Genomic DNA, 57,671 nt, shown 5'->3' on the forward strand with positions numbered 1-57,671 from the left:
CCGCTTCGGCCTGCCCGGCGAGCGCCATCGGAACGGCGACGAGGGCCATCGCCAGGGCGGCGCGCAACCCGAAGGAAAGGGTTCCGTCGACGCTGTGCAGCGCCAGCGCGCCACGCGGGGAGAGTGCCCGCCGCACCCGATCGGCCACACGCGGCAGGTGTCTCACTCAACTGTCCAAACGGGCCCGGGAACCTTTTCCTCACCGTCCGGGAAAACGCCGAGCAAGTCAAACAAAGAGCCCATTCGAATTGCCCCGCCACACCGGAATCATCAACCAGTTGTGCGGCCCGACAACAGAGTTTGTGACCGCCTCCAGAATCATCGGCACGCCCCCGGCCGTTGCGCCCGTTCTGCAAAGATCAGCTTGCGGGGGGCCAAGGGCGGGGGTTGGCTTGGACAAACCCATCGCGCACCTGGAGTCACCATGTCGATGTCGCCGTTCGGGTTCGGTCCCTCGGACCCTTTCAGTGAAATGTTCAACCGGTTCTTCGGTACGTCCCCCGCGAGTTCTCCGCCTGCGGTGCAGCGCGTGCCCATTGGGCGGCTGCTCACCGAGTCGTCCCAGGAACTGCTCAACCTGGCAGCGCAGAAGGCGCACGAGGACGGCACCTCCGATCTGGACACCGAACATCTGCTGTGGGCGACGACCAAGGTGCAGCCGTCGCGCCGGGCGCTGGAACAGGCCGGTGTCGATCCCGACCGGCTCGCGGAGGAGATCGCCAAGGTCCTGCCGCAGGAGGCCGGCCAGCCGTCCGCGGAGCCGGGCCTCACCCCGGCGGCCAAGCGCTCGCTGGCCGCCGCCCACGCCCAGTCGCAGGCGTCGGGCGTCTCCTACATCGGCCCCGAGCACATCCTCGGCGCCCTCCTCTCCGACCCGGCGACGGGGGCCGCGCGCCTGCTGAGCGCGGCCGGCCTCGACCTGAACCGGCTGACGAACGCCACGGAGCAGGCGGCCGGGGCCGAGGGCGGCGGCAGCGGGACCTCCGGGCCGTCCACCACTCTCGACGAGTTCGGGCGCGACCTCACCGAAGAGGCCAGGGCCGGAAAGCTGGACCCGGTGGTCGGCCGCGCCGAGGAGATCGAGCAGACCGTCGAGATCCTCTCCCGCCGCTCCAAGAACAACCCGGTGCTGATCGGTGAGCCCGGCGTCGGCAAGACCGCCATCGTCGAGGGCCTCGCGCAGCGCATCGTCGCGGGCGAGGTGCCCGACACCCTCAAGGACAAGCGGGTCGTCTCCCTCGACCTGTCCGCCATGGTGGCGGGGGCGCAGTACCGCGGCCAGTTCGAGGAACGTCTGAAGAAGGTCATCGAGGACGTCCAGAACGCGGGCGGCAACATCATCCTGTTCATCGACGAGTTGCACACCGTCGTCGGCGCGGGCGCCACCGGCGAGGGCTCCATGGACGCGGGCAACATGCTCAAACCGGCCCTTGCCCGGGGGGAGTTGCACGTCGTCGGGGCCACCACCATCGACGAGTACCGCAAGCACATCGAGAAGGACGCCGCGCTTGAGCGCCGCTTCCAGCCCGTACTCATCCCGGAGCCGACGGTCGAGGAGACCGTGCAGATCCTGGAGGGGCTGCGCGACGCGTACGAGGCGCACCATCAAGTCCGCTTCGCCGACGGCGCGTTGGCCGCCGCGGCCGAGCTGTCCGACCGCTACATCAGCGACCGGTTCCTGCCCGACAAGGCCATCGACCTCATGGACCAGGCGGGCGCCCGGGTGCGGCTGCGTTCCGCGAGCCGTTCCACCGAGGTCGTCGAGCGCGAGGACCGGATCGCCAAGCTGACCCGTGAGAAGGACCAGGCCGTCGCCTCCGAGGACTTCGAGAAGGCCTCCGAGCTGAAGAAGCAGATCGCCGAGGCCGAGGGCGAGGTCGCCGGGATCGAGGAGCGCCGCGAGGGCGTGGTCTCCGTGACGGCCGACGACATCGCCGACATCGTCTCGCGCCGCACCGGCATCCCGGTCGCCCAGCTGACGGCGGGCGAGAAGGAGCGGCTGCTGAAGCTGGAGGAGGAGATGCACGCCCGCATCGTCGGGCAGGACGAGGCCGTCACCGCCGTCTCGCAGGCCGTGCGCCGCAACCGCGCGGGCATGGGCGACCCGAACCGGCCCGTGGGTTCCTTCCTCTTCCTCGGCCCGACCGGCGTCGGCAAGACCGAACTCGCCAAGACACTGGCGGAGTTGCTGTTCGGCGACGAGAGCCGCATGGTCCGCTTCGACATGAGCGAGTTCCAGGAGAAGCACACCGTCGCGCGTCTGGTCGGTGCCCCTCCCGGCTACGTCGGCTACGACGAAGCGGGCCAGCTCACCGAGAAGGTGCGCCGCCAGCCCTACAGCGTGGTCCTGTTCGACGAGGTCGAGAAGGCGCACCCGGACATCTTCAACACGCTGCTGCAGATCCTCGACGACGGCCGGCTCACCGACTCCCAGGGCCGCACCGTGGACTTCCGGCACTGCGTGGTCATCATGACGTCGAACATCGGCGCCCACCGCATCCTCGCCCACCAGGGCGACGCCGCCGAACTCAAGGACGAGCTGCTGGAGGAGTTGCGGGGCCGGTTCCTGCCGGAGTTCCTCAACCGCATCGACGACATCATCGTCTTCCACAGCCTCACCGAGAACGACCTCGGCGAGATCGTCGACCACCTGCTGGACCAGAGCGAGCGCCGGGTGCACGCGCAGGGGCTCAACCTGGAGGTCACCGAGGCGGCCAAGAAACTGCTGATCGCGCACGGCCACCAGCCGGAGTTCGGCGCGCGCCCGCTGCGCCGCACCATCCAGACCGAGCTCGACAACCGCATCGCGTCCCTGCTGCTGGGCGGCGAGGCCGAACCGGGCGACACGATCGTCGCCGACGTGCAGAACGACACCCTGCACTGCACGATCCGTACGAGCACGAACTCCGCCGACAAGGAATGAGCCCAGTGAACGCCTCCCAGGACGGTCAGGACACACCGGAGTCGCGGGTCGGCCCGGAGCCCGAGGGCCGGCCGGACTTCAGCCAGTACCACCACCCGGCGGCGGGCTGGGGTGCCGCCAAGAGCGTCACCCGGTTCATGGTGCGCGAGCGCGAACTGCTCGACGGCCCCCGGGCGATCCTCAAGATGAATCACGAGAAGGGCGGCTTCGACTGTCCCGGCTGCGCCTGGCCCGACGACCTCAAGGGCCTGCATCTGGACATCTGCGAGAACGGGATCAAGCACGTCACCTGGGAGATGACGCGCAAGCGGGTCGGCAGGGAGTTCTTCGCCCGGCACTCGGTGAGCGAGCTGTCGCAGTGGAGCGACTTCGCGCTCGAGGACCAGGGCCGGCTGACCGAGCCCATGAGTTACGACCCGGAGAGCGACCACTACGTCCCCATCAGCTGGAAGGAGGCCTTCGAGCTGGTGGGCCGCACCCTGCGGGAGCTGGACAGTCCGAACCAGGCCTCGTTCTACACCTCCGGGCGGCTCGGCAACGAGGCCACGTTCCTCTACCAGCTGTGGGCGCGCGAGTTCGGCACGAACAACCTGCCCGACTGCTCCAACATGTGTCACGAGGCGAGCGGTCGCGCCCTGCAGGCGTCCCTCGGCACCGGCAAGGGCACCTGCGACCTGGCGGACTGGGAGAGCACGGACGCCCTGTTCATCATGGGCGTCAACGCCGCCTCCAACGCGCCGCGGATGCTCACCGCGCTCGCCGAGGCCTACGACCGCGGCGCACAGGTCGTACACATCAACCCGCTCGTCGAGGCGGCGGCGACCCGCACGATCATCCCGCACGACTTCAAGGACATGGCGCTCAACAAGGCGACGCGCACCAGCACCCTGAACCTCCAGGTGCGCATCGGCGGCGACATGGCGTTCCTACGCGGCATCGCCAAGGCGGTCCTGGAACAGTCGACGTCCGATCCCAAGGCTCTCGACCGGGAGTTCATCGACCGCCACACCGAGGGCTTCGACGCGTACCGGGAGCTGTGCGAGGCGACGCCCTGGGACGAGATCGAGCGTCAGTCGGCACTGAGCCGCGACGACATCCTCAAGGCCGCCCGCGTCTACCGCGACGCGGACCGCAGCATCATCAGCTGGTGCCTGGGCGTGACCCAGCACGAGCACGGCGTCGACACGGTCCGCGAGATCGTCAACGTCCTTCTGCTGCGCGGCAATCTGGGCCGCGAGGGCGCGGGCCCGTCCCCCGTGCGCGGCCACAGCAACGTGCAGGGCAACCGGACCTGCGGCATCGACCACCGGCCCAGCGACACGTTCCTCGACCGGCTCGCGGAGGCCTGCGAGATCGACCCGCCGCGCGCGCACGGACTCGACACGGTCGGCACCATCGAGGCGATGCGGCGCGGCGACGTAAGGGTGTTCGTCGGCATGGGAGGCAACTTCGCGCTCGCGGCCCCCGACACCCCTTACACGTACGAGGCGTTGCGCACCTGCGAGCTGACGGTGCAGGTGAGCACCAAGCTCAACCGGAGTCATCTCGTGCACGGCCGCCGGGCGTTGATCCTGCCGTGCCTGGGTCGCACCGAGAAGGACCAGCAGCGCGGCGGCCTGCAGTCCACCTCCGTCGAGGACTCGATGAGCATGGTGCACCTGTCCGTCGGTATGAAGCGCCCGGCGTCCAAGCAGCTGCTGTCCGAGCCGGCGATCATCGCCGGGATGGCGCGCGCCACGCTGCCCGACAGCGCCACCCCCTGGGAGTGGTACGTCGAGGACTACGACCGTGTGCGCGACTCGATGGCGCAGGTCATCGACGGGTTCGAGGACTGCAACCGCCGGGTGCGCCTGCCGCTGGGCTTCCGTATCAAGCAGCCCGCACGGGAGCTGGTCTTCCTCACGGGCTCGGGCCGCGCCGAGTTCTCCGCGGCCCCGCTGCCCGACGTGATCCCGGAGCCGGGCACCCTGGCGCTGGGCACGATGCGCTCCCACGACCAGTGGAACACCACCATCTACTCGGACAACGACCGCTACCGGGGCATCAAGAACCTGCGCACACTGGTCTTCCTGAACCAGGACGACATGCGCGAGCGCGGCATCGCCGAGTTCGACCCGGTCGACATCACGAGCACGGCCCGGGACGGCAGCAAGCGCGGCCTGAAGGGCTATCTGGCCGTCCCGTACGACATCCCGCGCGGCTGCGCGGCCGGGTACATGCCGGAGATGAACGTGCTGTGCGCGATCGGCGACCACAGCACGCAGAGCGACCAGCCGATCATGAAACACGTCAAGGTGACGGTGACACCCTCCACATGACGGACCGACGGCAGCTTTGGGCCGTCATGTCGGCTTCGGTCGCGCGCACACCGCTCACGTTCCGAACGAGGGTCCCTACCGGGCGATTCCGCCGCCTCCCATGTAGAGGCGCAGCTTCCCGCCGGGATCGAATGTGTCGCCGTACAGCCGGGTGGCTCCGCCGGTCGACAGCCCCTGGCCCGTGCCGGGCACGACCCACGCAAAGCTGCGGGCCCCTTCGGCTTCCGGTGCGGCCACCGTCAGGTCGGCACGGTGGTCGCCGTCCATGTCGACGAGGCGTACCGCCATGCCGAACGCGGCTCGCGCGCTCCTGCTGCCGCCGATGTCGCCCGCGTCGACGGCCTGAGCCCCCGCACCACTCAGGCCGTTGGGCCCACCGCGCAGGAGCAGCACCTGTTCCGGGCCCGTCTTCTCGTACGCCTTGCTCCGGGGTGAGCCGGCCACCACGTCCGCGTAACCGTCGCCGTTGACGTCGCCGGTGTCCAGGGAGGCGAAGGCGGCGTCCTTGTCCTGGGGTTCCTCGCCGGGTACGCCCGGGGTGTCCCGGTCGATGGTCGTGGACCGTTTCCCCTTCCCCGGCCCGGACTTGGAGCCGTACACGACGGTCACCGCGCTGTGGCTCACCCTGCCGCGCCGGGGGCTGAGCACGAGGTCGCCGAGGCCGTCGCCGTTGACGTCGCCGACCGCCGCGGCCGCCGCGTCGGGAAGGTCGATGCCGGCTGCCTGTACGAGGCCGCCGCGGCCGGCGTGGAAGTAGCTGACCGGCCAGCGTTCCTCGAACTTGGCGGTACCGAGGGGCGCTTCGTGGTGCAGGGCCATCAGCTCATCGGCTCCGTCGCCGTCCAGGTCCCCGGCGACCAGGCCGCGGTAGTTCGCGGCGCTGATGTCCTTTCCCGGCTGGCGCGGCGCGGCCACCGGGCCGGTGTCAGCAGGGGCGCCGTCGCGGGTGAAAGGACCCTTGAGCAGGCCCTTGTCGGAACCGAGACCGAAGACCAGATCGGCATGCCGGTCCCCGTCGAAGTCACCGGCGACGAGCTGCTCCTCCAGGATCGGGTCGATCACCCAGGGGACATGGGTGCCGTCCGTGCCCGGCACCCGGGCGGCGCTCTGCAGCCCGTCCGGCGACCCCCACATGATGATCACGCTCGGTTCGTCGTCGAAGACGGCGGTGGCGAGGTCGGTGTATCCGTCCCCGTCGAAGTCGCGCGCCGCCACCCAGGACCCGAAGAACGCCTCGTAGTTGGCCTTCCCCGGTATCCCGGCGTCGTTCTGCGTGAGGTACTGGCACCGGGCGAGACCGGTGCCGTCACCCGATCCGTACGCCACCGCGATGCTCCCGCCGGAGTCGGCGTTCTCCACATCGCCCAGTGCTCCCATGGCCAGGTCGGGGTGGCCGTCACCGTCGAAGTCGGCTGCGGGCGCGGTGCCGGCCGGTGCCCGTGCGCCCTTCGCCGACGCCCCGGAGGGCGCTGTGCCGTGAGCCGAGGTGTGGCAGGTGCCGGGTGCGGCGATGGCCTCGGCCCCGGACCGGACCAGCACCACCGCGACCGCGACGGCGACCGCGACGACGGCCGCACCGCTCGCGATCACCCACCGGCGCCTGCCACCACGCTTCCGCGCGGCCCCCTGCTCATCATCTTCGACGTCCATGTGATCAAGCACGTCCCGACGGTACCCAGCGGTTCCAGAACGGGACCTCGATCCGGTTCAGCCAGGAGCTGTGGGTCGAGGTGTCGGCAATCTCGACGCTGTTCGTCCCGGCCCAGATGTCGACCTGGTCTACGTTCACATAGGGGCCGTAGAACTCGTCCGCTAGGTCGCCTCCGGTGGGGCGGCGGCGAGTCCCGCCACCATGCGGGCGAACGCGCCGGCCGCCCGCTCGTCGAGTTCTGCCAGGGGGATCCCGGTGTCACGGGCGTACGCCTCGCGGAAGATGATGTATCCCATCTGCGCCGCCGCTGTCATCACATGGGCGGCCACCGCGTCCTCGCCCTCGGGAAACGCCCCCTCGGCGGTGTCCCGCTCCATGCTCTGACGGGTCTGCGCGAACCGTGGCAGCGGGCTGAAGTCGCCGTCGCCGTCGAGCGCCAACAGCGCTTCGAGGCCGACCAGTTCGGGCTCTCGGAGGCGGTGGCGGAACATGGCCTGGCGGCGCTCGGCGAAGGGAAGGTCCCAGTGGCCGTCCCGGTCCTCGGTCTGGCTTCGTACGAGGTCCGCCGCGGCGGCGCGGAGCAGGGCCTGGCGAGTGCCGAAGTACTGGTAGATCTGGCCGTGATTGACCCCGGCCTCGGTGGCGACCTCCCGGAGATTGACCCCGGCGAGCACCCCGTCACGCGCGAGGAGCCGACGCGCCGCGTCCAGGAGGTCCGCCTCGGTCTCCTCGCGGGTGCGCCGCCGCCTGCGCGTCTTGTTCGTCTCGCTCATGCTCTGCTCCCCGCCGTGACCGGATGACTCTCTCATGGCAGCCCCTTGTCGCGCTGCGATGGCCAGCCTATGGTCTCACTAACAACGAAACGTTAATAACGGATCGTGAACTGCGTGCGAAGGGGCACCCATGTCAACACTCCCGCTGGCGGGCATACGCGTCCTCGACCTGTCCACCGTGCTCGCCGCGCCGGTCACCGCCACGTTCCTGGGCGACTTCGGCGCCGAGGTCGTCAAGGTCGAGGAACCCGGACGCGGCGACTTCACGCGCGGTACGACACCCGGAGGGCGCTCCCCCTACTGGGCGCAGGAAGCGCGCAACAAGAAGTCGGTGACACTGGACCTGCGCACCGAGCGGGGCCAGGGCCTCGTCCGGGAGCTGATCCCGCACTTCGACATCGTCATCACCAACTACCGCCCGCCCACGCTGCGTTCATGGGGACTTGACCCCGATTCGCTGAGCACGCTCGCCCCCGAATGCGTCCTGGTCTACGTGACGGGCTACGGACTGACCGGCCCCTACAGTGACCGCGGCTCCTTCGACCGGATCGCCAGCGCCTACGCCGGCCTGACGTACGTCACCGGAGACGCCGACCGGTCCCCGGTGCGCAGCGGCTACTCCACCATCGATTACATGGCCGCCTATCTCGGCGCCTTCTCCGTGGTCACCGCGCTGTATCACCGCACCGTGTCGGGCGGCGGCGGCCAGGTCATCGACCTGGCGCTGTACGAGGCCGGATTCCGCGCCTCGGAGGACGCGCTCACCTCGTACTCGACCACCGGCCGGGTCCGCGAGCGCCAGGGCAACCGCAATCCGCAGATCGTCCCCGCCAGCGACTTCACCGCGTCCGACGGGCGCAGGGTCTCGATCCACGCGGGCACCGACGCGCTCTTCCGGCGTCTGGCCTGCGTGATGGAGGCGCCACAACTGGCCGACGCCCCCGAGTACGCCACCAGGGCAGCGAGGGCGGAGCACGCCGACGCCCTCTACGCCGCGATCGGCGACTGGGCGGCCACGCGTACCGCCGACGACCTGACCAAACTACTCGTCGACGCGGACATTCCGGCCTCCCCGCTGATGAGCATCGCCGACATCGCCGCCGATCCGCACTACCGCGAGCGCGGCACCCTGCTCACCGTCGAGGACCCGGAGTTCGGCGAACTGCCCATGGTCGCGCCGCTTCCCCGGCTCTCGAAGACACCCGGCAGCGTCCGTACCACCGGCCCCGTCCTCGGAGCGCACAACAGCGAGATCTACCAGGGTGTGCTCGGCCTGAGCGCCGACGAACTCACCTCCCTCGGCGCCGACGGCGTCATCTGATGACCGGCACGTCCCAGGCAGCCGCGCTCGGGGCCCGGCTCGACCGGCTCCCCCTCAGCCCGTTCCACCGCAGGCTCGTCCTCGCCCTGGCCGGGATGATCCTTTTCGAATGGGTGGAGACCTACGCCTTCGCGTTCGTCGCGCCCGCCCTGCGCGCCCAGTGGGGCCTGTCGCTGTCGGCCGTCGCCGTGGTGGCGGGCGTCAGCTCGCTCGGGGCATTCGCCGGCGGCATCTTCGGCGGCTACCTCGCCGACCGCGTCGGGCGCCGCCGCACCCTGTTGATCTGCGTCAGTGTCTACTGCACGGCCACCGCACTGTGCATCGTCGTGCAGAACCCCTGGCAGCTGATCGTGGCCCGCTGCACCGCGCATTTCGGCGCGCAGGGCATGGCGGTCGTCGCCATCGTGGTCCTCACCGAGTTCGTGCCCGCAGCCGCCCGCGGCCGGCTGCAGACGTACAAGGTCGCCGTGGGATCGCTAGGGCCCTTCTGACGGATCTTGCTGGAGTCGCGGGCCCTGGCACGCCCATCTGCGGCGTTGTCGTCGGTTGCCAACGCTCCGCGTTGACGCCCTCCTCCGCCTTGCAGCTGCACGCACCAGACCCCGCTCGCGGCACCGAACATGACCAGCCCCCGGATCCAGCCTGATCCGTCAGAAGGACCCTAGGCATTCCGCTCGTCGCCTGGGCCGGCTACTTCCTCGTACCGCACTGGACGTGGGGGTGGCGGCTCGTCTTCGGTCTCGGCCTGTTCGGTGTCTTCTTCGCCTGGCTGATCCGCCGCTGGGTCCCCGAGAGCCCTCGCTGGCTGGCCTCACGCGGCGAATTCGAGCGTGCCGACACCGTCGTCCGCTCCATCGAGCGCAGTTGTGGGGTCGAGTCGCCCGCCGTGTTGCCGGACGCGCCCGGCGAGAGGGCCCCGGCACCGGACCGCCCCCGGCTCGGCGAGCTGCTGACCGGCGCCCAGCGCCGTCCGTTCCTCGTCGTGGCCACGATGTGGGTGGCCGGTCTGCTCGCCTACTCCGCGTTCAACACCTGGACGCCCACCCTGCTGTCGGAGAACGGGTTCGACCTCGACAACACCCTGCTGCTGTCCGCCGTACTGGCCACCGCCGCACCGCTGGGCGCGCTCGTCGCCGTACCGCTCATCGACCGCTGGGACCGGCGCCGCACCCAGCTCGTCATGGGCGCGCTGAGCGCCGCCGCGCTGCTGCTCTTCGGGCTCGTCCGCGCCTCCGCGGCCGTCCTCGTCCTGGGCTGTGTGGTCAGCGTGCTCTTCCAGGCCGCGGTGCCCTTCCTCCAGGTGTATTCGGCCGAAGTCTTCCCCACCCGCATCCGCGCCCTGGGCTCGGGCACCGCCAACGCCCTGTCCCGGATCTTCAACTTCGCCGCCCCGATGCTGATCGCGGCCATCTTCGGCGGACTCGGCTACACGGCCGTATTCGCTTTCCTCGCAGTCCTCTCCCTGATCGGCGGCTGTGTCGCCGTTGCCTACGGCCCCCGTACGACCGGTGTGAGCCTGGAAGCCGCTGCCACTGCCGATCCCGATTCCGTCCGCGCCACAGAGGAGCCCCTCCGGCCATGACCGATCTGTCCTTCGCCTCCGCGACCGAGCTCACCGCCCTCATACGCAGCGGGGAACTGTCCCCGCAGAAGCTGATGCACCACACGCTCGACCGGATCCGCACCGTCGACGCCGACCTCAACTCCGTCGTCGCCCTGGATCCCGAGCGGGCGCTCGCCGACGCCGACGCCATGAGCGCGCGTATCTCCCGGGGCGAGGACGTGGGCCCGCTCGCCGGACTGCCCGTCCTCGTCAAGGACTTGGAGGACGTGGAAGGGTTCACCACCAGCAGGGGCACCAGCGCCTTCCGCGACAGCCCTGCGGCGGCCCGCGACAGCATTCATGTGGCTCGGCTGCGCGCCGCCGGTGCGCTGATCATCGGCAAGACGAACCTGCCTCCCCTCGGTGCAGGCGTGCACACCGCCAACGATGCCTTCGGCATCACCCGCAACCCCTGGAACCTGGAGCGGACACCGGGAGGCTCCAGCGGTGGCGCCGCCGCGGCAGTCGCAGCGGGCCTGGTGGCCCTCGGCACCGGCGGCGACGGCGGTGGCTCCACGCGCATCCCCGCGGCGCTGTGCGGCCTCGTCGGACTCAAGCCCTCGCGCGGCCGCATCCCGCAGGGGCCCTCCCGGATGCCGAACTGGCCGCAGCACAGCTGCGTCTCGGGCATGGCGCGCACCGTACGCGACACGGCGCTGCACCTCGACGTGGCCGCCGGCCCCCACCCGGCCGACCCGCACGCATTGCCCGCGCCCACGGCCTCGTACCTGAAAAGCCTCGACAAGCCGCTGCCGACACTGCGCGTGGGAGTCCTGCGCACCCTGGGCGTGGCCGCGCCGCGCCCCGAGATGCTGGACGCGCTCGACAGCGCGGCGGAGCTGCTGCGCGAACAGGGCCACGACGTACGGGACGACGAGTCGGCCCTGCCGGGTGCCGACAACTTCCCGGCCCCCTTCCAACTGCGCCAGAAAGTCCTGGCGTACAGCCGGCTGCTCGGCGTACTCGACGACTTCGCCGCCCGGCGCGCCGACTTCGAACCGTGGTTCGCCGACCTCCTCGACGGCGGCCGCGAGGTGACACCGGCGGAGATGGCCGCCTACTGGACGCACCGCTCGCAGCTGGACCGCTGGGCGGCCGAACTCTTCGACCGCTACGACCTGTTGCTCATGCCGACCGTGGCGACGACGGCATGGCCGGCGGAGGGCTTCGACGTGCTCACGGCGGTACGCGAGCGGACCCTGCCGATCGCCTACACCTCGGTCTTCAATGACACCGGCCACCCCGCCGTCAGCGTCCCTGCCGGGCTCGGCCCGGACGGCCTGCCCTGCGCCGTGCAACTCATCGGCCCGCACCACAGGGACGACCTCGTACTCGGCGCCGCACAGCTGGTCGAGTCCCGCCAAGAGCCCCTGCGCCCGCCGAAGTTCAGCAGACCCCATGGGGCCGGAACCGGACGCTGATCCGGGAACCGGTCGCCCGCGCGGACTCGGGAATCGCGTGCGCCCGGGTCCGCCGGCAGGAGCCGCCCATCACGATGAGGGCGACAGCCACCTGCGTCCGGTCCGACAGCGGCATCACGCACCAAGGCCAGCGGCGCTAGCCGGTGCCGTTCGGCCGGTCGCGTCCATCGCTCGAGCCGCACCTCCTCGATCGGTTCACCGGCCTGGTCCGGTGTGCATCGCCTGGGTTCCCACGACGGTCAGCAGCGCGAGCTTCTCGGCGGTGTCGGTCCCGGCGCGTGGGGTGAACCAGAGCAACCGCTGGCGGCCGTCCTCGCTGAAGAGGCTGAGGCAGTTGAGGTCGAGCATGCCAACGGTGGGGTGGACGATCCGCTTGCGCTCGTCTCTGCGCACCTCCACGTCCTGGTCGGCCCACAGCGCCTGGAACTCCGGCGACTGTTGCAGCAGCTCGTCCACCAGCTTGGTCGCCTCGGCGTCGCCTGGGCTGCGTCGTCCGACTGCCGCGCGTAGATCGGCAACGAACGAGCGTGACTGCGGGGCGAGGTCCTCCTGCGGGTAGATCTGCCGCGAGGCCGAGTCGGTGAACCATCGGTAGATGAAGCTCGCCGCGTGGCCGTGGTGCGCGGACAGGTCGCCGAGCATGGAGATGGCGAGCGGGTTCTGGACCAGAACGGTGTGCAGGTCGGTGCTCACCATCGCCGGGGTCCCGTCGATTCGTGTCAGCAGGTCGAGCATCGCGGGGTGGACGTGTGACGCCGTCCCGCCCTGGTGCGGGATCGAGCGGTTCGCCAGTCGGTACAGATGGTCGCGTTCATCGCGACTGAGGCGCAGGGCGCGGGCGAGCGCGGCGAGCATCTGGTCCGAGGGCTGCGAGCCGGCACCGCGCTCGAGCTCGGTGTAGTACTCCACCGAGGCGCCGGCCAGAACGGCGACCTCGTCGCGACGCAGACCGGGGACGCGTCGCCGCGGGCCGGGCGCGAGCCCGACCTCCTCGGGGCGGATCCGCTCGCGTCGCGAACGCAGGAAGCCACCGAGCTCGGAGTACCGCGTGTTCGACATGGGCACAGCCTCTCCGGGCGGCGCCGTTGGCGCCAGGGGATGTCGTCCCCACCTTTGGAAGCAACTGTCGCGGGCCCGCGCCGCGCCACAGAGTGGACGCCATGAACACCACACTCACTGACACACCCACTGGCTCCGGCGCTTCGCCGGTCGCTGAAAAGACGGTCCTGATCACCGGTGGCACGAGCGGGATCGGCGCCGCGACCGCTCGGCTCCTGCTCCTGCGTGGCCACCGGGTCGCCGTCACCGGGCGCGATCATGGTCGGCTCAAGGCCTTCCTCGACGAAGTCGGCCACACGGACCGCGTCCTGGGCCTGGTAGCAGACGCCTCCGACTGGGACTCCACGAACACCGCGGTCACCAGCACGGTGGAGCGCTTCGGGTCGCTCGACGCGGCAATCGCGAACGCAGGCGGCGCGTCCGCGGATCACTTCCGGACGGGCGGTGCCGGCGTCATCGACGGCGGCGATCCCGAGCTGTGGGCACCGATGGTACTCACCAACGTGCTCGGCCCGGCTCTGCTGGCCAAGGCGGCCCTGCCCCACCTCGAGCGGTCCCGCGGCCGGCTGGTGCTCATCGGCAGCGTGGCCGGAATCAAGAACAGCCCGGGCAACCTCTACTCCGCCACGAAGTGGGCAGTGGTCGGCTTCGCAGAGAACCTCCGCCTGCACGCCACGACCCGCGGCATCGGAGTCACGGTCGTGAACCCAGGCATGATCGACACCGCGTTCTGGCACGGCTCCGCTCCCTCCATCGCGATGAGCCCGGATTCGGTGGCCGAGGCGATCGGCTTCGTGCTCGACCAGCCGGCGGGCGTCGACCTCAACACGGTCACGATCCGTCCGATCGGCCAGCCCGTCTGACTCCGGGCGGACAGCGGGCTCACTCGTGCACCATCCTCGTGTCAGTGATCCTTGATGGATCGCTGACGCACCCGAAGTGCTGAACCGCTCCGGAGCGGTTCAGTTCGACGGGGCCTACCTCGCCGTGACTGCCGCGCCGGGCATGGGCGCCAGCTTGTTGGCCTCGGCGACAGCGGAGTTCCAGCTGAACTCGTTGTTGTCGCTGAAGTAGTAGTAGGTGGCGCCGTTCGGCATCATCGCGACGGTGATGCCGCCGAATCCCGACATGAAAGGCACAGAGAAGGGTCTGGTGTAGGCGGGGTTGTCGGCGGAGGTGAACTCCCGGCCCCAGAAGCCGTTCTGATACTTCATCGGCTTCGTGCCGGTGGTGGTCATGCCCCGGTCCCCCGGTGTGCGTTGCATGGTGGCCGCGAGCAGTGCCGGGTCGAGCAGCTGCTTGCCGTTGACGGTGCCGTGGTCGTTGTTCAGGAACTTCGCGAATTTGGCGATGGAGTCCTGCGTCCAGAACATGCCGTACCCGCCGAAGGGTGCTCCGCCGGGGCTGTTGTCGGTGCGGGCGGAGACGAGGGAGTCGGGCCCGATGCCGATGGGCTTGAGCACGTCGTCGCGGAGCATGTCGAAGATGTCTGCGTCCGAACCCGCCTTCTCCCGCAGGTAGTTGTTCATGGCTCGGGTGGCGAGGAAGGTGTCGGAGGTGTGGTAGACCCACTTGTTGCCGGGGCCGGCCTTGCGCGGGAAGGACAGCGCGTGTCGCATCTTGTCGGCGTAGGGCTCGGCCGCGAAGAAGTCCGCCATGGTGCGGCCCGCTTCGTCGATCTCGTAGCCGGGCGATGTGTAGTTCCCGGTGGCCATGTCGAGGGTGTGGTCGAGGGTGACACCGCTCCAGGCGGCGTTGCCCGCGGCCTCAGGGATGCGGTCGGAGAGCTTCTCCTTGGCCACGGCAGGACCGTAGCGCTGCGCCAGACGCAGCATGGCTGTTCCCGCGAACGCCGACTTCGCGGTCGAGTACGAGGGCAGGAGCATCTGGCCGCAGAACGGGTAATTCCCTTGCCGGGTACGACAGTTGCCCACGTAGTGGACTCCGTGGAAGTAGAGACCGGAGGTGCTCAGCGCGGACGGCGTGATGCCTGAGCTGAACTTCTTCACGTCCACGCCACTGTCCGGGTAGTCGGTGGCCAGCGCCGAGATGGGCTTGGTCGGGAGCCGGTCCTTGACCTCCGAGGCGTACGCGTCGCGCAGCTTCTCGGCGCGGTCGACGGGGCCGGGCCGGTAGTCGGCCGGTACCTGACCCCACATGTCGAACTGGAAGTACTGGCAGGTCTCCGTGGTGACCTGGTAGCGGACTTCGGAGACCTTTGTGTCGTCGAAGAGGAACGTCAGGGTGCCGTTGTGCACGCAGTTGGCGTTGCGCTCGACGAGCGCGAACGGCAGGGAGGCACGGGTGCGTTGGCCGTCGCCGTCCTCGTTCCACGCGCGGCCGGGTCCCACCGCCAGGTTCCAGGCCTGGTTCCCCGTGTACTGCAATCCGCGCTTCGCCGGGACGAGGTGGCTGCCGTTCTGTACGAGCGCGATGTCGATCGGTGGAAGGTGCCGGGTCGCCGCCGCGTCCGCGTATCCGTCCGGGTCTTTCAGTGCGCGGAATCCGCCGGCGGTGGCGAGGCCGTTGAGGGCGAGGGTGCCTTCGAAGCTGTGGGTGGGTGGCGCCGCCCCCGCAGGCAGGGCGAAGGCGCTGTCGGGCACGGTGGACTCGGCGCCGCCCCCGGCGAGTTGGCCGGCGGTGAGTTCGGTCCGGTTCACCGCGCCGCTTCCGGTGAGCGGATCGCCCGGTACGGGTACGGGTACGGGTACGGGTGCGGCTGCGGCGTTCGCGGCGGGTGCCGCCATCGTCGGTTGCGGGAAGGCGAGCAGCCCCGCCAGTACGGCGGCGACGGCAGTGGCACGGCGTAGCCGTCGGGTGGGGAACGGTCTCGACATGGTCCGATGTCCTCTCGGGCCGGCAGCAGATGCGGAATACCGCTGCATGGTGTGTCGCAGCGGGTCCGCCGTCCAATGCCTGCCCGGTCTGGTCGGGCTGCCTGCCAGGCATACCCCCAGCTCTTCGTGATGTGTTGGCCGTCGGGTCGGCGTGTGTTCATGTCTCGTGTCGTGGTCGGGGCGGTGGTCTGTCGTCGTCGCGGTTCATAGGCGGGCGGTGACCTGTGGCCCGTACCTCTCGACGCAAAAACGTGACAACCCGGCGGCGAATGCCTCGATGCTGCGGGGCGCGTAGTGGCTGGCGTCCCACGCCGCGTGCAGGTGGATCTGCAGTGGTTCGCCCGTGCTGTCGAGGATCAGCAGCGGGTGCAGGTCGAAGCGGGGGTCGTCGGAGACCACCGCGACACCATGGCCCGAAGCCGCCATGGCCTGCGCGACGTGCGGGGTGTCGCATTCGAGCACGATGTCGTACGAGGCGTCCGCGTCCTGCACGGCATGGTCGAGGATGCGGCGGGTGCCGTGCGCCGGGGTGAGGACGACGAGGGGCTCCGCGGCGAGTTCCCCGATGGTGACTCGGTCCCGGTCCGCCCAGGCGTGGTCGGCACGGACGTAGGCCCACAGTGGCAGGTGGGCCACAGGGAGCCCGGCGAAACGGCGCCTCGGAGGTGCCGAGGAGACGGCTACGTCGGCGCCCCTCGTCAGGGCCTGGTACGCGTGTGCCGGACTCTCCGCCTGCACGGTGACGAGTGGATCCTCCGGCCCCCAGGTGGCCAGGAACGGCGCGATCACGTCGGTGATGGTGGTGGGCGGCGCCGCCACGGTGATCCGCATGGCACGGCCGGCGGCCAGCGCGCCGACCGCGGCCTCGGCGGTGTCCGCGCGGGCGACCAGGTCGCGGGCCAGGGGAAGGAAGCGCCGGCCGGCCGCCGTCAGGACCATCTGCTTGCTGTCGCGGTCGAAGAGCGTCATCCCCAAGGTGCCTTCCAGGCCGCGCAGTTGGCGTGACAGCGAGGGCTGGGCGACACGGACCACCTCGGCGGCCCTGGTGACAGAGCCGGTCTCCACGATGGTCAGGAAATAGCGCAGCACTCGGAGTTCCATGGCGGTGGTCCCTCGGGAGACGGAGGAGGCATGACACTTGCATGCCTCAAAGGCATGGTAATCAGCCCTGACAAGTATTTGAAGCTATGACTGACCGGCTGCATTCTCGCTTCACCGGAATTTTTGGTTACCGGCGCCCGAACGTCCGTCGACTTCTCCTCGTAGAACCCTCCCTTTCTCCTCGCAGAACCCTCCCTTCGATTGGCTGGTGTCCTCGCATGGCCCGCCCCCTGCCCCTGATCCTCGCCCAGGCACCCGGCCGCCCGGCCGACGACCTCGCGGGCTTTGCCGCCGACGTGGAGCGGCGCGTGAGACTGCGCGCACCCGGCGCCCTCGTCGTCTACCCCGAACTGCACCTCGGCGAGAGCGCCCCTGGCGTCCCGGCCGCCCCGGAGAAGGCCGCCGAGCCGCTCGACGGCAAACGCGACGCGGTCTTCGCCGAGCTCGCGGGGGACCTGGGCATCTGGCTGGTACCCGGCAGCGTCTACGAACGATGTACCGACGACCACGTCCACAACACGGCACCGGTCTACTCACCCCAGGGCGAGCGCCTCGCCGCGTACCGCAAGATCTGCCCGTGGCGCCCGTACGAGACGACCACGCCCGGCACCCGGTTCGAGGTCGTCGACCTCCCAGGCGTCGGCCGCATCGGACTGTCCATCTGCTACGACACCTGGTTCCCGGAGATCTCCCGCCAACTGGCCTGGATGGGCGCGGAGTTGATCGTCAACGTGGTCCGTACGTCGACGAGCGACCGCGCGCAGGAAGTCGTCCTCAACCGCGCCCACGCCATCACCAATCAGGTCTTCGTCGCCAGCGTCAATTCCGCCGCCCCCTCCGGGATGGGCCGCAGCCTCCTCATCGATCCCCAGGGCACGGTGCGCGCCGAAACCGTCGATGCCGGCGACTCCACCCTCACCGACGTGATCGACCTCGACGAGGTCAGCAACGTCCGCTGCTACGGCACAGCCGGCCTCAATCGGATCTGGGACCAGTTCCGCCCCGGCGACCCGGCCCTCGAACTCCCGCTCTACGGGGGCCGCATCGACCCCGCCACCTGGAACCCCGCCCACACCACCGAGGAGCCGTCACGATGAGCAGCGAGACACCCGGGAACACCATGAGACTGAAGGGCGACCTGAGCCTCTTCTCCATCGTCCTGTTCGGCCTGGCCTACATCTCTCCCGGCATCGTCGTCACGCTCTTCGGCGTGATCGCCGCCACCAGCGGCGGCGTGGCCCCGACCGCGTTCGCCGTCGCCACCCTCGCGATGCTGCTCACCGGGCTGAGTTACGCGAAGATGGCGCGCGCCGTGCCCGGCGCGGGGTCGGTCTACACCTACGCCCGCAAGATGCTCGACAGCCGCATCGGCTTCCTGTCCGGCTGGGCGATGCTGCTCGACTACTTCTTCATCCCGATGGTCGGCTGGCTGATCACGGCGATCTACTTCAACGCCCAGTTCCCCGACGTACCCAAGTGGGTCTGGCTGATCGTCTCGGTGGGCATCACCACCGCCATCAACGTCTTCGGCATGAAGCTCGCGGACCGCGTCAACAAGGTCCTGATGTTCGTCGCTCTGGGGTCGCTGGTCCTCTTCGCCACCCTGTGTGTCGTCTTCCTCGGCAAGAACGGCTCCTCCGCCCCCGCCACGGACGCCCTGTGGAACTCCGGCACGTCGATCGGCATGGTCACGGCGGCCGCCGCCATCGCCGCGTACTCCTTCCTCGGCTTCGACGCCGTCTCCACGTTGGGCGAGGAGGCCAGGGGCGGGGCGAAGACGATCGGCCGCGGCATCATCGGCTGCGTCATCGCCGCCGGAGCGATCTTCATCGTGCTGTCCTTCGTGATGCAACTGGTCCACCCCGGCGCACAGTTCGCCGACGTCGACGCGGCCGCGTACCACCTGAAGGTCCAGGTCGGCGGCGAGACGTACGCCGAGCTCATCAACTTCGTCACCATCGCAGGATCCATCGCCTCCTGTATCGCCCTGCAGGCCTCCGCCGCCCGCCTCATGTACGTCATGGGACGCGACGGCGCACTGCCCAAGGCCTTCTTCGGCAAACTGTCGGCGAAGACCGGCACGCCCGTGCCGAACCTGCTGCTGACCGCGGCCGCCGGCGTCATCGCCATGAAACTCGACCTGACCACAGCCACCTCGTTCATCAACTTCGGCGCCTTCCTCGGCTTCACCCTGGTGAACCTCTGCGTGATCGCCCACCTCGTCCGCGAGCGCAGACACGGCCGCGCCCTCAACCTCTTCTCGTACCTGGTGATGCCGGCCATCGGCGCCGTCGTCTCTGTCTACCTGCTCACGAAGCTCGACGACGACGCACTCTGGATCGGCGGCGTCTGGCTGGCGATCGGCGTCGTCTACCTGGCAGCCCTCACCAAGGGCTTCCGCCGCCCCGCACCGGAGATGACCTTCGACGACGACACCGCGGCCACGGACGCGGCCACCGCGTAACCCCCTCCCGCTGCGAGGAGACGATGCTCGAAGCCGACCAACAACCCATCACCGTGCACGCACTCGAAGGCCGCAGCCGGTCGGCCGTGCCGGGACGGTCTGGGTGACGGCGATGTGTCGACTCCGTCAAACCGCGTGTGAGCTGGGGGTTTGTGGGGTTAGCGTCGGGATCATGACAGAGACGATCACTACCGCGGCCCCACCCACACACCCCGTCCGCCAGCTGCTCGCCGCCTCCGTCGGCAATGCCGTCGAGTGGTACGACTGGTATGCGTATACGTTCCTGGCGACGTACATCGCCGACCAGGTGTTTCCGAAGGGGGCCGACAACTCGCTCGTACCACTGCTCGCCACCTTCGCGGTGTTCGCGGTCGGGTTCTTCATGCGGCCGGTGGGTGGGCTGTTGATGGGCGCCGTCGCCGACCGGCGTGGGCGGCGGGCCGCGTTGACCGTGACCATTTTGTTGATGGGCGGCAGCAGCCTGCTGGTCGGGATCACGCCGACGTACGCGTCGGTGGGGGTGCTCGCGCCCGTCGTGCTCGTGCTGGCGCGACTGCTCCAAGGGCTGTCCGTGGGTGGGGAGTTCGCGGCGTCGACGACGTTCCTCGTCGAGTCGGCGGGGCCGGGGCGGCGCGGGCTGTTCTCGTCCTTCCAGTATGTGTCCACGTCCATCGGGCAGTTGATCGCCTCGGGCGTCGCCGCGGTGCTCGTGGCCACGCTCGCCGAGGGGCAGATGGACGGCTGGGGGTGGCGGGTGCCGTTCCTCGCGGGAGCCGTGCTCAGCCTCGTCGGGTTCTGGATCCGGCAGGGCGCGCAGGAGACGCGGAGCGAGGCGCACGAGCGGCCGGGGCTCTTCGACGCGCTCAAGCAGTACCCGCGGCAGTCGTTGCTCATCTGCGGGATCACGGCGGGCGGCACGCTCGCGTACTACACGTGGACCTCGTACCTGCCGACGTACGCGGAGCTGAACACGGACATCGACAAGTCACAGGCGCTGACCGCGGGCACGATCTCGCTGGCGTTCTTCGCGCTGTTGCAGCCGGTCGGCGGGATGCTCTCCGACCGGTTCGGGCGCAAACCGCTGCTGTTGTTCTTCGGGCTCGGGTTCGCGCTGCTGAGCGTGCCGCTGCTGCACTCGCTGACCGGGTCCTTCGCCTCGTTGCTGTTCGCGCAGTGTGCCGGAATGGTGCTGCTCACCGGGTTCACGTCGATCTCGGCAGCCGTCAACGCGGAGGTGTTCCCTGCGCGGGTACGGGCCGCCGGGATCGGGTTCCCCTACTCGCTGACGGTCGCGCTGTTCGGCGGTACGGCGCCGTACATGGGCACGCTGTTCAAGGACCTCGGGCACAGCGGCTTCTTCCCCTGGTACGTCGCCGCGCTGTGCCTGGTGTCCTCGGTGGTGTACCTGCGGCTCCCGGAGAGCGCGCACCGGGAACTCGATCGCTGAGGGGGTTCGGGTTCAGCCACCGGCGCGCATCATCACGCAGTCGAACTCGAGCACCCGGCCGGTGCTCTTCTCGCAGGTCACCGGGTACATGCCGGTGACCTCGAACCCGTGGCCCTCGTACTCGGCAAGGGCCTCCGCCATGCGCGGGCTGCCTTCGTAGAGCCGCAGCAGCGCGACCTCCGACTGCAGGCCCACGAGATCGCCTGCGCGCTCCCCCGCCCCGGCGAAGACCTCGAGGTCGTAGCCCTGCGTGTCCATCTTGAGATACGGGCGGGGGTCGGGGATGCCGGCGAGGGCCTGGTCCATGAGGCCGTCGAGACGGCAGATCTGGATTTCCTCCGTGCGGCCCTTCGTGAACCGCTTGTACGCCGCGTTCCCGTAGTCGCTCGGAGGGAGCAGCGAGTTCATGGTGTTCCACTCCACGTGCATGGGTCGGAGTTCGTCCGAACGGCCCAGCCCGCAGGGGAAAATATGCCAGTCGGCGTCACCCTCGGCACGCTTCCGCAGTTTCTCCAGGAAGCGCGGAACGGGTTCGAAGGATACAATGCGCCCTTTGTATCCGAACTGCCTGAGACGCTTTCCGTACTGTCCGACGTTGGCACCCACGTCGAATACACAGTTCACTCCGTACCGGTCGAGCATCTCGACGACGTGGCGGCTGCAGAGATAGTCCGACGCCGCCTTCTGGAAGTCACGCTCCGGCCCGCCCGACTTCCGCTGGTCCACGACGAGATGGACGCCGCCGCCGAGGTCGGTACTGGTCCACTTCCCATGCCGTCGGTGCACAAGGACCGCTGCTCCAGGAGCCAGGTCGATGATCTGGGCCCCGGTCCGAGAGAGGCCGTTCAGCAGTGTCCGGTACAGAGAAGCCATGGCCGACACCGTCGCAGACCCGGCCCGAAACCCCGGTATGGCCCGGCCCGCGTCACTCGAAACAGTGATGCCCCGCTCCGCATGCGATATTCGTACGGCCGAGCGACCATGGGAAGTGCGTTTCCTGTGAAGGATGTAAACGCTGCCAGGTTGCGAGCCCTCTACTCGGAACTGGTCCGAGCGCACGGATTGACAGACCTACATGACCTCCCTAAAAGTCACGGTTATCATTCCGACCCACAACACCGGCGAAGACGTCCTGGTTGGCCTCACCGCACTGCGGAAACAGTCCATGCCCCGCACGGACTTCGAAGTGCTCTACGTCGACGACGGTTCATCGGACGACACGGTCGAATTCCTGGAAAGGGAATTGGCCGGCGATGACAACATGTGGGTCGTCCCGATGTCCACCAACTCGGGCTGGCCCGGCCGCCCCCGCAACACCGGGGTCGACCGCGCACGCGGCGAGTACGTGCACTTCGTCGACGACGACGACTGGCTCTCCCCGCAGGCGCTCGAGCGGCTCTACGCGCGCGCCAAGGAGACCGACGCCGACATCGTGATCGGGCGGATGGCGGGACACGGACGCGGCGCCCCGCGGGCCCCGTTCGCCAGGCCGCTGGAGCGGGGGTCCGTGCGCGAGAACCCCGTACTGCTGGGCAGCATGACCGTCCACAAGCTGTTTCGCCGGCAGTTCCTCCTCGACCACGCGCTGCGCTTCGAGGAGGGCCGGGTACGGCTCGAGGACCATCTGTTCACGCTGCGTGCCTATCTGCTGGCCAAGCAGGTCAGCACCGTGGCGGACTACACGACGTACCACTGGGTGCGGCACCGCGACGGCAAGCACAACATCAGCTACACCCCCATCGAGCCCACCTCGTACATCGACTCCGTGCGGCGCATCATCGCGCTGCTGCACGCCCCGGACACGCACGTGGCGGACGAGGAGATGCGGCACCGGTTCACCGCCAACTGGTACGGCAGCAAGGCCTTGAAGCGGCTCACCGGAAAGGGGTTCCTCGGGCAGGAGGAGGAGCGTCGCGCGGCCTGGCGGCAGCAGGTCATCGACCTCGCCGCCGACCTGCCCACTGCCGTCGACCGCCATCTGCCGGAGCGCCTGCGCGTGCTCTCCCGCCTGTGCCGTTCAGGCGACCACGAGGGCATCCAGGCCTACACACGGTTCGAGAGCGAGGTGCGGCACCTGCCGAAGGTCGAGGAGACATCCTGGCGCGGCGAGGTGCTCCACGTCCGCGCGCGCACGACTCTGGTGCGGACCGACCCGGAGACGGGTGAGAGCACCCCGCTCCTGTTCCGCCGCGCGGTGCACGAGACGCCGACCGGCAAGAAGCGGGTGCGCTGGATCTGGCAGCCGCCCGCTCCCCTCGACGAGCTTCCCGGGCTCGCCCCCGCGCTCGACTTCACCGCGCCGCTCAAGTACGCCAAGGCGCAGGGCCTCGTGCACCACAAGGCTGGTGGCACCCAGCTCGTGGTGGCGACCGGTACCTCCACGCTGCGGCCCACCGCGCACGAGGCGGACCCGGACCTGTGGGAGATGCACTGGACGACGGAGTGCACCATCGACCCCACCGGCGTCGACGAGATGTCCGGGCCGCTGGAGACCGGCGACTGGCAGGTGTGCCTGCGCCTGAACGTGGGCGGCTGGCTCAGCTCGCCGCGCCTGTCCGGGGTGAAACTCTCCGTGCCGGGTGCCGGGACACCCGCGGTGGCCGAGCGGCAGCACACCGCACCCCGCCGGCACCCGCTGAACGGTGTCGCGAAGGTGGCGGTCCCCGTGCTGCGGCGGCTGTTCCCCGCCGCCGCGTATCAGGCGCTGCGCGACCGCTACCGGCGGCTCGTCGCGTTCGGCCGAGGCCCCGCTCCGGTCTCGGTGGCCCTGGAGGAGCTGCAGCGCGCACACGCCAAGCAGGCGCAGGCGCTCAGTGTTTCCAGTACCCGCAGAACATGATGCGGTCCTTCGGTACTCCCTGAGCCACCCAGTGCCGGCGCAGCCCGGTGGCGAGCCCCGACTCCCCGACCGCCCAGCCGTACAACGGGCCGCCGGGGAGCGGCAGTTCACGGGCGCGAGCGAGAGCGGTCGCACCGGGCACGGACGTGGCCGTGTCATCCCGGTCGACCCATACGACCTCGGCGCCGGGCGGCGCCGTGAGTTTCTGGCGGTCCTCGGGGGCCGGAACTTCCGCGACGGCCCAGCCCGTGGTGTCGGCGGGCAGCGAGGCGAGGACACCGGCGAGCGCGGGCAGGCCCGACTCGTCGGCGGCCAGGGCGACTTGGCGGATTCCCTCGGGCAGGTTGAAGCCGGTGCCCTCGTCGACGAGGACGACCGCGTCGCCGGGCCCGCAGGCTCGTGCCCAGGCGGCGGCGGGGCCTGCCGTGGCCTCGTCGTCGTGTCCGTGGAGCACGAAGTCGACGTCGATTTCGGGGCCTTGGGGGCCTTCGGCGCGATGGGCGCGGACCGTGTAGTTGCGCAGGACGGGACGGGATTCCTTGGACCCGCCGAGGAGTTTCAGGTAACTGACTGTGGTCAGCCGGTCCGGGACCCGGCCGAGCGAGGCGTCCGCGTCGGGTCCCGCCGGGAGGAAGAGGCGGAACCACTGGTCGTACCCCATCGGCCGGAACCGCGCGATGTCGCCGCCGCCGAGGGTGACGCGGACGAAGTGCGGCGAGAGGTGTTCGCTGCGCAGGACGTGCAGACGCAGGGGCTGCGCCGACTCGGGCTTGACGCGGGTGGCGGTGATGTTGCCGCGCTGCATGTGCGCCTCCGTTCAGCGGTGCGCGCGGGCGGCCGCGGCGTCGAGGAGTTCCTGAATGCGGTGGCTCACTTCGTGGGGGCCGATCGCGTGCCTGGGGAAGGCGATGCGGACGTCCTCGCACTCCCCGGCGGCGCGTTCGAGGCGCAGGACGAGGCCCCTGCGGTCGAGACGTACGGGCCGGATGTCCGCCACGTCGGACAGATCCAACTCGCCGACTGTTTCGGCGAGTTGGACGAGGAGGTCCGCGTGACCCGTGTCCAGGTGCGAGAGCAGTTCCGCCTCGACCCCGGCCAGCGGGTCGGGAGCCGCCGCGGCGAGTTCCGTCACGTCCAGGACGCGCACCGAGTCGTCCTCGGCGAAGGCGGCCCGCGCCGGACGGAACACCAGGGTGTCGGGGCCCGCGCCCCCGAGGCGTCCGCTGAACGCGAGGCGGGCCCGCACCCGCTCGCGTACGACGACGGGGGCCACGTCCGTGAACTCCGCGTACGCGGCGAGGCCCGAGTGCGGCGCCGTGGCGAGCGCCGCGGTCAGCCGCGGATCCTCGGGGTCGAGCAGGATCAGCCGGGACGCGGCGTCCACGGCGTAGAGCCCCACGCAGTCGAGCCGCAGCCGGGCCTCGGTCGTGGTGGTCAGGGTCAGGGTCAAGGTGTCGGCCGCGGCGAGGATCGTCCGCGCCCGCTCGGCGGGGGTGAGCTCCTGGTGCGCCACTGGGTTGACCATCTCCACTCCAAACTTAGGTAAGGCTCACCTTACTCACCTGTTGGATGCGGTGTCACCCCCGCCCCCGATGTCGTCACACCCCGGTGCCCCGCGAGACGAAAGTGATGCGGGCCAAGCGGACGCCATCGCTCAACCGCACACGCAGATCGCGCACTCACGTCGCGGTGAAGGGAGCCTCGACGGTGACGTAGTCGTACGCTCCGGCGGTCGCGGGCACCTCGACGCGGCAGCCGTCGGCCACGTCCACGACCCCCTCGCCGGTGACGGCGTCCCAGTGGCCGAACTCGGCGACCGGCACGCGGAAGGTGACCCGCTCCGACTCCCCCGCGCCGAGGGTGACGCGGCGGTGCCCGACGAGCTGGCGGCGCGGGCGCGGCACGGAGGGGGCCACCGCGCGCAGATACAGCTGCGGCACCGCGTCCGCCGTGCGCGAGCCGGTGTTGGTGACGGTGAAGGTGGCCCCCACCGCCGCCTCGTCCGGCGAGGACCCGGGCGAGCGCGCGGCCCGCCGCCTGGCCGCCGTGCGCGGTCCACAGCAGGGCGGGCAGTTCGGCGTGCGCGTCGGGGACACACACCCACCCCTCGGCGCACCGCAGCCGCACCCGGTCGACCCGGTCCGCGCCGAACCGCTCCCGCAGCCCGTCGAGCGGCGGATGAGGGTGCCGCTGTACCAGTCCGTCTTGCACTCGTCCGCGAGCAGGCCGACGGCCGCGATCCGGGTGTCCGCGTCGACCACGAGGTCATGCTCTGGATGAACCACAACGGCGCCGTGGGGCCGCTCGGCGGCTACGAGATCACGTCGTCGTCCGGCGGCCCGGACTTCACGACCAACAGGTTCAAGGTGTCGGGCGGCTGACACCGTCGGCGATGTCCGCGAGGACCCGGGCCGCCGGGCCCGGGTCCACCAGCCACTTCAGGTGACTGCTGTCGAGGGAGCGGACGGTGAAGGGGTTGTCCGGGGTCAACGCGTCGCCCTCGCGGATCAGCCGGTCCTGGAGAGCGAGCGGCAGAGTCGCGTCGTGCAGGAGACGTACGTACGTCTTCGGGATGCGGCCCCACGTGGCGGCCTGCGCACGGTCGTCCTCGGTGCCGACATCGAGGTTCTCGTCCGGCTGGAAGGTGTTGAAGAAGGTGCGGAACTCGTCGTCGGTGCCGTCCGCGAGGAACGCCGCCCGGAACGCGTCGAGCGCCTTCTCGTCGGCTGTGCGGAAGTTGACGCGCAGCAGCCCGAGTTCGGCCGGGTCGCCCGCCATCGCGAATCCGAGCGAGGCGGGGTCGACCGAGGCCATCTCCGGTTCGGCGTGGTAGCCGGCCGCGGTGAGGTCGACCTGGCACCAGGACCCCACGTAGACGATGTGGTCGATCAGGTCGGGGCGCCGGTTGGCGGCGGCCGTGGCGGTGAGGCCGCCGCGGCTGTGCGAGAGGAGGATCACGGGGCCGTTCTCCTTGGCCCGTTCCAGGACACCGATCAGGTACGCGACGTTGTCGGCGAGGGTGACGCCCTTGATGGCGCCGGGTGTTGAGGCGAGGCCCACCGGATCCTGCGGGGACTGGTACGCGGCCGGGTAGGTCGCCTCGAAGCCGTGTCCCGGCAGGTCGACGGCGGCCGAGCGGTGACCGAGCAGGCCGAGTTCCGCCTGGAGCGGCGCGAAGGAGAAGGAGTTGGCGAACGCTCCATGAACGAGGACGTACGTCGGCTGCACAGGCATGCTCACTTTCCGAGGCTTTTCTGACGCTTCAGGGCCGGAAGTGGCGATCCTAACCGGCAGGCGGCGCCTGTGCCGCGCTTTCCCTCACGGTCAACTCCGGTGCGAGCAGCACGACTTCCTCCGCCGAGCCGCGGCCCTCGATCTGCGCCACGACCTGCTCCACCGCGCGCCGCCCCATCTCCTGCGCGGGCACGGCGACCGAGGTGAGCGGCACCGACGCGTGCCGCGCGACCTGCTCGGGGCAGACCGCGACGACCGACACGTCCTCGGGGACCGCCCGCCCGGACTGGCGTAGGAGGGCGAGCAGCGGGTCGGTGGCCGCCTCGTTCTGCACGACGAACGCGCTGGTGCCGGGGCGCTCGTCGAAGATCCGCGACAACGTCGCCGACACCGAGGCGTAACTGCCCTCGCAGGGACGGTGCAGGAGCCGCAGGCCGAGTTCGGCGCTGCGCCCGCGCAGGCCCGCCAGTGTGCGCTCGGCGAAGCCGGTGCGGCGCTCGTAGACGGCGGCGGCCTCGCCGATGACGGCGATCTCGCGGTGCCCGAGGCCCGCCAGGTGATCGGCGCACAGCGCGCCCGCGGCGGCGAAGTCCAGGTCCACGCAGTTGAGCCCCGTGGTGTCGGCGGGCAGGCCGATGAGGACGGCGGGGCGGCTCGCGGTGCGCAGCAGCGGAAGCCGCTCGTCGTCCAGCTCGACGTCCATGACGATCACGGCGTCCGCCAGCGCGCTGCCCTCGATGCGGCGCACGGCCTGGGCGCCCTCCTCGCCGGTGAGCAGCAGGATGTCGTAGCCGTGCGCACGGGCGGCGGTGGCGACCGCCGTCGCGATCTCCATGATCACGGGTACGTACATGTCGGTGCGCAGCGGCACCATCAGGGCGATGATGTTGGACTTGCTGCTGGCGAGGGCGCGGGCCCCGGCGTTGGGGTGGTAGCCCAGCTTGCGCACGCTCGTCTCGACGCGCTCGCGGGTGGCCGCCGAGATGGACCGCTTGCCGCTGAGGACGTAGCTCACGGTGCTCGCGGAGACTCCGGCGTGCCTGGCGACCTCTGCGAGGGTGACCATGTCGTTCTCCTGAAGCCGAGGCCGAGGGGGGCGGGGTCGACGGGTCCCCCGACCCGCCCAGTGCCGGCGTCGGCGGGGGCCGCCCGTCGTTCGGCATGCCGACCCTATGATTTGCGCAGGGTGCCTGTCCAGAAGTTCGTCGAAGCGCTTCGACGCCCTGTGCGGCACCAGGGCGAGCCACCAGGGAGGACACGTATGACCGACGCCACCCCCACCGCGCCGATACGCACCGCATCGGGCCACGTCCGCGGACTCACGCAGGGAGCGCTGAGCGTCTTCCGCGGCATCCCCTACGCCCAACCCCCGGTGGGCGCGCTGCACTTGGCCGCACCGGAGCCGACGCCGCCGTGGGACGGGGTGCGCGACGCGTTCGCCTTCGGGCCGCCGCCCCCGCAGTCCCTGGTGGGCGGGCTCACGGGCCGCTCGGTCCCCGAGGGCGAGGACTGGCTGACGGTCAACGTGTGGTCGCCCGACCTCGGCGCCGCGGGCCTGCCGGTGCTTGTCTATGTGTACGGAGGGGCGTACGTCACCGGCTCCACGGACGGGCCGCACTACGACGGTTCCGCGCTCGCCGCCCGCGGCGCGGTCGTCGTGACCCTCAACTACCGGGTCGGCGCGGAGGGCTTCGGTGTCTTCGACGGCGCGCCCGCCAACCGGGGACTGCTCGACCAGGTGGCGGCGCTGCGCTGGGTGCGGGAGAACATCGCGGCGTTCGGCGGCGACCCCGGCCGGGTGACCGTGTTCGGGGAGTCCGCGGGCGCGGGCTCGGTGGCGTCGCTGCTCGCGATGCCGTCGGCGGCCGGCCTGTTCCGGCGGGCGGTCGCACAGAGCGTGCCGGGCACGTTCTTCACGCTCGGCCTCGCGCGGGACATCGGCGCGCGGATCGCGGAGCGGCTCGGGGTGCCGGGCGCGGGGGCGGCCGAACTCGCCGCGTGCGCGCCGAAGGCGCTGCGCGATGCCACCGACGACCTGATCCGCGCGCTGCCCGAATACGCGGACAGCTGGGGTCGCGTCGCCCACACGATGACCCCGTTCTCGCCGGTGGTCGACGGCGAGGTGCTGCCCGCCACCCCATGGGAGGCGCTCGCGGGCGGCGCCGCGCGCGACGTCGAGCTGCTCGTCGGGCACAACCGGGACGAGTACCGGCTGTTCACCATCATGGCGGGCCGGTACGGGAAGACGACCGAGGAGGAGGCGACCGAGGCGCTGCTCCGCTTCGGCCCGGGACCCGGCGCCGAGGCCGGCTACCGGACGGCGTACCCGTCCGCGGATCCGACCCGGCTGCACGAACTCGTCATGTCCGACTGGCTGTTCCGGATGCCGTCGCTGCGCCTGGCCGAGGCCCACGCGGCGGCCGGCGGGACCGCGTACGCGTACGAGCTGTGCTGGGAGGCGCCCGGAGCGGACGGCGCGATGGGCGCCTGCCACGCGCTGGACGTGCCCCTCGTCTTCGGCACGCTCGACTCCGACTTCGGCGGTCTCTTCCTCGGCCCCGGCGAACTCCCGGACGCGGCCGTGGAGTTGTCGCGGGAGATGGGCGACGCGTGGACCGCGTTCGCCACGGGCGGGGATCCGGGCTGGGCGCCGTTCACCGCCGGCGAGCGGGCGACCCGGGTCCTCGACGCCCCCTCGCACACGGCTTCGTACCCGGAGGAGGCCTCGCGGCTGCTGTGGGAGGACTTCGGCTTCGCACCCCTGGACCTGGAGTCCGGCGGGAGCGCCCCCGGGCGACGCGCCGACGGCTGAACGTTTCGGAACCGGTTCCGCACCTACCGTCTCAGGCATGAACAAACGTGCCCAAATGTCCCTCGTGCTGCTCGCCGGCACCTCCGGGGCCGTGGACGCCCTCGCGTTCACGGCCCTCGGCACCGTGTTCGCCGGTGTGATGACCGGCAACCTCGTCCTGCTCGGCATCTCGGCGGGCCAGGGCTCGGGCCACGATGTGGCGCCGCTGTACGCGCTCGGCGGGTACGCGGTGGGGGCGGCGACAACCGCGCTCGTGTGCCGGGGCGTTCGCGAGGCGTGGGAGACGGGGTGGCCGGACCGCGTCGTCGCCTGCCTCGCCGCGCAGTGCGTGCTGCTCGGCTTCGTCGCCGTGGCGGGAGGCCTGCTCGGCGGGGACCCGGCCGGGGTGTGGCGGACCGTGCTGCTCGTCGTGGCCGCGCTCGCGATGGGCGGGCAGTCGGCCGCGATGCTAGCGGCGGGGGCCGGGGCGGCGCCCACGACCTATTTCACGGGGACGTTGACGACGCTCGTGACCGGGGTGGCCGACGGGTCGGGGCGGGGCCGGGAGCAACTGTGGGTGACCGGTCGGTTGTTGGCCGTGGCCGGCGGCGCGGCCTGCGCCGTAGCGGTTCGGGACGCTTTCCCGCCGTGGGGGTTCGCGCCGCCGGTCGTCCTGACCGCCGCCGCGGTCGCGTGCCAGAAACCTGCACACCGAATGCGCAGGGCGGTCACGGAGCTTCGCAAATAAACATTGGCTTATACAAGCACCGCACGCAGTTAATGCCCGCCTGTCCCCCTTTGCTGTCCTGCGACACCGGGCGTTCACAATCCTCTCCGTGAAGAATGTGAAGGACATGCCAGCCGAGTGTGAACACCCCGGCACACGAAGGTAATTGACCTCGCCGATCCCCTGCGAATGAACCCGATCGGATTAGCTGTGCGACGCGTCAACATGCTTTGATCCTCCGCATCGCATGACGGCCGCAGGGATTCGCAGCCACCGATTTCCAGCGCGCCCCGCGTATTTGAAATACCAGGACATCCCCCCATGAGAAGGGCGGCTCACCATGAGCAACCACATTGAGACCGTTGAGATCTCGGACGCCGACCTCGACAACGTCTCCGGCGGTCTCGTCGGCGGCCTCGTCGGCCAGGTCACCGGCACGGTCGAGGGCATCGCCCCGGTCGCCGGCACCGTCTCCTCCGTGACCAACACGGTCGAGGGCCTCACCGGCGTCAACGCCGGCGCCGTCACCGGTCTGGCCGGCGGCCTGACCTCCGGCCTCTGAGTCGGATTCGATCCCACGGGATCTCCGCGCCACCTCCTGACGGGTGGCGCACCCCAAGCCTCGGGACCTTCGGGTCCCGGGGCTTTCGGGGCGTCCGGGCCAAATGTGCTCGGCCATGAAGCAACGTAAGGGAAAGACCCCGTGCAGTTCCGCCAACAGGCCCTGTCCAAACTGCAGTCGCCGGAGGAGCTCGATCTGCCGGTGCGCCTCGCGCGGCCGCAGGGACTGCTCGTACTCGCCGTCACCGTCGTCGTGATGGTCGCCGCCTGCGTCTGGGCCGTCACCGGTACGGTGTCATCGACGCTCAAGGCCGACGGCATCCTCACGTACGCGCAGGGCAGCTACGTCCTGCAGACCCCCGTCACCGGGCAGGTCACCGGCCTGTACGTGAAGGAGGGCCAGCGGGTGCGCGCGGGCGCGCCGATCCTCAAGGTGCGGACGGCGCAGGGCAACCGGGCCGTGCGGGCCATCGACGCCGGCCGGGTCACGGCGCTCGTCGCGCGGATCGGCTCGGTCGTCACGACCGGCTCCGACGTGGCGACGGTGGAGAAGACCGGCTCGACGCGTGATCCGCTGCTCGCGATGCTGTACGTGCCCGCCACCGGCGCGGGCACCGTGGACGCGGGCGCCGAGGTCGACCTGAACGTGCCGCAGGCGCAGCAGTACGGCGTGCTGCGCGGGACCGTGAAGGCGGTCGGCCGCGCGGCCCAGACGAAGCGGCAGGTCACCGACTTCATCGGGGACAGCTCGCTCGCCGGCGGGTTCACGAAGGGCGGAGCCAGGGTCCCGGTCCTTGTGCAACTCAAGAAAGCGGACACCAAGTCCGGTTACGCCTGGTCCTCCGACGGCGGACCGCCCTATCCGCTCGCCTCCATGACCCTCGCCTCCGGCTCCGTGCACCTCGCCGATCAGCGCCCGATGGATTGGCTGAAGCCGTGACCACGACCTCCCTGCCGCCCGCGGGCCACCGCCCGGACCGCCGCCGCTCGCGCCCCGCTCCCCCGCCGGCCAAGCGCCGCAAGAGGGTGCGCACGCCCACGGTGCTCCAGATGGAGGCCGTCGAGTGCGGCGCCGCGGCGCTCGCGATGATCCTCGCGTATCACGGCCGGCACATCCCGCTGGAGGAGCTGCGCATCGCGTGCGGCGTCTCGCGGGACGGCTCGCGCGCCTCCAACCTGCTCAAGGCGGCGCGCAGTTATGGCATGACCGCCAAGGGCATGCAGATGGAGCCGACCGCGCTCGCCGAGGTGCAGGGCCCGGCGATCCTGTTCTGGGAGTTCAACCACTACGTCGTCTACGACGGCATGGGCCGCCGCTTCGGGCGCCGCGGCGTGCACATCAACGACCCCGACAAGGGCCGCCGCTTCGTGCCGATGGAGGACTTCGACACGAGCTTCACGGGTGTCGTCCTCGTCCTGGAGCCGGGCGACGACTTCCGTACGGGCGGGCGCAAGCCGGGCGTCATGTCGGCGCTGCCCGCACGGCTGCGCGGCACCACCGGCACGATGCTCATCGCGCTGCTCGCGAGCCTGCTGCTCGTCGGCGTGGGCGCGGCGGTGCCCGCGCTCAGCAAGACGTACATCGACCTGTTCCTCATCGGCGACCAGACCTCGCTGCTTGGCGCGCTGTTCGCGTCGATGGGCGCGATGGTGGCGCTGACCGCCGTCCTGACGTGGCTGCAGCAGACGAACCTGCTGCGCGGCCGCATCATCTCCTCGACGCTCAGCAGCGCCCGCTTCTTCGGGCATCTGCTGCGCCTGCCCGTCACCTTCTTCTCGCAGCGCAGCCCGGCCGACCTGGTGCAGCGCCTCCAGTCGAACGACGCGGTCGCCGAGACCCTGGCCCGCGACCTGACGTCGGCGGGCGTCGACGGAATCGTGGTGCTGCTGTACGCGGCGCTGCTGTACTCCTACGATCCGCAGCTCACGGCGGTCGGCGTCGGGATCGCGCTACTGAACGTCGTGGCGATGCGCGTCGTCGTGAAGCTGCGGGCGACGGGCACGCAGAAGCTGCGCGCGGACACGGCGCGGCTCACCAACACCTCGTACACGGGCCTGCAGCTCATCGAGACGATGAAGGCGACCGGCGGCGAGAACGGCTACTTCCGGCGGTGGGCAGGACAGCACGCGACCACGCTTGAAGAGCAGCAGAAGCTCGGGGTGCCGAGCGCGTGGCTCGGCATCGTCGCGCCGACCCTCGCGACCCTCAACAGCGCGCTGATCCTGTGGATCGGCGGCATGCGGGCGGTCGAGGGTCATTTGTCGGTGGGTCTCCTTGTCGCCTTCCAGACCCTCATGACCCGCTTCACCACGCCGCTGACGCGGCTGAACAGTGTCGCGGGCCGCATCCAGGACTTCGCCGCCGACGTGGCGCGCCTGAAGGACGTGGAGAACTTCCCCGTCGACCAGCTGTACGCGCGCCCCGAGCAGGTGCAGAGCACGCGCCGGCTGCGCGGCCACATCGAACTGGACGGCATCACGTTCGGCTACAGCCCGCTCGACAAGCCGCTCCTGTCCGGCTTCTCCCTGACGGTGGGCCCCGGGCAGCAGGTGGCACTCGTCGGCGGCTCGGGCAGCGGAAAGTCCACGGTCTCCCGCCTGATCTCCGGCCTGTACGCGCCGTGGGAGGGCGTCATCCGGATCGACGACCGCCGCCTGGACGACATCCCGCGCGGCGCCCTCGCCGCCTCCGTCTCCTTCGTCGACCAGGACGTGTTCCTCTTCGAGGGCACGGTCCGCGACAACGTCGCACTGTGGGACCCGTCGATCTCCGACGAGGCCGTGGAGGAGGCGCTGCGCGACGCGTGCCTGTACGACGTGGTGGCGCGCCGCCCCGGCGGTGTGCGCGGCCGGGTCGAACAGGACGGCCGGAACTTCTCCGGCGGGCAGCGGCAACGGCTCGAAATCGCGCGAGCCCTTGTGCGGCGGCCCTCGATCCTCGTGCTCGACGAGGTAACCAGCGCGCTCGACGCGGAGACCGAGCAGACGGTCATGGACAACATCCGGCGGCGCGGCTGCGCCTGCGTCGTCATCGCGCACCGCCTCAGCACGGTGCGCGACAGCGACGAGATCGTGGTCCTCGACCACGGACAGGTCGTCGAGCGGGGCCGCCACGAGCACCTGGTGCGGGCCGGCGGGCCGTACGCCGACCTGGTCAAGGAGCACTGAGATGACCGACCTGCAAGCGGAGTTCACCTCCTCCGACCAAGTGGTGGCGGCCTTCGGCGGCCTCGGCGCCCCCGTCGACTGCACCGATCTGCGCAGCCTGCCCCTTGAGGGCCCGCACGTGCTGTGGCTCGTCGCCGGCGGCGCGCTCGACCTGTTCGCGGTCGACGTCCAGCAGCAGGGCCACTGGCACTTCCTCGGCCGCCTGGAGCCGGGCACGCTGCTGCTCGGTCCGGTCGAGGGCACCCAGCACACGCTCGTCGGGCGGCCGCTGTCCGGCTGCCAGGTGCGCCGCATCCCGCTGCGCGAGCTGCCGTACGCGCCGCCCGCCTACGACGGTTCGTACGGGTGGAGCCTGCTGGAGGAGGCCTTCGCGCTCGGCGTGGGCCGCGGGCAGCAGGTCCTCTTCGAGGCGCCGTTGGAGAGCCGCACGGTCGAGGACTCCCTCGTCGGCGACGACGACGTGCTCTGGCCCCAACTCGCGCCCGGCAGCGTGCAGTACGGGTCGGCCTACGCGGCGGACGCGGCGTCCGATCTGCTGGTCGACACCGGCCTGTGGCAGAGCATGGTCAACCAGCAGTGGCGGCTGCTCTCCACGCTCGACCGCTGGATCGAACGCCTGGAGAGCGCGCACGAGGACCGCACGGCGGCCGGCATCCGCGCGGGCGAGGCCGTCCGCGAGCAGGCCGACCGCACGCTCCTCGCGTCCATGGGCACCAAGCGCGGCCGCCGCGGCTCCCACGACGCGGGCGCCGACGCCACGTACGCGGCCTGCAAGGTGGTCGCCGACGCGGCGGGCATCCGGCTCGTCGACCCCGACCACGTGGGCGCGGTCAGTGACCGCCTCGACCCGGTCGAACAGCTCGCCACGGCCTCCCGTCTCCGCACCCGCCCCATACGCCTCGCCGGGGACTGGTGGCGCCGCGACGCGGGCCCGCTGGTCGGCTACCGGGCCTCGTCCGGCGCCCCGGTCGCGCTGCTGTACCGGCGGGGCGGCTACGAGACCGTGAACCCGGCGGGGGACCGGCGCGTCCGCGTCGACGAGGACAACGCGGAGGACTTCGAAGAGCGGGCGATCATGCTCTATCGCCCGCTCCCCGAAGGCGATCTGACCCCGCTGCGGCTGATGCGCTTCAGCATGCAGTCGATGACCAAGGACATCCGCAGGCTGCTGCTCGCGGGCCTGGTCACGGTGGCGCTCGGCGCGCTCGTCCCCGTCGCGACCGGCCAGGTCCTCGGCACGTACGTCCCCAACGCGCAGACGGACCTCATCACGCAGGTGTCGTTGGCGGTGGTGGTCACCAGTGTCGTGACGGCGGCGTTCATGCTGCTGCAGAACCTCACGGTGCTGCGCATCGAGGGCAGAGTGGAGAGCGAACTGCAACCGGCCGTCTGGGACCGGCTGCTGCGGCTGCCCACCCGGTTCTTCGCCTCCCGTTCGACGGGCGAGCTGGCGAGCGCGGCGATGGGCATCAGCTCGATCCGGCGCCTGCTGTCAGGCGTGGGCCCGATCGTCGTCCAGTCGACGACGGTCGGCGCGATGAACCTGGTGATGCTCCTCCTCTACAGCGTCCCCCTGGCGATGGCGGCGCTCGGCATGCTGGTCCTGGTCGCGGCCGTCTTCCTCACCCTCGGCCTGCTCGAACTGCGCTGGCAGCGCCGCCTGGTGAAGCTCGGCAACAAGCTCAACAACCAGGCGTTCCAGACGCTGCGCGGGCTGCCGAAACTGCGGGTCGCGGGCGCGGAGAGCTTCGCGTACGCGGCGTGGGCGAAGGAGTTCGCGCGCACCCGGGAGTTGCAGCGCAGGGCCGGCCGCATCAAGAACGCGACGACGGTCCTCAACTCGGTCTATCTCCCGCTGTGCTCGCTCGTGATGTTCATGCTGCTCGCGGGCCCGGCCCGCGGCTCCATGTCGGCGGCGTCCTTCCTCACCTTCAACACGTCGGTGACGATGCTCCTGACGTCGGTGACGCAGTTGACCGGCGCGCTGATCTCGGCGGCCGCGGTGCTGCCGATGTTCGAGCAGATCAAGCCGGTGCTGGACGAGAAGCCGGAGGTCCGCGAGGCGGCGACGCAGCCGGGCGAGCTGACGGGCGCGCTTGAGGCCCGCGGTGTCTCCTTCCGCTACACCGACGACGGCCCGCTGGTCCTCGACGACGTGAACGTGTCCATCCGGCCGGGCGAGTTCGTGGCGGTGGTCGGCGAGAGCGGCTGCGGAAAGTCCACGCTGCTTCGGCTGTTGATCGGCTTCGACGCGCCCGCTTCCGGCAGCGTCCTGTATGACGGCCAGGACCTGTCGGCGCTCGACCAGGCGGCGGTGCGGCGCCAGTGCGGCGTCGTCCTCCAGAACGCCCAGCCGCTGAGCGGGTCGATCCTCGACTGCATCTGCGGCGCAGAGGCCTTCACGCAGGAGGAGGCGATGGCGGCGGCCGAGATGGCGGGCCTCGCGGAGGACATCAAGCGGATGCCGATGGGCCTGCACACGATGATCTCGGGCGGGGGTGCGGTCTCCGGCGGGCAGCGGCAGCGGTTGATGATCGCGCAGGCGCTGATTCGGCGACCGCGGATTCTGTTTTTCGATGAGGCGACGAGTGCGCTGGACAATGAGACGCAGCGGATTGTCATCGACAGTACGAAGGCCCTCCGGGCGTCGCGGGTGGTGATCGCGCATCGTCTCTCGACGGTCATGGATGCGGATCGGGTGGTCGTGATGTCGGCGGGGCGGGTGGTTCAGCAGGGGTCGCCCGAGGAGCTTTTGGCGGATACGGGTGGGCGGTTGCACGAGTTGGTGAGGCGGCAGATGGCGTGAGGTTGCGGGGCTCTGCCCCGGACCCCGGGCCTCAATCGCCGGCCGGGCTTGAAAGATCGGGGCTCTGCCCCGGACCCCGCTGCTCAATCGCCGCAGAGGCTTGAAAGGCCTGCTCAATCGCCGCAGGGGCTTGAATTGCGAACAGCACCCGTATCGCCACCTCGCGGTAGTGGCGGACGTGGTGGAGGGCGCGGTCGGCTGCCAGGTCTACGTCTCCTGCCCTGATGGCCTCGTACAGGGCCTGGTGTTCCTCCCACACCGCGTGCGGGTCGTCGACCTGCTGGAACAGCCAGCGCATCCGGCCCTCCAGCGGCTGGAGGGTGCCGGCGAGCAGGGTGTTGCCGGCGATCTCCACGATGTGGTGGTGGAAGTCCGTGTTCGCGCGGGAGATACGGGCCGGCTTCCCCGTGCGTGTGGCCTTCTCCGCGCTGGTCAACAGCCGTCCCAGCGCGGCGATCTGCGGCTGCTGTGCCCGCTCGGTGGCGCGGCGCACGGCGAGCACCTCCAGGGCCTCGCGCAGATCGAAGAGGTCGAGCACGTCCTGGAACGAGAGCTGCTTGACGACGATCTTGCGGGCGGAGACCGCCTCCAGGAAGCCCTCGCTGAGCAGCACCCTGATGGCCTCGCGCACCGGGATCCGGGACACCCCGAACTCCTCGGCCACCTCCCGCTCCAACAGCCGGTCCCCCGGCTTGAGTTGACCGGAGATGATCCGGTCCCTGACCCCCTCGCAGACCTGGTCCCGCAGCCAGCCCGCCTCGCCGGACCCCGCCCGTGCCGCCATGTTTCCTCCCCGTCAATTGTCGCTCACGGTATACCAACGCCTTGACGGACGACGGTCCCGTCCGCATTCTTTGGTATGCCATAGCTCGTGCACTGCACGTCACAAGCGTGCCCACCTGTCCGGACCGTGGACCCTACGGGTCCCGTCAACAGAGGGTCTGCCCATGCCGTCAGCCCATCCGCCACAGGTCGCCGACGCGACCGCCACGGACGCGAGAACCACCAAGTCCCCTTCTTCCACGCCGAGTCGCACCCGCTGGAAGGTGTTCCTGCTCCTCCTCGGCATCGTCACGCTCAACTACATCGACCGCGGCTCCGTGTCCGTGGCGCTGCCCCTGATCACGCGCGATCTGCATCTGTCGAAGGAGGTCACCGGCTTCGTCCTGAGCGCGTTCTTCTGGACGTACGCGCTGATGCAGATCCCCGGCGGACGGCTGATCGACCGGTTCGGGCCGCGCCGGATGGCCGGCGGCGCCTGCGTCGGCTGGGGTCTCGCGACCGGCGCCACCGCGGCGGCGACCGGAGTCGGCTCGCTGCTCGCGGCCCGGCTGGCGCTCGGCGCGGTCGAGGCCCCGGTCATGCCGGCCGGCGGCAAGCTCAACGCGCACTGGCTGCCCGCGAAGGAACGCGGGCGCGGCGCGGTCCTCATGGACGGCGGCGCCCCGCTCGGCTCGGCGCTCGGCGGCATCGCCATCTCCGGCCTCATCGCCTGGACGGGCAGTTGGCGGATCAGCTTCGTCGTCGCGGGCGCGGCGACGGTGGCGGTCGGCTTCCTGGCCCTGCGATACCTGCGCGACACCCCGCGCGAGCACGCGGGCGTGAACGAGGCCGAGGCGGCGTACATCGAGCGGGCGCACGCGGAGGAGGACGCGGCAGCGCCCGGCGAGGACCGGCCCGCGAAGCTGCGCGACTACGTCAAGTACCGCTCGTTCTGGGGCATGTGCCTGGGCTGGATGGGCTTCAACGGCGTCTTCTACGGGCTGCTCACCTGGGGCCCGCTCTACCTGTCCGAGACCAAGGGCTTCGACATCAAGTCCATTGGCTGGTCCACGCTCGTCATCTTCGGCGCCGGGTTCGTCGGCGAACTGATCGGCGGCTGGCTCGCCGACCACTGGCGCTCGCGGGGTACTGCCGCCAACACCGTGCTGCGCACCCTGATGGGGATCGCGGGCGCGGCCGTGACGGCGGGCCTGCTCGGCGTCGTCCTCGTGCCCGACGCGATGACGGCGGTCGCGCTGCTCTCCGTCGTGCTGTTCTTCCTGCGCTGGGCGGGCCTGTACTGGGCGCTGCCCTCCACGCTCGGCGGGCGCGCCAACGCGGGCGTGGTCGGCGCCGCCATGAACCTGTCCGGCAACATCGCGGGGATCGTCACACCCATCGCCGTCGGCTTCATCGTCGGCGGCACCGGCTCCTACACCTGGGCGCTGCTGTACTTCGTCGGCGCGGCGCTGCTGTTCACCGCCGCGTCCCTGGTCATCGACTACTCGAGGAGGCTCGTCGTCCGATGAGCGACAACCCGGTCGCCCCCGACCGTCCACTGCGCGTGGGGATGCTCACGCCGTCCTCCAACACCTGCCTCGAACCCGTGACGTACGGGCTGCTCCACGGCGCCGGGCCGGCACTCGCCACCGCGCACTTCGCGCGCGTACCCGTCACCCGGATCGCACTCGACACCGGCAGCGACGCCCAGTTCGCCCCCGAGCCGATGCTCGCGGCGGCCCGGCAGCTCGCCGACGCCAAGGTCGACGTCCTTGTGTGGAACGGGACTTCGGGGTCGTGGCTCGGCATCGAGCGGGACCGGGCCCTCGCCGCGGCGCTCACCGCGGAGACCGGCATCCCGGCGACCACGTCGACGCTCGCCCTTCTCGACGCCTGCGCCGCGTACGGGGTCACCCGACTCGGCCTCGCCCTGCCCTACACCCGCGACGTCGCCGACGCGATCGTGTCGACGTACGCGAAGGAGGGCCTGGAGTGCGTCCTCGCGGAGCCCTTCGGCGAGCAGGACAACGAGGCCTTCGCCCGGATCCCGCCCGCCGACGTGGCCCGCCAGATCGAGGCCGCGGCGACCGACGGGGCGCAGGCCGTCGCCGTGGTGTGCACGAACGTGTACGGCGCCTTCGAGGCGGAGCGGCTCGAACGGGCCCTGGATCTCCCGGTGTTCGACTCGGTGAGCGCGACGCTGTGGCGGGCGCTCGACCTGGCCGGGGCGCGCCCGTCGTGGTCCGGTCACGGGCAGCTGCTGCGCGACGGCAGCCTGCGCGCCGGGATCCAGTCGGTTCTCGAAACGCTGCTGGAGGAGACCGGCGCCGACCGCACCACGTTCCGCGTCGACCTGCCGGGGCACAATCTGCGCGTCGACCTCACGGCGGGCGAGGCACTGGCCCCCGGCGTCCGCTCCATCCGCCGCGACGCCTCGCTCGATCAACGTCGCCTCGACACGGTCGAGTGGCTGGAGTCCGAACGTCGCGCGCTGGTGCAGCCGCACTTCCGCGACGCCCCGCACCCGCCCCAGGCGCTGAAGGACGTGTACGGCGTGCGCGCCCAGATGCTCTCGCCCGTGCAGAGCGGCGGCGAGCTCACCGGCTGGATCTCCGTGCACAGCACCCGCGAGCGCGACTGGACGTCCGCGGACCGGCGGGCCCTCGCCGCGGCCACCGCCGACCTCACCGACCAACTCTCCCAACTCTAGGAGCCGTTCATGCCCAAGAACATCCAGATCGCCCTCGGTGTCGACGTCGACGCGGTCGCCGGCTGGCTCGGCTCCTACGGAGGCCAGGACTCCCCCAACGACATCCAGCGCGGCGTCTTCGCCGGCGAGATCGGCACCCCGCGCCTGCTGAAGCTCTTCGAGCGCTACGGCATCCGCACGTCCTGGTTCATCCCAGGACACTCCATCGAGACGTTCCCCGAGCAGACCCGGATGGTCGTGGAGGCGGGCCACGAGGTCGGCGCGCACGGCTACTCGCACGAGAACCCGATCGACATGTCGCCGCAGCAGGAGGAGGACGTCCTCGCCAAGTCGGTCGAGCTGATCGAGGAGTTCACCGGTCGCGGCCCGAAGGGGTACGTCGCGCCCTGGTGGGAGATGTCGGAGTCGACGGCGGCGCTGCTGCACAAGTACGGGTTCTCGTACGACCATTCGCAGAACTACCGGGACTTCACCCCGTTCTACGCCCGCGTCGGCGACGCCTGGACCAAGATCGACTACTCGGGCGCGGCGAAGGACTGGATGAAGCCGCTCGTGCACGGCAGCGAGGTGGACCTCGTCGAGTTCTGCGGCAACTGGTATGTCGACGACCTGCCGCCCATGATGTTCAACAAGCACTCCCACAACAGCCACGGCTATGTCTCGCCGCGCGCCCTCGAACAGGACTGGCGGGACCAATTCGACTGGGTGTACCGCGAGTTGGACTACGCCGTCCTGCCGATCACCCTCCACCCGGACGTCTCGGGCCGCCCCAACGTCCTGCTGATGCTGGAGCGCTTCATCGAGTACGTCTCCGGGCACGACGGCGTGTCGTTCGTGACGCTCGAGGACGCGGCCGACGAGTTCCGGCGGCGCTTCCCGTTCGACGGCACGGAGCGCCCCGCCGACGTGCGCTGACGTTTAACACGGACGCGGCCGAGGGCGCCCCAGCGGAAACACGCGGCGCCCTCCCCCGTAACACAACGCTCTTAAATTCACCGCCATTACGGTATACCAACGGCCTCCAGGGGCCCGTGTGGAGGACAAGATGGCCGGCGCAGAAGAGTACGAGCACACACCCGTCCCGCAGGCCGCGCGCAAGCCGCTCACGTCGGTGGCATCCGTCTGGTTCGGGTTCCCGATGAACCTCGGCAACGCCGTCTTCGGCGGCGTGATCGTCTACAACCTGGGCCTCGTGGAGGGCCTGCTCGCGATCCTCGCCGGCAACCTCGTGCTGTTCGGCTACGTCGGCGCCCTCAGCCACTACGCGGGCCGCACCGGCGAGAACTTCGCGCTCCAGGCCGCCGACACCTTCGGGCGCCGCGGCCGGATCGCCGCGGCGGGCCTCCTCGCCACCGTCGTGATCGGCTGGTTCAGCTTCCAGATCGGCCTCACCGGGACGACCCTTCAGGACACGCTCGGCTGGAGCCCCATGTGGGGCGCGCTGCTCGGCTGCGCGCTCTACACGCTGCTCACCGTCGCCGGGATCCGCGCCCTCGCCCTCGTCGGCGCCGTCGCCACTCCCCTGTTCGTCGTCCTCGGGGCCGTCGCCATCGGCTACGGCGCCGGGCACACGTCCGCCTCCGACGCCCTCACCTACCAGGGGGCGGGCAGCACCCTCGGCTTCGGCGGCGCCGTCGCCATCGTCATCGCCGGGTTCGCCGACTCCGGCACGATGACGGCCGACTTCACCCGCTGGTCCAGGAGCGGGCGCAGCGCGGTGGTCGCCACGGCCTTCGCCTTCCCGTTCGCCAACTTCGTCGCCTACGCGCTCGGGGGCGTCGTCGTCGCGATCGGCGGGTCCGCCGATCCCGCGGCCGACGGGGGCGGCTTCCTGCCGCTGCTCACCGGGCACGGCCCGCTGCTCACGGCGCTCGCCGTGCTGTTCGTCTTCGTCAACCTCGGGTCCGTCGCCTCGCACTGCCTCTACAACGGCGCCGTCGGCTGGGCCGCGCTCACCCCGGCGAAGATGCGCCCGCTGGCGCTCGGGCTCGGCGTTCTCGGGCTGCTGTTCGCGCTCAGCGGCGTGTGGGGCCACTTCGTCGACTGGCTGAACCTGCTGGGCGTCTTCGTACCGCCGATCGGCGCCGTGCTCATCACCGACCAGTACCTGCGCCGCCGCAAGGGATGGGCGGCCGACACCCGCGACTACCGGTGGAGCGCGCTCGGCGCGTGGGCGGCCGGGGCGCTCGTCGCGGGGCTCGCGCACTTCCTCCTGCCGGGCTCGATCGACCCGTTGTTCGGGATCGTGATCGCGGCGGTGGTGTACGCGCCGCTCGAACGCCGCACCCCGTCACGGGCCGCGGCCGAGCCCGCCGCCGGTCTCACCACCCCCACCACCGTCTGAGAGGCCCCTCACGTGAACCCCACCGACGCCGGCGAGATCTGCCGCCTGTCCGCAACCGAGACCGCCGCGCTGATCCGCTCGCGAAAGCTGTCCCCCGTCGAGGTCACGGACGCGGTGCTCGACCGGATCGACGCCGTGGACAAGGAGTTGGGCGCGTTCTGCACGCCCACGCCCGACCTGGCCCGCGCCACCGCCCGGCGGATCGCGGACGACATCGCCGCGGGCCGCGACACGGGCCCGCTGGCCGGTGTCCCGCTGGGCGTCAAGGACCTGATCTCCACCAGGGGCATCCGTACGACCTCGGGGTCGCACGCGTACGCGGACTTCGTGCCGGACGAGGACGACATCGTGGTGGAGCGGTCGGTCGCGGCGGGTGCCGTCGTCCTCGGCAAGACCAACGCCAGCGAGTTCGGCTACAGCGCGACCGGGCGCAACCCGCTGTTCCCGGTGACCCGCAACCCGTGGGATCCCGCCCTGACGCCCGGTGGTTCCAGTGCGGGTTCGGCGGCGGCCGTCGCGGCCGGGCTCGGCCCCGTGGCGCTCGGCAGCGACGGCGGCGGCTCGGTCCGGATACCGGCGGCGCTGTGCGGGATCTTCGGGTTCAAGGCCTCGATGGGGCGGGTGCCCGTGTATCCGGGCTGTCGCGACGAGCGGTATCCGGGGGTGTCGGGCTGGGAGTCGGTGGAGCACATCGGCCCGCTGACCCGCACCGTCGCCGACGCCGCTCTGATGCTCTCGGTGCTCGCCGGGCCCGACCCGCGCGACCGGCACTCGATCCCGTGCGCGGACGTGGACTGGACCGTGCGCCGTCCGACCGGGCCGCTGCGCATCGCCTACAGCCCGGACCTGGGCCGGGTCGCCGTCGACCCCGAGGTGCGCCGGGCGGCGGACGGCGCGGCACGGGTCTTCGAGAAGGACCTGGGCGCAGAGGTCGACCGGATCGACCTCCAACTCCCGGACTACAGCGCAGCGTTCGGCGCGATTATCGCGGCGGAGAGCGACCTGACGGGCATGCGGGCGATGGCCGGCCGGCTCGGCGACGCCATGTCCCCGCACCTCACCGCGCTGCTGCGCACCCCGTGGACCGCCGAGCAGTTCACCGACGCCAACCTCGTCCGCAAGGCGGTCGTGAACCGGGTCGCCCGGCTCATGTCGACGTACGACCTGATCCTCACGCCGACCGCCGCCGTCCCTGCGTTCCCCGTCGGAGTGCCCGGCCCGGAGCAGATCGACCGACGGCTGGTGCCCACGGACCACTGGACGTCCTTCACCCCGATCGCCAACCTCACGGGCCAGCCCGCCGCCTCGCTCCCGGCGGGCCGCACCCCCGAAGGGCTCCCGGTCGGCGTGCAGCTGATCGGCCGGCACCTCGCGGACGGCGCGCTGCTCGACGCGTGCGCGGCCTACGAGGAGGCGGCGCCGTGGCGGGATGTGTGGCCTCCGCTCAGCCCTGCCGCCGCCTAGCGAACGTCCCCGTACTCGCTCAACACCCCTTCCGGAGCAAGCGCGTTGACGTAGTGCGCCGGACCGTGATCGTCGAAGGAGTACTTGAACGGGAGCGTCCGCGTCAGGGCCAGGCGGGCCGCGAAGAAGGCGAGGGGGGCCACGACCGCGAGGCCCGCGAGGCTGTCCATCTGGGGGTAGGGCAGGGCGGGTTCGACCCGTTCGACCCAGCCCTCCTCGCGGGCGCGGCCGGGGATCGCCGTCATGCGCCGCAGCCGTCGCAGGGGGTTCGTGCCGGTGAGGAGGTCGCCGGGGAGGGATACCCCCTCGGCCGCCGCGTCGGCCGCGGCCGTGAACACCGCGTCGACCGCGCTGCGCGGCCTGCGGAAGTGGAACTCGCGGCCGAACGGGGCGTAGGGGCCGACGGGGCGCGGCGGCAGCGCGGGCACCACGTCGCGGTCGTAGATGTAGCGCAGGAACCTGTCACGCAGGAGGTGGGTGCCGTTGCTGTCGACGGTGTCCGCACAGGCGCGCGCCAGGCCTGGGCCGCCGACCATGGGCTGCCCGAAGGTGTAGACGGCGCGCAGCCGGCGGGCGATGTGCGCGTAGCGGGGCTCGTGGACGAGGGTGACCGCCATCAGGGCCGCCATGGCCGCGCCCAGGCTGTGCCCGGTGATGTAGAGCGCTTCGAGGCCCGGTCCGCGTGTGCCCTTCTCGTCGGGGTCGACGGACTCGCCGCGCACGGCGCGTTCCAGGGCCTGGAGGATGAGGTACCGGGTGGCGCGCATGTTGCGGTAGAAGCCCGCGTGCACCGCGTACTCGGCGCCGTCCAGGTCGACGGCGAGGGTCTCCGGGCGGACGTCGGCGTCCGTGAGGATGCTGATGATGTCCTCGGGCTGGGTGCCCCGGTAGCAGAGGATCGCGATCCGCCGGTCCTCGTCCTGGATCAGGTAGGCGGCGGAGGCGATGTAGAGCGCGTCGACGCGCTGCTCGAAGACGCTGACGCGGTTGTTCTCCAGGCCGAGCCGCGTCGCCATCATCGCGACGGTCTGCGCGTCGCCGCCCTGCTCGTAACCGGCGTACGCGTACGCCGCCAGGGTCGCCATCGTGTGCGGAAGCACGCCCGCCGGATCGGGGTGTTCCTTGTCCTCCCGGAGCAGGCGGGGCAGTTCGGGATGGACGGGGAAGGTGACCCTGCCCGGCTCGACGAACGTGGCCTCCTTGAGGGGGCGCAGGTCCGCGAAGGCGGGTCCTTGCACGATCGTGTGCCGCATGGCACCTCCCGTAGCGGGGGCTGTGCAGCACACCATCGACGCACCGCCACGTCAAGGCGTCGTCGATCGGCCATGTGCGGGACCTGCGGGTGGGGCGGGTGTGGGGCGGGCGCCGCGCGGTGCGGGCCCACCGGGTACCGACCGGGCGCTGACAGGCGCAAACCCCCCTGGCCGTACGGGAGTTCGCGCGCGCGTACATGGCGGGATCGAACGCTGTGGCAGGTCCGAGGGCGCCGATAGCGTCGCTGCCCCTCCCCCTGAACGGACCTTCCCCACGCACCTTCGACAGGGACGGCAATGATGGCCGAGAACGAACGTCAGCCACAGTACGAGCGCTACCAGGGCGGCAGTCCCGAGGCCGAGCGCCTCGTGTTCGAACGCCTCGCCCGCGAGATCATGCGGGTTCAGGTCGCGAACCGGCGGGCCAGTGGCGCCCAGGGCTTCGAGCGCACCTTCCACGCGAAGGCCGCGCTCGGCGTGGAGAACGCCCGACTGCGGTTCAACGACGACCTTCCGGCCGCGCTGCGCGGCGGCCTCGCCCAGCCAGGCGCCGAGTATCCAGCGACCGTGCGGCTCTCCAACGCGAGCGGCATGCGCGGCCCCGACGGAGCGCCAGACCTGCACGGGATCGCCGTGCGCGTAAAAGTGTCGGCCGAGCAGAGCCACGACCTGCTCGCGACCGGTTTCCCGGTGTCGCACGCCCGCGACGCCCGCGAGTTCGTGGCGTTCGCCAAGGCGCTGGCCGGGGCCCGCAATCCGTTGCAGAAGGCGTTCGGCCTGTTCGTGAAGTTGCCGATCGCCGTCGGCCTCGGCACCGCGAACCGGATGCGCCGCAACGTCCAGGCCGCGACCCGACACACCGTCAACAGCCTTGCCCGTGAGACCTATTGGAGCCGCGGCGCGATGCTGTGGAGCGAGGCGGGCCCGGTCCGCTTCCTGCTGCGGCCCGCCGTGGGCGGCGGCCCCGAACCGCGCCCCGACCGCCGCGACCCGAACTTCCTGCACCGGGAGCTCGCGCGCCGGCTCGCCCGCGGCGACGTCTCCTTCGACCTGTGCGTGCAGCGCTACGTCGACGAGCGGCGCACCCCCGTCGAGGACTGCTCCGTGGAGTGGAAGGAGGCGATCACTCCGCCGATTCCCGTGGCCCGGCTGACCATACCGAGCCAGGACATCACGACGGCCGAGGCCCGCTCGGCGGCCCGCCGCATCGAGGAGCTCTCCTTCAACCCGTGGTTCACCACGGACGACTTCCGCCCGCTGGGCAATCTCAATCGGGCCCGCAAGTCCGCGTACAAGGCGAGCAGCGCCCAGCGGCACGGCACCCGCTTCACGCCGCACGAACCGCTCAGGAACCGGATCCTGGGGGCGCCCGTCGGCCTCGCCTTCCGCGCCCTGAACCGGTATGTGCCGTGGCACCGGCTGCCGGTGGACCTGAGCCTGCTCAACCTGGTGTTCCTGCGGAAGGTGCTGCGCAAGCTGAATCTGATCGGCACCGATGTGCAGGAAGCACCGCCGAAGGCCGAGCCGGTACCCGTTCCGGTCGACGAGCGGCTGCGTACGGAGCGCTCCTACGACGGCACGTACAACGACCTGTCCGAGCCGAAGATGGGCGCCGTGGGCGCCGCGTTCGGGCGCAACCTCAAGCCCGTGTTCCGGCCCGACCTCTTCGACACCCCGAACCCGGTGACGGTCAGCCGCAGCCTGCTGGCGCGCGAGAGCTTCGTCCCGGCGACGTCGCTGAACATCCTGGCGGCGGCCTGGATCCAGTTCCAGGTGCACGACTGGGTCAACCACCGCCGCTACAAGCAGGGCGACAAGGCGGTCGAGGTGCCGCTGCCTCCGGGCGGCGGGACGTGGGTCAACACGCCTGGCGGGCCCGAGGAGAGCATGATGCGGTTCGCCGAGAACGAGGGCATCGAGCTGCCCGGCGACGAGCCGCCGATCCTCTTCGGGAACACCGCATCGCACTGGTGGGACGGCTCCGAGGTGTACGGCGGCGACGAGCCGACCGCGAAGCAGCTGCGCGAACCCGAGGGCGGGGCACGGCTGTTGCTGGACGGCGGGCACATCCCCATCGACCGGACCGGCATCCCGATCACCGGGTTCAAGGACAACTGGTGGATGGGGCTCAGCTCGATGCACACCCTGTTCGCCCGCGAGCACAACGCGGTGTGCGACGCGCTGCGCGCCGAGTACCCGTCGATGAGCGAGGAGCGGATCTACCACACGGCACGCCTCGTGGTCTCGGCGCTGATCGCGAAGATCCATACGGTGGAGTGGACGCCGGCGATCCTCGCGACGAAGGCCATCGACATCGGCCTGCGCACCAACTGGGAAGGGCCACCCAGGAATTGGCTGAACCAGCTGGGTCTGTGGCTGCTCGAATCGCACTCCCTGACCGGCATCCCGAAGACGATGCCGGACCACCACGGCGCCCCGTACTCGCTGACCGAGGACTTCGTCACGGTCTACCGGATGCACCCGCTGATCCCCGACGACTACGAGCTGCGCGAGCACCGCTTCGGGCAGCGCCTCGAAACGCTCGGCTTCAACGACATCCAGGGCGCGGCCGCCGAGAGCCAGATCCGCAAGACGGGTCTGGCGGACACCCTCTACTCGTTCGGCATCGCGCATCCCGGCGCGATCACGCTGCACAACTACCCGAAGTCGCTTACGCACTTCCAGCGCGAGGGCGAGATCATCGACCTGTCGGTGGTCGACCTGGTGCGCACCCGCAGGCGCGGTGTGCCTCGCTACAACGACTTCCGCGCAGGCCTGCACAAGGAGCGCATCCGCCGCTTCGAGGACCTCACGCAGGAGCCGGAGACCCTCGCACGCCTCAAGGAGGTGTACCGGGACGTCGACGAGATCGACACGGTCGTCGGCCTGTTCGCGGAGAACCCGCCCACCGGCTTCGGCTTCTCCGACACCGCGTTCCGCATCTTCATCCTGATGGCGACGCGACGGCTGCAGAGCGACCGCTTCCTCACCGTCGACTACCGCCCGGAGATCTACACGCCGCTCGGCATGGACTGGGTGGAGAAGGGCGGCATGAAGTCCGTGATCCTGCGGCACTGCCCGGACCTCGCGAGCCTGCTGCCGCGCGACGCGAGCGCGTTCGCGCCCTGGCGTCCGGTGCCGCCCGCGGAGAACGGTGGCGAGCATGGCTGATACCTCCTCGGGTCACCAGGGTCTCTCCTCGGGGCACCAAGGACTCGACGACCTGCTCGCGCGCCCGCTCCTGAAGACGATCTGGCGCCGCCGCACCCACCGGGTCTCCCGCGGCGCGTCGGTGCCCGCCGGATCCATGAGCTACAGCTCGAAGCACGAGCCGCAGCCGCTGAGCGAGCTGGAGGAGGCGCTGCTCATCGCCGTCACCGGTTCGACGGGTCTGACGATGCCTGACCGCCCCTTCGAGGATCCGCGCGACGGCAAGCCCATCATGTCCAAGCCGAACCTGACCATGACGGGCCGCACGGCCGGCAGCCCCGACAACGCGCAGGGCACGTACTTCTTCCTGATCAACGACAGCGGTACGTACTTCCTGCGCAGGCTGCCGGCGGCACCGCACGAGCCCTTCACCGCGGAGGCCCTGGTGGAGCGGGCCCGGCAGTCGAAGGTGAAGGTCCTCGACCACCGCCTGGACGTCGCCGAGGGCCTGCGCGACTTCCCGGCCTATCTGGACTCGAACCGCTTCCTGTCCAACCTGCCGGGGACGACCGTCCTGTTCCCGGTCGTCGACCTCTCGCACCAGTACATCAATGCCCTGATGTACCTGCTCACGCAGCCGGACGGGGCGCGTCCGACGCTCGTCGACGACCGGAACCTCTACCGTCCGGCGGGCGTCAAGAAGTGGATCGACAACGGGTTCCTCAACAAGGACCTGAAGCTGCCGCTCGGCGCGCTCGGCCCGATGCGCACCCAGATCGAGGCGGACCTGCTCCTCCAGACGGTGATGCTGACGGCGGAGGCGATGGGCCTCGGCGCCTGGATCCACGCGTCGCTCAACCCGCCCATCGCCCTCGGCGACCCCAAGTTCTCGAAGACGTACGGGAGGATGCTCGGCTTCACCTTCGTCACGCCGCGCTGGCGCCTCGCCGACCTGTGGCGCTGGCACGTCCCGCTGCCCAAGTACGCCAATCTGCGCTCGCACCCGGTGGGCCTGGCCGATCCGGCGACCGGCGAACCGCTGATCGCCGCCGCCTGCCCGCCCGCGCACGCCTCGATGTCGGACGCGGTCGACGCGATCGTCGACGCCAAGTTCGGCACCGGTGGCACGTACGGCGACAAGGACGTCTTCGCCCGTATCTACAAGGAGGACTACGGCCAGCGGTATCTCGCCGAGGCCAGCGAGTACGACGAGCGCGTCATCGAGTGCGCCCGTGACATCTGTACGTACATCCTGGCCACGCACCGCCGTTTCCCCGCGCACACGGACGCCATCCATGTGCCGGGGGTCTGGCTCCAGGCGCACCACGTGGAGGGCGAGTACTACGAGCGCTTCTTCACGAACGGGCTCACCGACGCGCACCGCGCGCACGACACGCTCTGGGACGGGGAGCCGATGAGTTGAACCGGTCCGGGCGGTCTTCCCTCTGTACGCTCACGCGGACACACCACCGCATCGCACACGCACTGGAGGACCGCCCGATGACCGAGACCACCGGCCTGGCCGAAGTCCTGACCCCACACGTGTCGAAGGGGCCCGTGCCGGGAGCCGTGGGCCTGGTGGCCCGCGGCGACCGGGTCGAGGTGGCGGCCGTCGGCCACACCGACACCGAGGGCGGGACGCCGATGGCCCGCGACTCGATCTTCCGGATCGCGTCGATCACGAAGCCGATCGTGGCGGCGGCCCTCATGACGCTCGTCGAGGAGGGCCGCATCGCCCTGGATTCGCCGATCTCGCACTGGCTTCCCGAACTCGCCGCGCCGAACGTGGTGCGCGATCCGGCGGGCCCGATCGAGGACGTGATCCCGGCGGCCCGCCCGATCACGGTCGAGGACCTCCTCACCTTCCGGGCCGGCTGGGGCTTCCCCTCGGACTTCTCGCTCCCCGCGGTACAGCCGCTCTTCGCCCTGATGGACCCGCACCACCCGCAGCGGGTGCCCGAGCCGGACACCTGGCTTGCCTCGCTCGCCGGGGTGCCGCTGCTGCACCAGCCCGGCGAGGTCTGGCTCTACAACGCGTGCTCGGACATCCAGGGCGTGCTCATCTCGCGGATGACGAGCGACTCGCTGCCCGACTTCCTCGCCGAGCGGATCTTCGAGCCGCTCGGCATGGTGGACACCGGTTTCGAGGTCCCTGCCGCCAAGCGCGACCGCTTCACCAGTTGCTACGTGCCCACGCCCGACGGCGGCGCCGAGCTCGTCGACTCCCCGGACGGCGAGTGGAGCGGTCTGCCCGCGTTCCCCTCGGGCGCGGGCGGGCTCGCCTCCACGGCGGACGACTGGCTGGCGTTCGCCCGGATGCTGCTCGCCGACGGCGGGTCCGTCCTCTCCGCCGACTCGGTACGCCTGATGACGACGGACCACCTGACCGCCGAACAGCGCGCCGCGAGCGGCCTGTTCACGGAGGGCGAGGGCTGGGGCTTCGGCGGCTCCGTCGACGTCACCCGCACCCACCCCTACAACGTGCCGGGCCGCTACGGCTGGGTGGGCGGCACCGGCACGGCCGCCCACCTCACACCGGCGACCGGGACGGTGTCGGTGCTGATGACCCAGCTCGGGATGGCCGGGCCGACACCGCCGCAGATCATGCGGGACTTCTGGACGTACGCGGCATCGTGAGCGCCTTCCTGGTCACTGCTCACCGGACAGGATCGGCAGCAGGGACGCCGCCGACCAGCTGAAGTTCGGCGAGTTGAGCGGGGCACCGGTCAGCGGGTCGTAGTTCTCCTGGATCGGGCGGTCGCCGGTCAGCCCCTTGGCGCCCGCGAGGAGCTTGCCGGTGAGGGCGTCGGCGTCCTTCGTGTAGCCGTAGCGGCGCAGGCCGCTCAGCGCGATGTAGGCGTGGTCGAACCAGACAGGTCCGCGCCAGTAGGCCGTCGACTCGAAGTACGGGGACGCCTTCGACACGGTCGGGAACGGCACGTGGGTGGCGAACTCGCCCGGATCGACCAGGCGTTGGCGTACGCGCGCCGCCTGCTCCTTGCCGGCCGCGCCCGTCCACAGCGGGACGGCTCCCTCGATGCCGCGGCCGCGGTCGGTGAGCGGCGCGCCGTCCTTCAGCGCGATGTCGTGGAACCAGCCGTCGGCCGGGTCGTAGAACTTCGCGCGCACGGCGGCGTTCGTGGCGTCCGCCTTCTTCCGCCACTTCGCGGCCTCGCCGGGACGACCGATCGCGTCGGCGATGCGCGCCAAGTAGGCCTGGTCCTGGGCGAGATAGGCATTGAGGTCGACAGACTCCTGGTCGAGCGAGTAGCCGAGCAGCGTGCCGTCGGCGGCGTGGTTGGCGACGACGGAGGTGCCGAGCTTGGCGTCGAAGCGCGGCGCGTTGTCCAGGCCGCTCTCCCACGCGGCGGCGAGGCGGCGCTCCTCGGCCGAGTCGTTGGCGGGGTCGACGGTGGCGCCGTACTCGGCGAGGCCGTCGTGGTCGTGGTCCCGGTTGCGGTACCACCAGGCCTGGTAGGCGGCGAGCTTCGGATACAGCTCCCGCAGGAAGGACCGGTCGCCGTTCTTGCGGTACACCTCCCACACGGACCAACTGGCCATCGGCGGCTTGGAGTTGCGCTCGTTCCAGTTGCCGCCGCCGCGCGCGGGGTCGTTGTAGAAGACGGCGTCGGGGACCATCCCGGCGTCCTGCGGGCGATCCTTGTCGTCGGCGGTGATCTGCCAGTCGAACATGGACCGGATCTGCGACTCGGCCAGCGCCGGGTCGAAGCGGGCGGTGCCCACGGCCTGCTTCCAGCTGTCCCAGGCCCACAGCCCGCCGGTGAACCACTTGTACGAGATGGAGGGCGTCACGCCGTCGTGCTTGATCTGCCCGGCCGCGGAGCGCCAGTTGGTGACCAGCGTCTCCAGCGCCTTCACGGCGGTACGGCGCCGCTCTGCGGGCACCCCGCGCGTGACCCCGGCGACGTAGCCGCGCCAGCGGGCGTCACCGGCGGTGGCGTACGCCTGCGGGGCGGCGAGCACGGCGCGCGCCCGCCGGGCCTCACGGGTGCGCTCGGCGGCGGTGAACGTATAGGACTCGGTCCAGTCGAAATGGTGCGCGGCGCCGGGGGCGAGGGTGAGCGGCGCGGCGGCCTCGGTCCGGTACGTGTCACCGTCGACGGTCGTGTGCACGGGGTCCTTGTGCGTGACCTCGAAGCGTTCGGTGCCGTCGGTGAGGTAGTCCCACTTCTCGCGCACCTTGGCGAAGTCGACGCCGACGCCGCGCTCGGTGGACTTCAGGGAGGGCGCTTCGCGCATGGGCGCCTTCTTCGGCCGCAGCAGGCTGCCGCCCCAGCCGACGCCGAGCGTGCGGGCGCTGTCCCCGTTGTTGCGCACTTCGGCACGCACCAGGGCCGTCCGGTCGGTGGCGAACCGCAGCTCGAGGTCGAGCGTGAGCCCGCGCCCGAGGTCGTACGACTGGAGCAGTCGACCGGGCTGTGCGGTGAAGCGGGGCGTGCCCCCGGCGGCGAGATCGAGGGTGCGGCCGCCCTCGGTGAGCCGCATCCGGCTGAACGACTTGCTCAGCCACCACGGGTACTCCTGCGCGATATGCAGCGGCCCGCTGAACCCGCCGTACGCGGCCCGGTCCCCGGCCTTCGGCAGCGCGTACGCGTGCCAGGCGCCCCGGTCCGAGAAGGTGCTGATGGGGTTGTTGTCCTCGTCGTCCCCCGGCAACGCGGCCTTCGGAGTGCCGTGCAGGTCGAGGACGTCGGCGTAGTCGGGCCCGGGTCGCGGCGCGGCGGAGGCGGGCGGGGCGGCGAGACCGGCGCCGCCGAGGAGGAGCAGGGCGGCGAGGGCGGTGCGGGTGGGCCGGCGGGCGGACTGATGAGCGGTCACGGGGCGGCGTCTCCTGTTGACATGAACCTGTGCGAGCGGGATCTTCAACCCTGACTCTCTGCGCAATGCTGCACGCGCGCAAGGAGTTTCACGCACAAGTAAACAACGACTGGTCGTTCTGAGCGGAGATGCACCTCATGCGAAGACTGCACCAACGGCAAGCTCATCGAAGAGCCCGCGCCCTGGCCGCCTGGACCACGGGGGCCCTCGCGGCCGCGCTCCTGGCCGCCCCGGCGCACCAGGCGGGCGCGGCCACCCCGGGCAGCGGCGTGCTCGACACCGACCACAAGAGCGTCACCTGGCAGAGCCCCACCTACGCGTCCGGCACGGTCGACGACCCGAAGAAGTGTCCGACGCCCGCGGACGATCCGGACGGCAAGACCTGCGACCGATTCGACCTCAAGGTCTCGGTCCCTGACGGGTATTGGAGCGACAACCCCGAGGGCGGTGTGCCGGTCTCGATCGAGTGGGCGAAGCAGCCCAAGGACGACTTCGACATGTACGTCTACGACGGCGCCGGCAAGCAGGTGGCGTCGAGCGCGGGCACCGCCGACCCGGAGGCGACCGTCATCCCGCGGGCGGACGGCACGTACCACGTGGTGGTCGTCCCGTACGACGTGCACGACAACTCCTTCGTCGGCAAGGCCTACCTGCCCGAGACGACGGACGCCGGGGACCTCACCTCCTTCAAGGGCGACGACGGCAGCTACACCGTCGCCGCAGGGGAGCTGAAGGCGAAGGCCGAGTTCCTGAAGGGTGGCGGGCTCCACCTCCAGGCAGATCCGTCGGGTGAGTTCAGCGACCCGGCCGCCGGGCAGATCGTCCGCAAGCAGCCGGCCGTCGACCCGCACACGACATCCTTCGACGCGGGCGCGTACCACGGCATCCGGTCCGCCGACGCCGTCCTGCGCGTCTACAAGCGGCCCCTGCGCTTCGGCCTCTACAAGGCGGACAACAAGACCCGGATCTGGCAGGAGGACAGGCCGCTGCGCTGGTCCACCGGCGGGATGCGGCAGAGCCTGGAGCGCGGAGCCGACGAGCAGTTCTTCGGCGGCGGCGAGCAGAACGGCAGCTTCTCCCACCGCGACAAGACGGTCTACGTCGCCAACAACACCGACTGGAACGAGGGCGGTTACCCCAACTCCCAGCCGTTCTACCTCTCTTCGGCCGGTTACGGCGTCTACCGCAACACCTTCGCCCCCGGCGTCTACGACTTCGGCCCCTCGGTCCACACCGGCCAGCAGGAACGCCGCCTGGACGCCTACTACTTCCTCGGCGACGCCAAGCGGGTCATCGGCGCATACACGGGCCTGATCGGCAAGCCGTTCATGCCGCCGGTCTACGGCCTCGAACCCGGCGACGCCGACTGCTATCTGCACAACGCCAACCAGGGCGAGCGCCACACCCTCGACTCCCTGAAGGTCGCCGACGGATATGTGAACCACCAGATGCCGCTCGGCTGGATGCTGGTCAACGACGGGTACGGCTGCGGCTACGAGAACCTCGCCGAGACCGCCAAGGGCCTCCAGGACCGCGGCGCCGAGCTCGGCCTGTGGACGCAGGACGGTATCGACAAGCTCGCCGACCAGGTGAAGGCGGGCCAGCGCGTCGCCAAGCTGGACGTCGCCTGGGTCGGCAACGGCTACGGCATGGCGCTCGACGCCTGCGACAAGGCGAAGGCCGGCATCGAGGACAACAGCGACGCCCGCGGCTTCGTCTGGATGCCGGTGTCCTGGGCGGGCGCCCAGCGCTGCGCGGTGCTCTGGTCGGGCGACCAGAAGCTGTCCTGGGACTTCATCCGCTGGCAGATCCCGACGTACGCGGGCGCCACGATGTCCGGCATCGCGTACAACACCGGTGACATCGGCTCGATCTACTCGCACGACGCGAAGATGTACGCACGTGATCTCCAGGCCAAGACGTTCCTGCCCGCCGTCATGACGATGGACGGCTGGGCCCGCGACATCACCACCGGCGAGAAGATCAACCAGCAGCCGTGGGTGGACGGCGAGCCGTACACCTCCATCAACCGCAAGTATCTTCAGCTGCGCGAGCGCCTGATGCCGTATCTCTACACGCTGGCAAAGCAGGCGTCGGACACCGGCGTCGGCGGCGTACGGCCGCTGTGGCTGGAGTACCCGAAGGACGCCAACACCCTTGGTGCGCAGGCCAAGTACGAGTACCTGGCGGGCGACGACTTCCTCGTCGCGCCCGTCTACAAGGACTCCGACACCCGCGACGGCATCTACCTGCCGAAGGGGACGTGGACGGACTACTGGACGGGCAAGCAGTACAAGGGCCCGACCACCCTCGACGGCTACCACGCCCCGATCGACACGCTTCCGCTCTTCGTGAAGTCCGGGGCGATCGTGCCGATGTGGCCCAAGGGCACGACGTCGTGGAAGAGCCGCGACAAGAGTCAACTCGGTTATGACGTCTACGCGTCGGAGCCGGGCCACAGCGCGTACACCCTGTACGAGGACGACGGGGTGACCCGCAAGTTCAAGGAGGGCGCGTCGGCCACGCAGCGGGTGACCGTGGACACCGGCAAGCAGGACTCGGTCATCAATGTCGGCGCCAGCAAGGGGCGTTACGCGGGCAAGGCGGGTACACGCGCGTACAGCTTCACCGTGCACGACGACGGGGCCCCGGAGCGGGTGTCCGTGAACGGCCGCCCGCTGCCTGGGAGTTCATGGTCGTACGACGAGAAGACACATGTGACGACGGTCCGCACGGCGGTACTGCCCACGGACAAGGCGTTCACGGTGCGACTGAGCGGCTGAGCGGCTAAGCGGCTGACGGGAAGGGGGCCGGCCCATGTGTGTGGGCCGGCCCCCTCTCGTACACGCTCAGTCCACCCGCTCCGACTCGTGCCACCCCGAGTGCAGCGCCCGGTACTCCTCGGTCGTCGCCTTCGGCACATAGGTGCCCGGGCCGAACATCGCCTTGGCGAGCCGCGCCCGCACCCGCTGCCGGACGGTGAACTTCCGCTCGACCCCGTTCGCGTCGAACCGCGGGCCCAACTCGTAGGCCGCCGGCTGCTCGTGCTGGTTGAGGGTGTACAGCTCGGCGCGCGTGAGCGGCTCGTGGACCTCGATGAACTCGCCGTGCGGCAGTCGCCTGATCGTGCCGGACTCGCGGCCGTGCAGCGCCTTCTCGCGGTCGCGGCGCTGAAGACCGTTGCAGATCCGCTTGGTGACGCTGAACGCGAGGACGGGCGCCACGAAGACGCTGATGCGTACGAACCAGGTGATGGCGTTGATCGACAGGTGCAGTTTCGTCGCGACGATGTCATTGCCGCCGCCGATCAGCAGCACCCCGTACAACGCCAGCCAGGCCACGCCGATGCCGGTCCTGGCCGGCTTGTTGCGCGGGCGGTCCGCCACGTGATGCTCGCGCTTGTCGCCCGTGATCCACGACTCCAGGAACGGATACACCGCCATGAACGACAGGATCAGCGGGAACAGCGTGAACGGGATGAAGACGCCCAGTTGCAGCGTGTGGCCCCAGGCGTTGATCTCCCACGCGGGCATCACGCGGATCAGCCCCTCGGAGAAGCCGAGGTACCAGTCGGGCTGCGCGCCCGTCGTGACGAGATCCGTTCTGTAGGGGCCGAAAGCCCACACCGGGTTGATGGTCGCCACCGCGCCGAGGACCGCGAGCACCCCGAAGACGAGGAAGAAGAAGCCGCCGGCCTTCGCCACGTAAATGGGGAAGAAGGGGGCTCCGATGACCTTCTTCTCGCTGCGTCCCGGCCCCGCGAACTGGGTGTGCTTGTGGTAGAAGACCAGGATCAGATGGAGCGCCACCAGGCCCAGCATGATGCCCGGCAGCAGCAGGATGTGGATCGGATAGAGCCGGGCGATGAAGTCGTCGCCGGGGAACTCCCCGCCGAACAGGAACATCGCCAGGTACGTGCCCACGACCGGCATCGCGAGCACGGCGCCCTGCGCGAACTTCAGGCCGGTGCCGGACAGCAGGTCGTCGGGGAGCGAGTAGCCGGTCAGGCCGGTGATGATGCCGAGGAACAACAGGGTCCAGCCGAACACCCAGTTGAGCTCGCGCGGCTTGCGGAACGCGCCGGTGAAGAAGACGCGCATCATGT

42 protein-coding genes and 1 pseudogene (2 of these 43 running past the window's edge) are annotated in these 57,671 nt (G+C 70.5%); 26 read left to right on the forward strand and 17 right to left on the reverse strand.

Features of this window, described 5'->3' with window-relative positions; all coding sequences use genetic code 11:
* Positions 1-49 carry the start of an FUSC family protein gene (locus ACIRHA_RS10645; RefSeq protein ID WP_403844410.1) on the reverse strand. 1,673 nt of this gene lie to the left of the window's left edge, so 49 of the gene's 1,722 nt are visible here — the first part of the coding sequence; it begins with the start codon at positions 47-49; the stop codon falls past the left edge of the window.
* Between the two features lie 375 nt (positions 50-424).
* Between ACIRHA_RS10645 and ACIRHA_RS10650 the strand changes: the two genes are divergently transcribed.
* Both ACIRHA_RS10650 and ACIRHA_RS10655 read left to right on the forward strand, forming a co-directional pair.
* Entirely contained in the window at positions 425-2,923 is a 2,499-nt protein-coding gene (locus tag ACIRHA_RS10650; RefSeq protein ID WP_403842747.1) for an ATP-dependent Clp protease ATP-binding subunit, read from the forward strand.
* Positions 2,920-5,241, forward strand: coding sequence for an FdhF/YdeP family oxidoreductase (locus ACIRHA_RS10655; RefSeq protein ID WP_403842750.1), 2,322 nt, complete (start codon positions 2,920-2,922; stop codon positions 5,239-5,241). The genes ACIRHA_RS10650 and ACIRHA_RS10655 overlap by 4 nt, the downstream gene beginning before the upstream one ends.
* 75 nt (positions 5,242-5,316) lie before the next feature.
* Here ACIRHA_RS10655 and ACIRHA_RS10660 read toward each other — a convergent pair whose 3' ends face one another.
* From ACIRHA_RS10660 to ACIRHA_RS10670, 3 genes are read right to left on the reverse strand one after another with little or no spacing between them, the layout of a single operon-like run.
* Positions 5,317-6,903: a VCBS repeat-containing protein gene (locus ACIRHA_RS10660; protein WP_403842753.1), complete on the reverse strand. Its 1,587-nt coding sequence runs from the start codon at positions 6,901-6,903 to the stop codon at positions 5,317-5,319.
* Positions 6,896-7,030: a hypothetical protein gene (locus tag ACIRHA_RS10665; RefSeq protein WP_403842757.1), complete on the reverse strand. Its 135-nt coding sequence runs from the start codon at positions 7,028-7,030 to the stop codon at positions 6,896-6,898. Before ACIRHA_RS10665 ends, ACIRHA_RS10660 begins: the two co-directional genes overlap by 8 nt.
* Positions 7,031-7,053: 23 nt before the next feature.
* On the reverse strand, positions 7,054-7,665 hold the full coding sequence (locus tag ACIRHA_RS10670) for a helix-turn-helix domain-containing protein (RefSeq protein WP_403842760.1): 612 nt from the start codon (positions 7,663-7,665) through the stop codon (positions 7,054-7,056).
* A 130-nt stretch (positions 7,666-7,795) separates the two neighbouring features.
* Here ACIRHA_RS10670 and ACIRHA_RS10675 point away from each other — a divergent pair, with 130 nt between their 5' ends.
* From ACIRHA_RS10675 to ACIRHA_RS10690, 4 genes are all read left to right on the forward strand, one after another.
* Positions 7,796-8,986, forward strand: coding sequence for a CaiB/BaiF CoA transferase family protein (locus tag ACIRHA_RS10675; protein WP_403842763.1), 1,191 nt, complete (start codon positions 7,796-7,798; stop codon positions 8,984-8,986).
* Entirely contained in the window at positions 8,986-9,477 is a 492-nt protein-coding gene (locus ACIRHA_RS10680) for an MFS transporter (protein ID WP_403842766.1), read from the forward strand. The genes ACIRHA_RS10675 and ACIRHA_RS10680 overlap by 1 nt, the downstream gene beginning before the upstream one ends.
* 176 nt (positions 9,478-9,653) lie before the next feature.
* On the forward strand, positions 9,654-10,568 hold the full coding sequence (locus ACIRHA_RS10685; protein ID WP_403844413.1) for an MFS transporter: 915 nt from the start codon (positions 9,654-9,656) through the stop codon (positions 10,566-10,568).
* Positions 10,565-12,010, forward strand: a complete 1,446-nt coding sequence (locus ACIRHA_RS10690) for an amidase (RefSeq protein WP_403842769.1) — start codon at positions 10,565-10,567, stop codon at positions 12,008-12,010. Before ACIRHA_RS10685 ends, ACIRHA_RS10690 begins: the two co-directional genes overlap by 4 nt.
* A 195-nt stretch (positions 12,011-12,205) precedes the next feature.
* On the opposite strand, the gene ACIRHA_RS10695 is transcribed toward ACIRHA_RS10690, so the two are convergent.
* Positions 12,206-13,069 carry a helix-turn-helix transcriptional regulator gene (locus ACIRHA_RS10695; protein ID WP_403842772.1) on the reverse strand — a complete coding sequence of 288 codons (864 nt, stop codon included), beginning with the start codon at positions 13,067-13,069 and terminating at the stop codon, positions 12,206-12,208.
* A 101-nt stretch (positions 13,070-13,170) separates the two neighbouring features.
* Here ACIRHA_RS10695 and ACIRHA_RS10700 point away from each other — a divergent pair, with 101 nt between their 5' ends.
* The gene (locus ACIRHA_RS10700; RefSeq protein ID WP_403842775.1) at positions 13,171-13,932 is read left to right on the forward strand and encodes an SDR family oxidoreductase; all 762 of its coding nucleotides are present in this window, start codon (positions 13,171-13,173) and stop codon (positions 13,930-13,932) included.
* Between the two features lie 114 nt (positions 13,933-14,046).
* On the opposite strand, the gene ACIRHA_RS10705 is transcribed toward ACIRHA_RS10700, so the two are convergent.
* Both ACIRHA_RS10705 and ACIRHA_RS10710 read right to left on the reverse strand, forming a co-directional pair.
* Positions 14,047-15,906 (reverse strand): hypothetical protein, encoded by a 1,860-nt coding sequence (locus ACIRHA_RS10705; RefSeq protein WP_403842778.1) that lies wholly within the window; start codon positions 15,904-15,906, stop codon positions 14,047-14,049.
* 204 nt (positions 15,907-16,110) lie between these two features.
* The gene (locus ACIRHA_RS10710; protein ID WP_403842781.1) at positions 16,111-17,007 is read right to left on the reverse strand and encodes a LysR family transcriptional regulator; all 897 of its coding nucleotides are present in this window, start codon (positions 17,005-17,007) and stop codon (positions 16,111-16,113) included.
* 218 nt (positions 17,008-17,225) lie between these two features.
* Between ACIRHA_RS10710 and ACIRHA_RS10715 the strand changes: the two genes are divergently transcribed.
* From ACIRHA_RS10715 to ACIRHA_RS10725, 3 genes are all read left to right on the forward strand, one after another.
* A complete protein-coding gene (locus ACIRHA_RS10715; RefSeq protein WP_403842784.1) occupies positions 17,226-18,104 on the forward strand; it encodes a carbon-nitrogen hydrolase family protein in 879 nt (292 codons plus the stop codon).
* The gene (locus tag ACIRHA_RS10720) at positions 18,101-19,471 is read left to right on the forward strand and encodes an APC family permease (protein WP_403842787.1); all 1,371 of its coding nucleotides are present in this window, start codon (positions 18,101-18,103) and stop codon (positions 19,469-19,471) included. Before ACIRHA_RS10715 ends, ACIRHA_RS10720 begins: the two co-directional genes overlap by 4 nt.
* Positions 19,472-19,643: 172 nt before the next feature.
* Positions 19,644-20,918 carry an MFS transporter gene (locus ACIRHA_RS10725; RefSeq protein ID WP_403842790.1) on the forward strand — a complete coding sequence of 425 codons (1,275 nt, stop codon included), beginning with the start codon at positions 19,644-19,646 and terminating at the stop codon, positions 20,916-20,918.
* A gap of 12 nt (positions 20,919-20,930) precedes the next feature.
* Here ACIRHA_RS10725 and ACIRHA_RS10730 read toward each other — a convergent pair whose 3' ends face one another.
* Complete coding sequence (locus ACIRHA_RS10730; protein ID WP_403842792.1) at positions 20,931-21,791, reverse strand: FkbM family methyltransferase; 861 nt, start codon at positions 21,789-21,791, stop codon at positions 20,931-20,933.
* Between the two features lie 202 nt (positions 21,792-21,993).
* Between ACIRHA_RS10730 and ACIRHA_RS10735 the strand changes: the two genes are divergently transcribed.
* A complete protein-coding gene (locus ACIRHA_RS10735; protein ID WP_403842795.1) occupies positions 21,994-23,757 on the forward strand; it encodes a glycosyltransferase family 2 protein in 1,764 nt (587 codons plus the stop codon).
* On the opposite strand, the gene ACIRHA_RS10740 is transcribed toward ACIRHA_RS10735, so the two are convergent.
* The 5 genes and pseudogenes from ACIRHA_RS10740 to ACIRHA_RS10760 form a co-directional block, all read right to left on the reverse strand.
* On the reverse strand, positions 23,729-24,562 hold the full coding sequence (locus tag ACIRHA_RS10740) for a siderophore-interacting protein (protein WP_403842798.1): 834 nt from the start codon (positions 24,560-24,562) through the stop codon (positions 23,729-23,731). The two genes, ACIRHA_RS10735 and ACIRHA_RS10740, sit on opposite strands and share 29 nt — an antisense overlap.
* 12 nt (positions 24,563-24,574) lie before the next feature.
* Positions 24,575-25,282 carry a DUF2470 domain-containing protein gene (locus tag ACIRHA_RS10745; RefSeq protein ID WP_403842801.1) on the reverse strand — a complete coding sequence of 236 codons (708 nt, stop codon included), beginning with the start codon at positions 25,280-25,282 and terminating at the stop codon, positions 24,575-24,577.
* Between the two features lie 256 nt (positions 25,283-25,538).
* A pseudogene (locus ACIRHA_RS10750) lies at positions 25,539-25,836 on the reverse strand (fibronectin type III-like domain-contianing protein); the annotation flags it as partial.
* A 282-nt stretch (positions 25,837-26,118) separates the two neighbouring features.
* Positions 26,119-26,997 carry an alpha/beta fold hydrolase gene (locus ACIRHA_RS10755; RefSeq protein ID WP_403842804.1) on the reverse strand — a complete coding sequence of 293 codons (879 nt, stop codon included), beginning with the start codon at positions 26,995-26,997 and terminating at the stop codon, positions 26,119-26,121.
* A gap of 43 nt (positions 26,998-27,040) precedes the next feature.
* On the reverse strand, positions 27,041-28,057 hold the full coding sequence (locus tag ACIRHA_RS10760; RefSeq protein ID WP_403842807.1) for a LacI family DNA-binding transcriptional regulator: 1,017 nt from the start codon (positions 28,055-28,057) through the stop codon (positions 27,041-27,043).
* 195 nt (positions 28,058-28,252) lie between these two features.
* On the opposite strand from ACIRHA_RS10760, the gene ACIRHA_RS10765 reads away from it, so the two are divergent.
* The 6 genes from ACIRHA_RS10765 to ACIRHA_RS10790 all read left to right on the forward strand — a co-directional run bounded on the left by ACIRHA_RS10765 (position 28,253) and on the right by ACIRHA_RS10790 (position 37,044).
* On the forward strand, positions 28,253-29,803 hold the full coding sequence (locus tag ACIRHA_RS10765; RefSeq protein ID WP_403842810.1) for a carboxylesterase/lipase family protein: 1,551 nt from the start codon (positions 28,253-28,255) through the stop codon (positions 29,801-29,803).
* 37 nt (positions 29,804-29,840) lie between these two features.
* Positions 29,841-30,530, forward strand: a complete 690-nt coding sequence (locus ACIRHA_RS10770) for a YoaK family protein (RefSeq protein ID WP_403842813.1) — start codon at positions 29,841-29,843, stop codon at positions 30,528-30,530.
* A gap of 319 nt (positions 30,531-30,849) precedes the next feature.
* Positions 30,850-31,071, forward strand: a complete 222-nt coding sequence (locus ACIRHA_RS10775) for a type A2 lantipeptide (protein WP_351339290.1) — start codon at positions 30,850-30,852, stop codon at positions 31,069-31,071.
* 141 nt (positions 31,072-31,212) lie between these two features.
* On the forward strand, positions 31,213-32,010 hold the full coding sequence (locus tag ACIRHA_RS10780) for a DUF2118 domain-containing protein (protein WP_403842816.1): 798 nt from the start codon (positions 31,213-31,215) through the stop codon (positions 32,008-32,010).
* Positions 32,007-34,238 carry an NHLP family bacteriocin export ABC transporter peptidase/permease/ATPase subunit gene (locus tag ACIRHA_RS10785; RefSeq protein WP_403842818.1) on the forward strand — a complete coding sequence of 744 codons (2,232 nt, stop codon included), beginning with the start codon at positions 32,007-32,009 and terminating at the stop codon, positions 34,236-34,238. The genes ACIRHA_RS10780 and ACIRHA_RS10785 overlap by 4 nt, the downstream gene beginning before the upstream one ends.
* Position 34,239: 1 nt before the next feature.
* Positions 34,240-37,044, forward strand: coding sequence for an NHLP bacteriocin export ABC transporter permease/ATPase subunit (locus ACIRHA_RS10790; protein ID WP_403842821.1), 2,805 nt, complete (start codon positions 34,240-34,242; stop codon positions 37,042-37,044).
* Between the two features lie 31 nt (positions 37,045-37,075).
* On the opposite strand, the gene ACIRHA_RS10795 is transcribed toward ACIRHA_RS10790, so the two are convergent.
* A complete protein-coding gene (locus ACIRHA_RS10795; protein ID WP_403842823.1) occupies positions 37,076-37,828 on the reverse strand; it encodes a GntR family transcriptional regulator in 753 nt (250 codons plus the stop codon).
* 163 nt (positions 37,829-37,991) lie between these two features.
* Here ACIRHA_RS10795 and ACIRHA_RS10800 point away from each other — a divergent pair, with 163 nt between their 5' ends.
* From ACIRHA_RS10800 to ACIRHA_RS10820, 5 genes are all read left to right on the forward strand, one after another.
* Positions 37,992-39,335, forward strand: a complete 1,344-nt coding sequence (locus ACIRHA_RS10800) for an MFS transporter (RefSeq protein WP_403842826.1) — start codon at positions 37,992-37,994, stop codon at positions 39,333-39,335.
* Positions 39,332-40,516, forward strand: coding sequence for a GAF domain-containing protein (locus tag ACIRHA_RS10805; protein ID WP_403842828.1), 1,185 nt, complete (start codon positions 39,332-39,334; stop codon positions 40,514-40,516). Before ACIRHA_RS10800 ends, ACIRHA_RS10805 begins: the two co-directional genes overlap by 4 nt.
* A gap of 9 nt (positions 40,517-40,525) precedes the next feature.
* Positions 40,526-41,431 (forward strand): polysaccharide deacetylase, encoded by a 906-nt coding sequence (locus ACIRHA_RS10810; RefSeq protein WP_403842830.1) that lies wholly within the window; start codon positions 40,526-40,528, stop codon positions 41,429-41,431.
* A gap of 130 nt (positions 41,432-41,561) precedes the next feature.
* Positions 41,562-42,860 carry a purine-cytosine permease family protein gene (locus tag ACIRHA_RS10815; RefSeq protein ID WP_403842832.1) on the forward strand — a complete coding sequence of 433 codons (1,299 nt, stop codon included), beginning with the start codon at positions 41,562-41,564 and terminating at the stop codon, positions 42,858-42,860.
* Between the two features lie 12 nt (positions 42,861-42,872).
* Positions 42,873-44,324, forward strand: a complete 1,452-nt coding sequence (locus ACIRHA_RS10820; protein WP_403842834.1) for an amidase — start codon at positions 42,873-42,875, stop codon at positions 44,322-44,324.
* On the opposite strand, the gene ACIRHA_RS10825 is transcribed toward ACIRHA_RS10820, so the two are convergent.
* Complete coding sequence (locus ACIRHA_RS10825; protein ID WP_403842836.1) at positions 44,321-45,577, reverse strand: lipase family protein; 1,257 nt, start codon at positions 45,575-45,577, stop codon at positions 44,321-44,323. The genes ACIRHA_RS10820 and ACIRHA_RS10825 overlap by 4 nt on opposite strands.
* Positions 45,578-45,877: 300 nt before the next feature.
* Between ACIRHA_RS10825 and ACIRHA_RS10830 the strand changes: the two genes are divergently transcribed.
* The 3 genes from ACIRHA_RS10830 (at position 45,878) to ACIRHA_RS10840 (ending at position 51,364) form a co-directional block, all read left to right on the forward strand.
* Positions 45,878-48,748, forward strand: a complete 2,871-nt coding sequence (locus ACIRHA_RS10830; RefSeq protein ID WP_403842838.1) for a peroxidase family protein — start codon at positions 45,878-45,880, stop codon at positions 48,746-48,748.
* On the forward strand, positions 48,741-50,150 hold the full coding sequence (locus ACIRHA_RS10835) for a hypothetical protein (RefSeq protein ID WP_403842840.1): 1,410 nt from the start codon (positions 48,741-48,743) through the stop codon (positions 50,148-50,150). Before ACIRHA_RS10830 ends, ACIRHA_RS10835 begins: the two co-directional genes overlap by 8 nt.
* A 77-nt stretch (positions 50,151-50,227) precedes the next feature.
* Entirely contained in the window at positions 50,228-51,364 is a 1,137-nt protein-coding gene (locus tag ACIRHA_RS10840; protein ID WP_403842842.1) for a serine hydrolase domain-containing protein, read from the forward strand.
* A gap of 12 nt (positions 51,365-51,376) precedes the next feature.
* Here the strand turns inward: ACIRHA_RS10840 and ACIRHA_RS10845 are convergent, their stop codons facing one another.
* Complete coding sequence (locus ACIRHA_RS10845) at positions 51,377-53,566, reverse strand: MGH1-like glycoside hydrolase domain-containing protein (protein WP_403842845.1); 2,190 nt, start codon at positions 53,564-53,566, stop codon at positions 51,377-51,379.
* 137 nt (positions 53,567-53,703) lie between these two features.
* Between ACIRHA_RS10845 and ACIRHA_RS10850 the strand changes: the two genes are divergently transcribed.
* Positions 53,704-56,349: a TIM-barrel domain-containing protein gene (locus ACIRHA_RS10850; RefSeq protein WP_403842849.1), complete on the forward strand. Its 2,646-nt coding sequence runs from the start codon at positions 53,704-53,706 to the stop codon at positions 56,347-56,349.
* Positions 56,350-56,415: 66 nt separating this feature from the next.
* On the opposite strand, the gene ACIRHA_RS10855 is transcribed toward ACIRHA_RS10850, so the two are convergent.
* Positions 56,416-57,671 carry the 3' portion of a cytochrome bc complex cytochrome b subunit gene (locus ACIRHA_RS10855; RefSeq protein ID WP_403842851.1) on the reverse strand. It continues 403 nt past the right edge of the window, so the window shows 1,256 of its 1,659 coding nt (coding positions 404-1,659); its start codon lies off the right edge, out of view; it ends in the stop codon at positions 56,416-56,418.

It is taken from the genome of Streptomyces sp. NPDC102360 (genome assembly GCF_044766085.1).
Taxonomy (GTDB): domain Bacteria; phylum Actinomycetota; class Actinomycetes; order Streptomycetales; family Streptomycetaceae; genus Streptomyces.

Excerpts from the sequence above, each read along its gene's own strand:
- ACIRHA_RS10715 (WP_403842784.1), top strand. The coding sequence starts at position 17,226 with ATGGCCCGCCCCCTGCCCCTGATCCTCGCCCAGGCACCCGGCCGCCCG.
- ACIRHA_RS10720 (WP_403842787.1), top strand. The coding sequence starts at position 18,101 with ATGAGCAGCGAGACACCCGGGAACACCATGAGACTGAAGGGCGACCTG.
- ACIRHA_RS10800 (WP_403842826.1), top strand. The coding sequence starts at position 37,992 with ATGCCGTCAGCCCATCCGCCACAGGTCGCCGACGCGACCGCCACGGAC.
- ACIRHA_RS10655 (WP_403842750.1), top strand. The coding sequence starts at position 2,920 with ATGAGCCCAGTGAACGCCTCCCAGGACGGTCAGGACACACCGGAGTCG.
- ACIRHA_RS10695 (WP_403842772.1), bottom strand. The coding sequence starts at position 13,069 with ATGTCGAACACGCGGTACTCCGAGCTCGGTGGCTTCCTGCGTTCGCGA.
- ACIRHA_RS10730 (WP_403842792.1), bottom strand. The coding sequence starts at position 21,791 with ATGGCTTCTCTGTACCGGACACTGCTGAACGGCCTCTCTCGGACCGGG.
- ACIRHA_RS10790 (WP_403842821.1), top strand. The coding sequence starts at position 34,240 with ATGACCGACCTGCAAGCGGAGTTCACCTCCTCCGACCAAGTGGTGGCG.
- ACIRHA_RS10735 (WP_403842795.1), top strand. The coding sequence starts at position 21,994 with ATGACCTCCCTAAAAGTCACGGTTATCATTCCGACCCACAACACCGGC.
- ACIRHA_RS10805 (WP_403842828.1), top strand. The coding sequence starts at position 39,332 with ATGAGCGACAACCCGGTCGCCCCCGACCGTCCACTGCGCGTGGGGATG.
- ACIRHA_RS10775 (WP_351339290.1), top strand. The coding sequence starts at position 30,850 with ATGAGCAACCACATTGAGACCGTTGAGATCTCGGACGCCGACCTCGAC.
- ACIRHA_RS10670 (WP_403842760.1), bottom strand. The coding sequence starts at position 7,665 with ATGAGCGAGACGAACAAGACGCGCAGGCGGCGGCGCACCCGCGAGGAG.
- ACIRHA_RS10705 (WP_403842778.1), bottom strand. The coding sequence starts at position 15,906 with ATGTCGAGACCGTTCCCCACCCGACGGCTACGCCGTGCCACTGCCGTC.
- ACIRHA_RS10830 (WP_403842838.1), top strand. The coding sequence starts at position 45,878 with ATGGCCGAGAACGAACGTCAGCCACAGTACGAGCGCTACCAGGGCGGC.
- ACIRHA_RS10850 (WP_403842849.1), top strand. The coding sequence starts at position 53,704 with ATGCGAAGACTGCACCAACGGCAAGCTCATCGAAGAGCCCGCGCCCTG.
- ACIRHA_RS10815 (WP_403842832.1), top strand. The coding sequence starts at position 41,562 with ATGGCCGGCGCAGAAGAGTACGAGCACACACCCGTCCCGCAGGCCGCG.
- ACIRHA_RS10710 (WP_403842781.1), bottom strand. The coding sequence starts at position 17,007 with ATGGAACTCCGAGTGCTGCGCTATTTCCTGACCATCGTGGAGACCGGC.
- ACIRHA_RS10760 (WP_403842807.1), bottom strand. The coding sequence starts at position 28,057 with ATGGTCACCCTCGCAGAGGTCGCCAGGCACGCCGGAGTCTCCGCGAGC.
- ACIRHA_RS10675 (WP_403842763.1), top strand. The coding sequence starts at position 7,796 with ATGTCAACACTCCCGCTGGCGGGCATACGCGTCCTCGACCTGTCCACC.
- ACIRHA_RS10795 (WP_403842823.1), bottom strand. The coding sequence starts at position 37,828 with ATGGCGGCACGGGCGGGGTCCGGCGAGGCGGGCTGGCTGCGGGACCAG.
- ACIRHA_RS10810 (WP_403842830.1), top strand. The coding sequence starts at position 40,526 with ATGCCCAAGAACATCCAGATCGCCCTCGGTGTCGACGTCGACGCGGTC.
- ACIRHA_RS10840 (WP_403842842.1), top strand. The coding sequence starts at position 50,228 with ATGACCGAGACCACCGGCCTGGCCGAAGTCCTGACCCCACACGTGTCG.
- ACIRHA_RS10700 (WP_403842775.1), top strand. The coding sequence starts at position 13,171 with ATGAACACCACACTCACTGACACACCCACTGGCTCCGGCGCTTCGCCG.
- ACIRHA_RS10680 (WP_403842766.1), top strand. The coding sequence starts at position 8,986 with ATGACCGGCACGTCCCAGGCAGCCGCGCTCGGGGCCCGGCTCGACCGG.
- ACIRHA_RS10650 (WP_403842747.1), top strand. The coding sequence starts at position 425 with ATGTCGATGTCGCCGTTCGGGTTCGGTCCCTCGGACCCTTTCAGTGAA.
- ACIRHA_RS10725 (WP_403842790.1), top strand. The coding sequence starts at position 19,644 with ATGACAGAGACGATCACTACCGCGGCCCCACCCACACACCCCGTCCGC.
- ACIRHA_RS10825 (WP_403842836.1), bottom strand. The coding sequence starts at position 45,577 with ATGCGGCACACGATCGTGCAAGGACCCGCCTTCGCGGACCTGCGCCCC.
- ACIRHA_RS10835 (WP_403842840.1), top strand. The coding sequence starts at position 48,741 with ATGGCTGATACCTCCTCGGGTCACCAGGGTCTCTCCTCGGGGCACCAA.
- ACIRHA_RS10770 (WP_403842813.1), top strand. The coding sequence starts at position 29,841 with ATGAACAAACGTGCCCAAATGTCCCTCGTGCTGCTCGCCGGCACCTCC.
- ACIRHA_RS10765 (WP_403842810.1), top strand. The coding sequence starts at position 28,253 with ATGACCGACGCCACCCCCACCGCGCCGATACGCACCGCATCGGGCCAC.
- ACIRHA_RS10690 (WP_403842769.1), top strand. The coding sequence starts at position 10,565 with ATGACCGATCTGTCCTTCGCCTCCGCGACCGAGCTCACCGCCCTCATA.
- ACIRHA_RS10740 (WP_403842798.1), bottom strand. The coding sequence starts at position 24,562 with ATGCAGCGCGGCAACATCACCGCCACCCGCGTCAAGCCCGAGTCGGCG.
- ACIRHA_RS10745 (WP_403842801.1), bottom strand. The coding sequence starts at position 25,282 with ATGGTCAACCCAGTGGCGCACCAGGAGCTCACCCCCGCCGAGCGGGCG.